Source organism: Shewanella sp. 125m-7, assembly GCF_052977045.1.
In genome coordinates, this window is record NZ_JBRILQ010000009.1 from 1 (window position 1) to 57671 (window position 57671).

Sequence of the window (57671 nt, forward strand, 5' to 3'; positions counted from 1 at the left end):
AATATAGGACTATCAATATAGGACTATCAATATAGGACTATCAATATAGGACTATCAATATAGGACTATCAATATAGGACTATCAATATAGCGCTATCAGTACAGCGCTATCAATATAGCGCTATCAATTTAGTGCTATCAATATAGCGCTATCAGTACAGCGCTATCAGTACAGCGTTAGCGATAACAGGCTAGCTGCAGCTCATTAGCTAAAAATCATTAGTTATATGCGTTTAAGCATTCAACGATTAAATCAACAAAACCTTGTCGATCGAGTTTACATAACACTTGAGTATTGTGAGGGTTATTGGTCAATTGGTAACGATCAACAACCGTCATGCCTTGGGTGTATTCGCCCTTAGTCTCTACGCCAACCCAGCAGTCGTATGAGGTGAATAGCTCAGGTTTAAGTAGCCAAGCGATAGTACAAGGGTCGTGTAGTGGAGCGCCTTCAAAGCCCCACTTAGGATCTCTGTGGTAGATCATAAAGAAGTCGAGCAACTCTGCAACACACTTAGCCACAGGGTTAGGTATTTTACGAATACGCTCAATATCTTCATCCATAATTTGTGCTTGGTGAGTAATATCAAGGCCACACATGGTGATAGGAATACCAGACTTAAACACCATGTCGGCGGCTTCTGGATCAACAAAGATATTGAACTCAGCTGCTGGTGTCCAGTTACCCGCTTCGGCAGCGCCGCCCATCAACACGATCCGCTCTACCTTGCAATGAAGTTCAGGGTAGGTCGCTAAAAACAGTGCGATATTGGTTAACGGCCCAGAGGGCACTAGCGTTACCGCTTCGTCACTTTCACGTACTTTTTGCGCCATCAGCTCAATGCCAGATATCGATTGCGGTGCAAAAGCTGGATCGGGCAGTTTTGGGCCATCTAAGCCACTTTCACCATGCACATTATCCGCAATAATCAGCTCACGAGCTAACGGCTTAGGTGCGCCTGCGGCAACGGGGATATCGTGACGCTCAAGTAAGGTTAAAATACGCAGCGCGTTGTTTAAGGTTTTATCGGGAGTTTGATTGCCTGCGCTGGTGGTTACCGCTAAAGGATTAAGCTTATTGCTGCTCATTGCTAAAATTAATGAAATGGCATCATCATGGCCTGGATCGCAGTCAAGAATAATCGGGGTAACTTTATGGGAGTGTTGGTTGTGTAGAGTAGGGCTCATTGTTAGGCTCCGCAAAATGAAGGTTTATTAAAATGCTATTTCGATTCTTGCTAAGCATCCTAGAGCGTTATTAAGCCAAATACTGTGACTGAGTAATCGCTTTTAAGCTGCTGATTCATAAGCTGCTGAATCAATAGTGCGGTTTTGATCTATCCACAAAAAGGCCCTTAGCTATGCACTATGCTAAGGGCCGGTTTTGTATTAAACGGCTTAGTCTAAACGCCTATTGCAATGACGTTAATAGCCAGCGGTCTCGCTACCTGCGCGGCGCGGATCACTTGCGCCAAAAATACCTTGTTCTGTAACCATAATCGATTGCGTCGAACCCATGGCATTATTCACTTTTACCTCATGGCCTTTGGCCTTGAGTAAGGTCAGTGTATCTCGATTGAGCGTATGCTCAACCCGCAAAACATCGGGCAGCCATTGGTGATGAACGCGCGGCGCATTGGTGGCCTCGGCAATATTTAAATCGTGGTCAATCACATTCATGATGATCTGCATCGTAGTGGTAATAATGCGTGATCCCCCAGGGCTACCTGTGACGATATAAGGTTTGCCATCTTTCATCACAATGGTTGGGCTCATCGAGCTTAAAGGACGCTTGTTTGCCTCTACTGCATTAGCTTCACCGCCAACCAGACCATAGCCGTTAGGCACGCCCGGTTTAGCCGAAAAGTCATCCATTTCATTATTGAGTAGAATCCCCGTCCCTTTAGCGACTAGGCCTGAGCCATAGCTAAAGTTGAGGGTATAAGTATTTGATACGGCGTTACCCCATTTATCCACCACAGAGTAATGTGTGGTTTGATTGCTCTCATAGGGGGCAAGTTTGCCGGGCTTAATGTCTGTGCTTGGCGTAGTCTTATCTAATGAGATTTGCTTGGCTAATTGCTTAGCGTAATCCTTACTCACTAATGCGTTAACAGGCACATCATAAAAATCAGGGTCGCCTAAGTATTCGCTGCGGTCGGCATAGGCGCGTTTCATCGCCTCAGTCATCAAATGCAAGGTGGCTGCCGTGTTAAGGCCAAGCTCTTTTATGGGGTAGCCTTCTAGCATATTGAGCATTTCGATAATGTGAATGCCGCCCGATGAAGGCGGTGGCATAGAGACTACTTGATAACCTCGGTACTCACCGACAACGGGCTCTCGCTCAATTACTTTATAGTGTTTAAGATCGCCTAAGGTCATGATCCCGCCAGCAGATTGGATGGCGTTAACCAGCTTTTGTGCGGTCTCGCCCTCATAGAAGCCTTTACTACCGTGTTTGGCGATTAATGAAAGCGAGTGCGCTAATTCCGGCTGTTTTAATAGTTCACCGGTTTGGTAGTCACTCCCATCGGCTTTGTAAAATATTTCGGCAGAACTAGGCCATTGGGCGATGCGGCGTTTAAGGCCAGATAAAGAGGCATGCAGATCCGGTGTGACTTTAATTCCTTCTTTAGCCTGGTTAATCGCAGTTTGACTCACCTGTTTCATGGTCATGGTGCCGTATTTTTCTAATGCAAGCTCCATTCCCATCACAGTGCCAGGGACGCCTACTGCAAGACCATGTTCACGGCTTAGCTTATCCACGGGATTACCTTGTTCATCGAGGAAAATATCACGATGGGCTTTAGCGGGCGCCATTTCGCGATAATCGATAGCGATGGTTTTATTGGGCTCGCTTAGGTGAACTAGCATAAAGCCACCGCCACCGATGTTACCCGCTCTTGGCAGTGTTACAGCCAAGCTAAAACCAACAGCCACCGCGGCATCAACCGCGTTGCCGCCTTGTTTTAAAATTTCAACCCCCGCCTGAGTCGCAAGCGCCTCCTGACTCGATACCATGCCATGCTGTGCCCAAATAGGTTGAGCGGTCGCCATATGGCTATAAATCGAGGTTTCTTTAGCTGTTGCTTGTAATGGGAAACTTGCAGCAAGCGTTAGAGTAGTCAAGGGGATAGCCATCGAAATGGTGAAGGCTAATACTTTAAAGCCAGATATTTTAGGGTAAGAAGTTTTAAAGTCTGAGGTTTTAAGGGCTAGGGTCTTGTCAGCTAGAGTCTTAAAAGCGCGCATTTTCAATCCTTTGTATTTATTGTTATTGCCCAAATATGATGATTAACGGTTATAAAAGCAAGGAAACGAGTGAGTCGTAGTCGTCACAGAAGTGGCGCTAAATGTTGTTGATTGAAACCAGTGTGTTTCAAATATCGTGACAGCAATGTGACGTTTATTGGTGTTAAATGCAAGTCGGGGCAATCGATCCTATTTTCACACTACTAACTGAGCAGTAGCATCAATGAGATAGCAGGCAACTCTTTGTGATTGATTTCAGCTTAATACATGGTTGATGTTCATACTGTACTGTTTAAATTTAGTGCTAATCTTTCAGTAACTAACAAAGGATCTGTGGTGGTTAGCTAAACGCTACAGCATTAAAACCGCGCAACATTTTGTGCTCGCTTATCTTAGCTGATTCGATCTTCCGCTGACGGATGAATGTGGGGTAGTACAGGCTAGGGCGCTTTATCCGTCGACCAAAGAACACGAGAAAACTGCCCACAGTTTCTATCTTGGTGATCTCATGTTCAAACTCAACATTAAGTTTGTTATTGATAACGAACATTGAATCACCAACCTTAGCTTGTACTAACTCTGTGTGGCCGTGTTGGTGTGGCTCGATATCAAAGATTGCGCCTGTACCGTAATAATGCACATGGTCGTGATGACGCTTATTGTTTACTAGGTAGTTCATTGTTAACCCTTAAAACCCCATTGTGTGGAGGATGTAATGTCAGTACTCAATCAAATAGAAAAACTGATTATTTCTCATACCGTTAATTGGCATCAAAGCGTCACTTATTACCTGACAATGGCTCGAATAATTACTGCCGCTGTGGCATTTACGATGTTGGTATTTTCGTAATCACCACTGCATAGCGTATCGTAAAGACCTGATCTACATTGCTTTGTTTGATGTGTTGCCTCACTCAGTGCTTTTCTTGCTGCATCGACCCGAGTATCAGCATTAGCTAGAGAGTGATCTAACATACGCTCAAACCAGTTCAGAGTTAGTTGACGCTCTTCTGCTAAACGTTGACGATTTAAGGCGCTGGCTAGGTTTGCTTTAAGGGTGACAATATTGTTCATAGGGGGTCCTTAGCTGCTTTATAACGCTTGTGATTAGCGTTACTGCTTGTGTGAAACTAATCTGGTATAGGGCTATCAAGGCCGATACATAAATCATTAATATTTCTAGCATTAATACTTAGATCATTAAGCCACTATAAAGGCTTTTAGTTTGACAGTGCTTTTAGCTTTGCAGACTCGGCTTTCGCCTCTTGTAGCCCCTCGATGAGCTTATCCACTTGGGCATCATTTAGGCAGTAGATTGACACTATATCGATAGAAAATTCGCCAACTGCGGTTAACTTTACCCCACCTTTGGAACAAAGCACCGGTGCCATGTAGGCTGATACGTAGACCGTTGAGTCATTGGCGCTGACTGATACTTTTTGACCTTCGATGGTCATCGCACTTGATGCCGTTGAGGTGAGAAAGCCGCTAGTGATGATTAAAGTAGTGATGAGGTTGTTAAAAAGGGTTGGTCCTGTTTTTTTTAGCATGTCGCGTGCCTCTGTTAATGGGTTGGCAGTTAATTATACAGTTGTGCACTCAGTAATTTCAAGACACGTGTCTAGTTTGTTGTTTTATCTTGGCTAGGCTATTGCGTGGAATTGCGTGAGATAGCAGCGAATAGCTAGTAGGGAGTGTGTGCTTAATAAGCAAATCATGTTCAAAGTAGAAGGTGAAGGGCAAGCTTGTTGAGGAAAGAAAAGCCCTAAGCGCTACAGGCTTAGCATTTTAAAAGTAAATCGATTTATGACCATTTTAGCTTATAGAGCTCTAAGCTTGGGTTGAGTCTCTGACTAAAATTCGCTCTAAACGTTATTGGATATAGCGTTACAGTTTTTAAGATATAAGGCTAATATTATCCATAATTAGCCTTACGTTATTTAGAAGTACGGGTTAGCCAAGCGCTAACCAGAGGCCCACACCTATCATCAGGCTACCTGCAATACGGTTCATCCATTTTATGTTATCACCGCGGCTTAAGAATATTCTTAAGCTTTTTCCACCTGCGGCGTAAGCCATCATACTAGTTAATTCGGTAAATAGAATAATGCTGACTAGCGCCAAAAGTTGCGGCGCGACTTCGCGTTCAACACTAATAAATGGCGGCAGTAATGACACCATAAACGCCCAGCCCTTAGGATTAGCGATTGCGGTGAAAAAGCCTTGAGAGATAAGTTCAAGGTTACTGACGCTAGATGTTTGTTGACCTTCAACAATCGCCATCTTTCCCCTTGAACGCCACATATTAATGCCGATGTAGACTAAATAGAGTCCGCCAGCCCATTTAAGAATTGAAAACAGCTCAGGATAGTTAAGCATGATGCTGGCAACGCCCATGACTGCAGCGACGGCCACCAAGGCGACGCCAACGAGCTCACCAAGCATCATCCATAGCGTGCGGCGAAAGCCAATACTCATACCCAGCGTCATGGCAAGAGTCATGCACATTCCCGGGGTAATGGAGACAAAAAAGAAGGTCGGTAAAAACACGGCTAATAAAGTTAAATCTGGCATTATTTAATTCAAATCGAGATTAATCGAGCATGGATAGAAAAAGGTGGCACAGTGTAGAGAATAAACGTGGGTTAGGGTAGAGCAGAGAGCATAAAAACCAGTCGGTGAGCTAGTTTTTAGTCATATAAAATAGCGATCCTAAGCACGTACGGTTTAGCCAGCATTAGCTGGCTCTTTTGAATTCAATCTGTTAGCGCCCAAAACAAAGATCTTTAGAACTGAGATTTTTTGGTTTGTGTTACCAAATAGTGAATTCTGGATCGTAGCTTTAGAGTTATCAATCGCCTGCAGCGGGTGCTGGACAGGACGTCCGAATGTCGTGATCACATGGTCAATGATGTTCCCTACATCATAATGACATTTCCCATATCCCTATGGGTCAGATGTGAAGGAACGACCTTATGTGCAGACACTGCCGTGACACGCAACAAGTCCATCCTTGGAAGCTCGGCCATGACGAATAGCATCCCTGCTAAAAAGCCAGTTCGGCATCCTGCCTCTCGTTCGAAAACTTGATAACTCCGTTACCTCTCACCAAAACATGGACGGTCACGGCTGTATCTACACCGGATAATTGGTGCCTTCATTTGGGCCGTGCAGGTTTGATTGCTAGCTTGGAAATGCCCCAAAGTTGGTTAGCCTTGGAATGAAGGCTGATTACATTTTTTAGTTTTGTGGCTACAGGGAAGCTCGTTCTGGATTGCCACTTCATGGTTATTAATCGCCTCCAGCGGGGTATGTGCAGATACAGTTGCGAAACGCCGCAAGTACAATCCCTGTAGGCTCTGCGATGACATCCCTGTCATCGAAGCCCGCAGCTGTACCTACACTGGATAATTGGTGCCTTCATTTAGGGAATAGTGGTTTCGATGGATAAATTGAAAATGCCCCAAAATCATTTTCGCAGAACAAAAGGTAAATAGGAGCAGTAAAGCTTTGGCTATAGGAAAGCTAATCTGAAAGGGTTTTGCAGAGTCTAAAAATTATGCCTATCTTTTCTTTAAGGTGAGTGTAGGCCATCTTGGAGCTCTTTTGCTGTGTTATGGTGGCACATAAACATAAACTTCTGGATGGCTGTCTCTTCAATTTTAGTTTGCCACTACAAATGAGTTAGTTGTAATGATGCACTTGCATGTAGAACGCGGCACATATACAACAGGCTCAATACGACCATCGACTAGCATTTGAAGGACAGGTAGGATTTTCCCCTAACAGGCTTATATGTTTTGAACAATGTATAGCCTAGAACCGTCAAACCAATAATTCGAGCTTAATAACGACAGACGTGAAAGTTACTCAAGCGTTTGCTAAATTGAGCAAAATAATATGACCTCATTATTTGGCTCGCAACCAATGAATTTAGAGCGGGTTAAGCAACGCACATGGCAACTTTACCTATTGCCAAGCACTTACTGATCGATTAGATTTGCTTAACCATATGATGAACATCATTATATTTTCTGCTTTATCCGCTTCAAATAAGTGGTTAACCAATATAGCTAAGTGAATTTCATGCAAATAGACAATCCTGCCCAGCAACTACATACGTTACTTGAAAAAGGCAGAAAAATACCTGCTACAGCACTAACTAGAACAGCCTTATCTCAATTACTGAATGTAGAGAATAATGAAATTCTTTTACTTCACAGAGTCCCTAGTTTTTTCAGTTTAACTGAAAAAATAATTCAGGCTCTTAATGACATAGGTGCTTTTGACAATGTGACGGTTAACCATTGGTCAAGTCAAATGAATAATGCAATGAAAAAAGTGCATATGAATGCACAGTGGTCAAACACAATTGGCTTAATCGACCAGCATTCAATGAATTACATAAAAGGACACGCTCAGCTGCTAAATGCGCACTCCAGCATTAAAGAGGTCCCAGCTGAAAAGCTATCTGACACCAAAGAAGCTCTTCAAGGGTTGGTTAATCAAATTCAGGAGAGTGATTTCGAGCTAAACATAAAGGAATTTCTTGTTCGAAGCCTCAATACTGTAATTAATCATATAGATGAATACTTCTTAACTGGATATGTTCCAATCATTGAATCATTGAACTCGATATATGGTAAAGCAGTTATTGATACTGACTTCAGAGAGGCCGTTAACAAGTCAGATTTGAGGCAAGATATCTGGTCAACGTTAGCAAATGCCTCGTCAGTAATAACAATAGGAACCGGGCTACCACAGTTAGCAAGTAGTGTGGCCTTTTTGCTCGATAATCTTACAAAATAAAAGGACTTACACTTGGCCATTCCTAGAGTCTTCATCAGTTCTACGTGCTACGACTTAAAGCACATTAGAGAAAACCTAAAATACTTCGTGAAAACGATTGGCTATGAGCCTGTGCTATCCGATGATGGTGACGTCTACTACGGTGTTGACCAGCACACCCATGATGCTTGTCTTACCGAAGTAGCAACTTGCCAGTTATTTATACTCATTATTGGTGGCCGTTACGGCGGTGAGCACAACGAAAAAGAAGGCTCAATTACAAACAATGAGTATCGCGAAGCCGTTAAAAACAAAATCCCTGTTTTTGCGCTAGTTGAAAGCGCTGTTCATTCAGATCATTACACTTACATCACTAACAAAAAAACTAACCGCGATATCTACGAACAAATTAACTATCCGAGTATCGATAATATTAAGATTTTTGGCTTCATTGATGAAGTAAGACGAAACAGCCTTAACAATGCAATTGTGCCTTTCAATGACTTCTCTGATATGGAGAGTTACCTAAAGAAGCAATGGGCTGGAATGATGTATGATTTACTTGCAGAAAGGTCTAGAAGCGACAATGCCAAAATTACCAATAGGCTCATCGACGATCTCACTATCGCGACTAAGAAATCAGAAGAACTTATCAAGGTCTTACTACGCTCAACAGATACAGAACACGCTGAAGATAAAATCAGTGAGGTTGAGTTAATTGCTAAAGCCAGAAGCTTTCCTAATCTCATAGAAGGTTTGTTCGACTCACAATATATATCAATGTTAGATCTTGAACAGTTTCCTAAAGTAAATGATTACCGATATTGGTATGAATTTTTAGTCGCAACAAATGAATTCTCTATTGCCAAAGATTGCAAAAATGGTGTCGATATTAATTTCTTATTTGATGAGAAAAACACTTATATTGAGCTAGGATCTGACATTAGCAGAACACAACAATTTACTGGACATCACGATGTTCAATCTGCTTTCGAAGCTCTACAACAAGTTGACCCAACAATCCAACAATCAATTTTAGAGGATTTTACAGTGTTTTTTTAATCAGTTAGTTTGCAGCACTAGTGCTGCAAACTAACTAGCGAGGAACTTTTTCAAGTACGGGATAAAGGGGTCGGAGTGAATTAGGGAAGTTGAGATACTTTTTCTCATCTAAACTTCCCGAACCATAGTAAATAATCTGACTTGTTTCTGTCCAGAAACTAGCTAGAGCTTTAGCCGCAACTCTAAACATTAAAGAGTGAGCTGTTCCAACTTGGTGTAGATACGGCCGTGACCGTCCATGACATGGACGTCATGGCCGAGCTTCCAAGGATGGACTTGCTGCGTGTCACGGCAGTGTCTGCACATGCGCTGGCCGCAGGCCATTGGAACCACTTTTGTTAGATGCCACTCTTAGCCAAAATATATCGAGTCTTTGGGGGCTTTGTTATCAAACGAAGTTTGATTTCGATGTAAGGGCTAGTCGAGATGCAATCTCCAACAAACTTCTGTCCAGAAACGAGTTAGCGAACGCTGAAAGTATCGTATAAGCATAACTTTTTTAAAAGCATTAACCTCACCACCAAGCGCTTCGCTTTCACGAAGAACACGGAGGTAAAGCTCAAGCGCTTAAACGGCTTGAGCAGTTACCTTTGTGCGTACTTTTAGCGTCTTTGATGGTGAGACGAGTGCTAAATCATTCTTCTATTTACAGCACGCCGCGTCGTTTTTGGTCACGCTCTATCGACTCAAACAGTGCGGTAAAGTTGCCTTCACCAAATCCTAAATTGTTTTTACGCTGGATGATCTCGATAAAAATTGGCCCAAATAGGTTTTTAGTGAAAATTTGTAGTAGGTAACCGTCTTCGTCACCGTCGACTAAAATCTGATGATGCTTAATTCGTTCACGATCCTCGGTAACCTGAGGCAATTTTTCAAAGATGGTATCGTAATATTCAGGAATGATATCTAAGGTCTGAATAGAGGTGCCTTCCATCGCGTCGAGTGAGCCCACGATATCACGGCTTCTAAAGGCAAGGTGTTGTACACCCGGGCCGTCGTATTCGCGTAGGTATTCGTCGATTTGGTTTTTATCGCTGCCTTTACCTTCATTGATTGGAATACAGAAACTGCCATCTGGCGAGCGAAGGGCGTATGAGATAAGCGCTGTTTGTGAGCCTTTAATGTCGAAGTAGCGTACTTCAGTAAAACCAAAAATGTCTTTATAGAAATTTGACCAGTGCTCCATGGTGCCTTTGTAGACATTATTGGTGAGGTGGTCGACTTCGATAAAGCCTTTCTCCTGAACAATGACTTGTTCGTCCAAATCCTCAAAATCGGTGGCATAGATATTGTCGGTTTCACCAAAGGTGTCGATGAAATAGATAAGGCTATCACCAATGCCGTAAATTGCGGGATAAGGCATGTCTTTGGCTGCATCGTCAGCAGGTTTAGCGCCACGCGCAACCGCACCTTCAAAAGCCAATTGGGCGTCTTCAACGCGCCAGCCCATTGAGCAAATTGCTGGGCCATGGCTTTTAGCAAACTCGGCAGAAAAACCTTTACGTTCGGTATTCAACAGAAAGTTAATGTCATTTTGTTTGTAGTACAAAATCTCTTTAGATTTTGACTTTTTCAGCAATGAAAAACCGAAATCAATAAAGACCTGATGCATATAGTCTTGTTCAGGTGTGGCAAACTCGGTGAATTCGATGCCGAGTAAGCCTAGTGGGTTTTGTTCGCTTGCCATTGTAATGTCCTCTGTCAATTTGATGCTACATACCAGCCACTCTATTGGTGGCCTTAATTCATGAACTATCGCGTTAGCTTTCAATCCAAGAACGGTTGTAGTCGTTGCTCATGCAATGCTTTACATGTTCAGTGAGTTTGAGTGGGGCGAAGGTATCGACCATCACTGCGTATTCGTAGGTTTCGGTTTTACCAATAGAGGCTTCAGTACGGCCTGGTTGAGGTCCGTGAGGCACGCCTTTTTGGTGTAGTGTCATATAACCCGCTTCAATGCCTGTACGGCTCATAAAGTCGCCATCGACGTAATAAAGCACTTCATCACTGTCGATATTGCTGTGATAGTAAGGTGCAGGTATAGACTGCGGGTGAAAGTCGTACGGGCGCGGTACAAAATTGCAGATAACAAAGTTGTGCGCGGTAAATACGAGGTGGTCCGATGGTGGCAGGTGGATTTTACCCACTTTAGGGGCGTATTCCTGGATATTAAAGGCCCACGGGTACACACAGCCGTCCCAGCCGACTAAATCAAATGGGTGCCATTCAAGTGATGTCAGTTGATACTTATCACCGAATTTACACACTAACGGGAAGTCGCCTTGCTCTACGATGGCTTCTTGTAACTCGGGCGTGCGGATATCGCGCTCACAGTAGGGCGCCGATTCAAGCATCTGGCCGTATTCGTTACGAAAATGCTTTGGTACCTCAACCATAGTTGATGACTCAATAACAAACAGTCTTACATTGCTGTAGTCATTAAATGTTAACTGATAAGTTGTGCCGCGAGGGATCACTAGGTAGTCCCACTTTTTAACGCTAAGCGCGCCATACTCACTATAGAGTGTACCTTCACCTTCATGAACAAATACCACTTCGTCTGCATAGGCATTACGATAAAACTCGCAGGTCTCTTCAGTAACATTTGCCGTGTACATGGCCACATCATTATTAAAGAAGATTTTATTGCGGCTATTAAAAAAATTACCACTGCAGTCTGCTAACTTTGTGTCGAGTTTATAGTTCTGTACCAAAGAGTCTTGCCAGTCTTCGCCATGAGATAGCATATAAGGGCTAACAGCAAGCGCCTTGGTCGGCATATTGTGGTGATACTTATTCGAGTAGATATTGGAAAAGCCATGAGTGGAAAACAACTCTTCACGGTAGAGTTCTCCATTGTCTTTTTTGAATGTGATATGTCGCTTAGCGGGAATAGTTCCTTGCTTCACATAAAATGGCATATTCGCTTTCCTTCAGTGTGCTAGCGCACTTATCTAGGTTGTAATGTGATCTAGCTTCAATTTAGTTGCTTAAACAAACAAAAAAAAGAATAATAATTGGCTCAACATCATCTAAATTTTAGATGGTATGTTTAGGTTTACGCAAAGGAAGCAATATGCGAATCGATGTTGATGCGTTTAAAGTACTGCAGGTTTTAGTCGAAGAGGGCAGTTTTGCTAAGGCTGCAGAGCGTTTACATAAGGCTCAGTCTGCAGTGAGTTACCAGGTTAAAAAGCTTGAGCAACACCTTGGCGTAAATCTTTTTTGTCGCGACCAGTATCGAGCAGAATTAACACCTGAGGGCAAAGTTATCTTGGCTGAAGGGCAAAGGTTACTGCAGTACCTTGCCAATATTGAGCATTTAGCGAGTCGCTTTAGTGAAGGCTGGGAGCCTAAACTTGAGATTGTTATCGACGGCGCTTTGCCAATGAAACCTATTATGCGCGCGTTAAAACGTCTTGCTGAATTACAGATCCCTACCAAAGTCCAGCTCAACATGGAGTTTCTAGGCGGTGTTCAAGATAGGTTTGAGCGAGTTAGCGCTGATTTAATGTTGGTGAAAGATTATCGAACGGGGCCAAGTTATCGGCCGCAAGCCTTACCTGATATTACTAGTGTTTTAGTTGTTGCTGCTGACCATCTATTGGCAAATGAGAAAAAGCTGAGTCTGTTTGAGCTACAACAGCACGTAGAATTAACCATTGAAGACTCCTCATCAGATAAACACTATCGAGATGAATTGCAATTTGGTGGCGATAAGGTGTTTTACCTTTCAGGGTTTATCATGAAGAAAAATGCACTGTTAATGGGGTTAGGCTTTGGTTGGATGCCTGGCTTTTTAATTGAATCTGAGCTTAAAAGTGGTGAACTGGTAGAAGTGGATTTTAATGGGGGGAATCGTTACAGCTTTACTCCTCAGCTAGTGTCGACCATGGAACGCCCCTTAGGCCGTGCTGGACGATTATTTACCAATTTAATTATGGAAGAGTTTAGTGCAGAACACGGTTTTTCTATACATCAATAGCGGCGAACATAGAAGGAAATTAACTCAAGTTGGGATAAAAAAATAACAGCCCCATCTAGCTTACTGTATTTATATTGCTGTTAATTGTCCTTTATGAGGATATCAATGATCTCGCGAGTTTTGTATTGATCTTAACCGGTGTGTTGTCGACATCAATGACGATATTACCATTTCGGTCAATGGGCGAGGTTATTTTCCCTCTTGAGAAAATATCGTCACTCAACCTATCACCGCGTTGTAGCCTCTTTTGCCACCCGAGTGGTAGAGGTTTACCTTTGGCCTTATCATGTTTTTTCGTTTTTTGCGAAATGGAGTGGACTGGTACTTAATGCTCCGATAGTGGTGCATAACACTATGATACTAAAATAAGTCAGTTTTATTATAGCCTTAGTTCTCTGCTCCTAAATAAAGGAGGTGGCTATATACCCAAACGACTTGAACATGCTCATTTCAGAGGCCTTGCGCAAAGCCTTCTTCGATGGGTTTTAATGCACTTTCTGCTGCGTTATTGATCTTGCTAAGGGAACAAGCATTAACTGCAATCAACGCCTTGCTTAAAGCGCATTAAATTCCCACTGAAGCCTGCATCTTCAGGTGGCTTGGGTATAGTATAGATGCGGTAACGGTAATTGCAGTTTGCGTGGCGAAACGCAAAAGAATTACTTTATCACAGGGATTGATACATAAAGTGGCAATATGACTGAGAAATACTCACGAATTATTAGACGTTACACTGGTTTTCTTGAACTGTTTTCTGTTGCTTGAGCCCGCTTAAGGCACTGTCTTTATCGCATTAAGTTGTAGATCTTGTTGTTAAGTTTGCGTTCAGCGTATTTCAATTAAAATAGCCTTATCAAAACTTGGTACAGGCTATGCAATTACTTTTGCATCAAGTGATTTTTATCGATAAAAAGCACGCAGGTACCAATGTAAGCTGGAGGTTAACCATGAACAAGGCACTTTTAAAAAGCTACGTTACAGGCCTGTATGCTAAATATGTGGGTGATTTAAAACTGAGCAACCATTTTGTTTCCGATAAAAGGTTACAGGAGTTTGTGGCTGATCTAGACCAGAGCGGCATGTTACTCGATGAATTTAATTGGAGTGAGTGGTATGACAATAGTTATATGGTTGATCGGCCTGAGTATATTGGCGATGCCTCACTTTATGAATGCCGGTTGCTATTAACGGCTATGGCGAGAATAGATAAGTTTAGCCCTGGCGTGTTAAGTAATATGCGCCGCCAAGGGGTGTTGTTTGCGATTATTGAGCGCTTTCAAACATTAAAGTGTCAAGAAGCTGTTTGACAGGAACGCGGTAATCTAAGCTCATATTTAATGGCATCGCGGCTTGACTAAGTCGCTCACCGATTTATCAATCTCGCTTTAAGACACCAACATTAGTCCAAAGCCTTAAATAAAGAACAGCCGCTTAATGCGGCTCTTCTTATTGTGACTGATTGCTATTAAGCCTAATCGGCAAACGGCACAGGCCTTGGTGTGTTTTTATTTGATGGCGGTAAGATTGGCAACACGATTTGTGGCTGCTCACCTGTTAGTGAATTTAAGAATGCCACCATCTCTTTAACTTCTTTATCAGACAGCGTTTGACCTAGTTGAATATCTGCCATGGTGTTAACTGCTTCTTCAAGCTCCCAAACACTGCCATCGTGGAAGTACGGATAGGTCAATTCGATATTACGTAGTGTTGGCACCTTAAATACAAACTTATCAGCTTCTTTGCCTGTTACAGCCTTTCTGCCTTCAGCTGGGTTATCGGTATGGAATGGTTTAACAAGACCCATTTTCATATACATAGTGCCGCCAACAGCAGGACCGTTGTGACAGCTTACACAGCCTTTATCTTTAAATAACTGGTAACCGGCTTTTGCTTGCTCGCTAATCGCGTCTTTATCACCCTGAAGGTATAGATCGAATGGCGCGTTTGGCGTGACTAAGGTTTTTTCAAATTCTGCTATCGCATCGGTGATCATATCCATGCTGATAGTTTTTGAGTCATAGACGGTTTCAAAGCGTGCTTGGTATGCAGGCATAGAACGTACGGTATCGACTGCAAGTTCATGGGTAAAGCCCATCTCTTTAGGGTTAGCGATTGGGCCCGCAGCTTGCTCTTTAAGATCTTTCGCTCTGCCATCCCAAAATTGTGCTAGTCCATATTCGGCGTTTAGAACAGTAGGCGAGTTGATTGGACCTTCTTGCCAGTTGTGACCAATTGATGTTGGTAACGCATCAACGCCGCCAGTAGATAAGTTGTGGCATGAATTACATGAAATAAAGCCTGATTTAGATAATCTTGGTTCGAAGAATAACATCTTACCGAGCTCAACTTTTTCAGGGTTTGTTATAACCGCCGCAGGAATGATTTCTATGGGCTCACTGGATGCATTTGAGCTGACAGACAAAGTAGAAAGAAGAGCGATAGAGAGCAAACTAAGCTTATTCATTTTAGCCTCAATTAAACATTACAATATATAGGGTTAATTTAAGAGGCGATAATAATGCAGTTTTATAAAATAAGGTAACGCTTTGTTTCGATTAGGACTATCGTTGATTTGGATTGATAAATTGCGAGCGATGTCTCAGACATCATACCTAATGTTAGGTAGGGTTGGTTAGTAAGTGCACAATACTGTGCTTTCAGCGTAAATGATAAACTCGAGAGTCTTAATACCCATTACATATTTAATCTGAACTCGGGTTATTTAGTACAGCTGCTATAAATAATCAATGATCTTGATGTGTGGTACGCTAATGTCACTTGATTCAAAAAAACAAGTTAATTTATAAGAGGGGGCTTACTTTTGCTTAAGTCGTCTCAATAGCATTTTCCTGTCTATCCATCGCGCCGTTTTACTTAAATGCGCTTGGCTCTTCTTTAACCACTGACGTGCCCATGGGTATTCAAGGCTAAGTATCGCTAAGCCTATGGGTAAAAGTAGCCATGCAGGTCCTGGGAGGACCACAAGTAAAGCACCTAAAATCGAGAGACAGCCTCCAATAAGTGTGATCATCGCTTTTTTCATCATCTGCTCACCTTTTTTATCATGATTTTTGCGCGCTTTTCGCTAACGTGTATATTTAGTGTAATCCAAAGCCAAGGTTCTGATTTGAATTAATTGTAACAAAGACTAAACCGAGATTTGGGCTTAGCTGGCTCTGCGCTTTCAATGCCTACCCAATGACATTTTTGGCTTTATGGTGCGTATTGACTAAAATCTTGGGTAGGTTAAACAATGTTGGTACTGACCCTCGCTGCGGGTTCACGATTACTGAGTCGCAATGTTTGAGTGAGGGTTTTGAGTATGCACAAGGCAAGATGTGAAAATGAGTCTTACTCTTCAATTTAAAAATCATGTGGCTTGGGTGAATTTTTTTAAAAGACAAGCTAAGGCTGCGGCTTGGTTACTGGTTTTATCCGTTTCTTACGGCGCTCATGCCGATACGCTGTATTTGGCGTCTGTTCATTGGCCACCCTTTTCCGGAGAGCAATTAAGAAACCAAGGTGCGTGTATTGCAGTAACTAAAGCTGCATTAGACGCGGTTGGACATAATGTTATCGTTGACTTTTACCCATGGAGTCGAGCGGTAAGAATGGCTTCTCGGAATGACTCTAAATATCTTGGTTACCTACCTGAGTATTCCTATCCAACTGATAAGTTTGTGTTTTCACAGTCGATGGGACGCAGTGGCTTAGGGTTGTTGGAGCAAAAATCTCACCCTATTAGCTGGACGCAGCAAAGTGATTTAAATCAGCACACCATTGGCGTGGTTCAAGGTTATGTCAACACCACTGAGTTTGACGCTATGATGGCACAAGGTTCACAGCCATTTGAGGTCGTGTCCTCTGATCTACATAATGTTAATAAGGTTGCTACTGGGCGTATTGACGCAGCAATTATCGATGAGCATGTTCTTCAGTATATTTTGGAACGGCCCAATATGGAGGGGGCGAAGCGTAAATTACAATTTAATAAAAAGCTATTGGTCTATAAAGAGTTGTTTATTGCCTTTAAGAATAATGAACAAGGCCGTAAGTGGCGAGATCGTTTTAATAAAGGTTTAGTACAAATTAACGTACAAGCCATTTTGGAAGAAAATATGAAGCAATGATGTCATTAATCTGTCCCTCAATTGACGCAATCTAACAGTATGCTGCGCTTATCGTCACTTGACCTTGTTGTGTAATGGAATGTTTTCCTTTTGAGCTTGATACCTTAAATAACCTTATTGCTTGTCATCCCTTATTGCGCGTAAAAACTCTGACAGAGGTTGATTTTGCAGGAAAGTTGTATCCGGTTATTCGGGCAGAACTTGGTAGTGATGAACCTAATATGCCAACGGTCGTTTTTATTGGGGGCGTACACGGTGTCGAAAGAATCGGCTCTCAAGTTCAGTTAGCCCTGCTAGCAAGTTTATTAAGTCGACTTGAATGGGATACGCAGCTGCAGTATTTACTCACTCAGGTACGGCTGTCTTTTATCCCTATCGTTAACCCTGTTGGACTATTAAAGGGCACTCGTTGCAATGGTCAAGGCGTAGACTTAATGCGTAACGCTCCAATTACGTCCTCTGATAAGGTCACTTTTTTGGTCGGAGGGCATAGAATATCGCCTTGGCTGCCCTGGTATAGAGGTAAGTCAGGTATGGAGCGAGAAACTAAGGCTTTAGTGAGCTATATGAAGTCGCTGTTGTCGACCAGTTCTAGTGTTATAGCGTTAGATGCTCACTCTGGGTTTGGCTTATCCGATCACGTATGGTTTCCCTATGCCAGTAGTCAAAGCCCGATGGAGAATATAGGGCGGGTGTACCAGCTCAAGCACGCCTTTGAATCGAGCTTTCCGCATCATAATCATTATCGTTTTTCTCCCCAGAGCCTCATCTATCAAACTCACGGTGATATTTGGGATTATTTAATTTCCGAGGGCAGCAATGTGCCTTTTATTCCACTAACGTTGGAGATGGGATCTTGGAGTTGGGTAAAGAAGAATCCGCGACAATTGTTTAACTTTGCAGGTTTGTTTAATCCTCAAAAAACGCACCGATACCATAGGACGTTACGTAAACATACGGTATTTATGCAATTTTTAATAGATATAGCTGCGAGCCGTACATTGGAAAATCTTACAGTGAAGCAACTGCACAAACTTGATCTGCTTGCCTATCAGTTATGGTATGACTAGCTCCAAAGCTCAAGTATCACGGGGTTTATTGCTAGAAAGCAAGGAGGAAGCGAATGGCGACAGTGGTGTTGTTACGAGGATTAATGCGAGATAAGCGCCATTGGGGGGAGTTTGAGCTCACTCTGCGACATAGACTGTCTGGTAAACATAATGTCAGTGCCATTGATACCTTGGGCAATGGCGATTTAGTTAATCAACCAAGTCCATTGAGCATAGCTGCGTATGGCGATGAGATCTTAAAACAATTCGAACTGATGAATCAGTTGAGCCAAACAGGTCAAGTTGAAGCTAACGTATTTTATCTAGTGGGATTATCCATGGGAGGGATGATTGCGCTAGATTTAGCCGCGAGACAAGGCCCCGAGTTAAGTTTACAGCGCTCACATCAGCAGCAAAGTCATGGAAGGCACAGGGCCTGCATGATTAAGGGCGTTGTGGTTATTAATTCCAGCGCCGCTAACTTATCCCCTTGGTACCAACGTTTTCAAATTGGTGGCGTAATTTCAGCCTTTAGACGACGAATTAAAGGTAGAACGATAGCGAATATAGCAGATCAAGAGATCATAGCTGCTAAACTTGGCCCTAGTGATTTCAGGGCTACTAATCTAAAAGCTAGTGATATTAGTATTATAGAGTCAATGGTGATTAGCTTGACGAGTCACAAACACGGTAACAGTATCGATTTGATCAAAAAATGGAGTCAATATCGAAAGCAGCTTGCAACACGGCCTGTGAATACATTACGGCAGGTATTAGCCTGTAGTCGCTTTAATTGTCCAAGCCGAATAAGCGTGGCAGTAAAGTTCTTTTATGGCGCTGAAGATACGTTAGTTAGCCCTGAGTGCACCTATCAACTTGGTAGGCATTATCAAAGTGAACCTATGGCGTTTGAGGCGGCGGGTCATGACTTGAGTCTCGATTGTCCAGATAAGCTTTGCGATGCATTAATTAAGACTTTTGGTTTAGATATTTAGCGGGTTTTACTCTGTTTTGACTTCTTTTTATGCTTATTTTATATCCATTTTGTACTTGTTTGATACATAGTCGAGCTTAGTTGTTAGCTAAGGTATGCGTTACCTAACAATTCGCTTTTTAAGCTGCACCTATACGCCTGTACTTATGAATGGGGCCTATAGATGCAGCTAGAGTGGGCAGACACTGAACTCTCTCATCAATGCATTAGCTGAGGGGCTCAGGCCTTAGCGACGACCGTTTGGCCAATTGGGGTTAAGCTTAAAATCGCCAATTTTAAATGCTGTAACGCAAAGGGGATGCCGATAATCGTAACTGCGCATGCAAGTGCATGGGCGATATGTCCGATTGCCAACCAAATACCAAAAAACAACAACCAGATAATATTACCCACCATGCCAAATGCGCCGGTGCCAATATCTTCAGCGCCTGTTAGTGTGCGTCTATTAATTGAATCTTGTCCAAATGGCCAGAATGTCATTTCACCTATTACAAAGCAGGCTCTACCGAAGGGAATGCCGATAATACTGATAAAACACAGTAGCCCTACAAACCACCATGCTAGACCCATAACAAAACCACCTAAAACAAACCAAGCAATATTAAATACAAAACGTAGCACTGCCATTAACGGCTCCTTATTTTTATCCTCACCTTGAGGTATACAGGATATAAGCGATTTTCGTGCCAAAATTTAAGTGTTTGTTATATTTGAAATAAAATGGGGTAAGCTAAGGCTGATATGAGTGCTTTGACTAAAGCTTAGCGAGTTTGGCTAATTGAGCTCGCTTTCAGCGCCTTTGATCCGCTTAAAAATCCGCTGCAAATTTTTTAGCTAACGCTAAGTTGCTATTACGTCGTTAGTTTTTTAATCGTTTTTTTGAATATCTTTACAAGGTGTTTTTAGAACTGTTGCATCACTCACGTCTTAAGGATGTCGCGAAACTTGTTATGGGTTTACAATAAACCTTCCAAATCGTGCATTTACCGCTTAGATATCTGAGCGTTTATCTACTATAAATCAATCTTTAATAGCGATTATGGCTATTAAGTTAAGCCGTTGTTCTTTTGAATAGAAATAGAGTGAGTTTTTTGTGTTTGCAGATACCCCGATAGAAAGTATAACGTTTAACGGTTACCCAATCTTCGTCAAGCGTGATGATCTATTAAGTGAAGAATTTTCGGGCAATAAAGCCCGTAAATTCGCTTATTTTCTTGATAATGATTTTCCAGGTAAATCGGGGCTTGTTGGTTATGGCTCGCCAGTGGCTAATTCACTTTATTCAATGTCGGCACTAGCCAAACTAAAAGGTTTAACACTCGACTTTTACGTTGATCACATTGCCGAGCAAGTATTGCTATCGACTAAGGGGAATTTTGCTGCCGCAACAGCGAATGGCGCTAATATCATTGATCTGTCAAAAGTTGCAGACAGACAAGAGTTGAGCGTCATTGAGTATATTGAACAAAAAGTGCTTCCTGATAGGAATGAACTCTTGTTTGTTCCAGAAGGTGGGCGTTGTGAATACGCAAGGTACGGCGTGCATAAGTTAGCCCAAGAGATTGTAATGTGGGCGAAAATGCAGGGTTTACACGAGTTACGGGTGTTTTTACCGTCTGGTACTGGGACAACTGCTGTTTTTTTAAGTGAGTATTTTGTTTTAAATACGCTGACTATTGAAACAAATATCCAAGTATATACTTGTGCTTGTGTTGGTGGGCCAGATTACCTAAAACAACAATTTTGCCAACTTATCCCGAATGCAAACCTTCACCCAAAGATAGTCGAGTTGGATAAAAAGTATCATTTTGGCAAGTTATATAAACCTTTTTACGATATGCATAACAAGCTATTAGACTCGGGGATCGAGTTTGAACTGCTTTATGATCCGTTAGGTTGGATGTGCGTTGAAAAGCTAATAGAGCACGAAGCTGAATTGGCAACGCTTTATATACATCAAGGTGGATTATTGGGTAACGCGACTATGTTACCAAGGTATCAACGCAAGTACCCGTAATAGACATCAAGTACCCATAATAGCAAATACATTGTCCGGCCAATCTTTTACGCAAATAAAAAACGATAAATAGCGGTGACCAGTACTGGGCTGAAGTTGATTGAGATAAGGTAGATTCCATTTGGTTAGGCTATATACCGTGATGGGTATGGCCTAAACCAAATGAATGCGACTAAATAGCTGATTAGATGTGTCAGTCCTATTCGTTTGCCTATGAAGACAAACATTCGATACGAGTGAGAGGAGGTGTATCGAAGAGTCAGTTATACTATTTTTAGCTTATTTGTTGCTAGACAATAACCATTTCATAAAGTTAAGCGCTTCAATACGCTTAGAAAATGTTTGTCTGTTTTTGCCTTGGCTGTCGGTAAAGGCAATTGATGTTTTGTTGACTGAAATTGAATCGACTGGAAAGTTAACTGTAATTTCGTGTCCGTTTACTAGGTATGACATATGGTCACACTCCTTCTATTTTAAGCTACCTTAATTTAAGGTAATGCTTTATAACAATAAGATATCCTTAGCATTTTTGCGAAAGATGAATTTTAAGTTCTATTTGAGACTACTCATCTTTTGATGCTTATACAAGTGGCTCGCGTTTAATTATGTGTGTAAATATGTTCGCTATGTCGCAAAAATAATACAAATACAAGCTGCTGAGCAGTAAAGCATAGTGTTATGACAGTTACATGACCGTCAATAAAGATGATTTAACCTGTTGAGATAACGCTTATGTGGGGATCAAACGACGAATCGTGGATTTACAAAAAGGCGGTGAGTTCTATCTAAATGGGTCTATCTTAAAAACTGTGCGAATTATATTCAGCACAAATAGTTTGTCAAGCAAATATGTAATTTATTTTAAACTTTATTGTCGTAATTAACTTGTTAACAATGAGTTAAAGCTTGCTAGAATGAGTATGCTTGCGGGAAATGCAAGGGATAGTCCTATTCAAGGAGACTGAATGTTACGAATTACCTCAACGTTAGCGTTACTTCTACTATTGATAAGCTCGTTTACGGTTCATAGCACCGGGGTGTTGTCTGCAGCGCAAAAAGCTCAGCAATCAGAAAAAGAGCCCAATACGGTATTAGTAAAAGAAGAGTCGTACCAATATCAAGATAGTTTTTTTAGAGACACGCCAAGGGGGACGCTTACTGGACTATTTGAGGCCGCGTTTGAGCAAAACTTTGATAAAGCTGCGAACTACCTCGATCTTCGTTATCTTCCTGATGATATGGATGCTGAATTAGGTCCCAAATACGCTAAACAGCTGATCGCTATTATTGAGCGAAATATCTGGGTTAATTTACAAGAAATAAATGATACGCCAAGTGGCTCCAGCGGTGATCAATTACCTAATTATCGAGATGCGTTTGGCCGAGTAGAAGTCAAAGGTAGTGAAATTACACTCTTGTTGCAAAAAGTGCCTAATAAACAACTCGGCTCAATTTGGAAGGTGTCTAATGCAACTGTGGCTAAGGTTCCCTTATTATATAATGAGTTAGGCTACGGCCCCGTCGTTGAATGGTTTGTAAAGCATATTCCACAAGGGCATCTTTTTAAACTCAACTTATGGGAATGGGCGCTGCTCATTTGTTATTTTCTATTGGCTTTGCTGGTGGTTACACCTATTACCTGGATTGCAAAGAAACTTATTTTACGCAGTGAATATCAATATAAAAAGGATGTCGCTCATCTTGTTGTTGGACCGTTTAGGTTTTTAGCGGCTTTACTGCTTGACAGAGCGTGGATGGCCCATACAACCTTATCTGCTAACGTTATAGAGCTAGTTAATACTGGCTTACTGCTTCTATTTGCCGTTGTTTGGTTTATTTGGTCGTTAACAGATGTGATCCAAAACAGCTTGCGTTTACGCTGGATAAAAAAAGGCAATAGTCAGGCAGCATCGCTTTTAAGGCCTCTGTCAAACTTTACCCGAGTCATTCTTGTTGCCTTGTCTGTGTTAATTTGGTTAGAACATCTAGGCTTTGACGCGTCAACAATTCTTGCGGGTCTAGGTATAGGGGGGATTGCGGTTGCTTTAGCCTCTAAGCAGTCGATCGAAAACTTTATTGGCACGTTAACATTATATTCGTCAGCGCCGATTAAGGTGGGCAATGTTGGACGATTTGGCACTATTACTGGAACTGTAGAAGAGATTGGGCTCAGATGTACACGAATTAGAACGATAGACCGTACTGTAATTAATGTGCCTAATGCACGCTTGTCTGAAATGGATATTGAAAATATCTCTGAACGAGAAAAAATACGCCTAAAGACAGATATCCGTCTGGATTACCAAACAAGTACTGAGCAGATCCACAGTATCATTAAGGATATTAAAACGTTACTCGAGCAACATGAAAAAGTAGAGAAAAGCCCTCTTAGAGTGACTTTTAAAGGCTTTGGTCTCTACGGTTTGCAGTTGAACGTATTTGCCTATATTGGCACTACAGACTTTGCAGAATTTCAGCTCATATCAGAAGAGCTGCATTTTGGCATTATGAACGTGGTCACTAAACACGGTTCGCGGATTGTACCTGTTGTTCCTGTTGCAGCAGCGCAAGCTTAGTGAGATTGCAAAATTGAAAAATATTTGAAGCGGGAAAGGACTCATTACATCATGCTTATTGTCCTAGGATCGGATAGTCCTATACGCAAGTCATACCAATCACATCTTTAGTACGATTGGTATAACATTCTCTACGAGCCATTTTTCCTGATTTACTCCGCTTTAATACCCATGGCGATTCTGAGCTTTATATGAGTTGCTCTACAGTGATAAAAATAACCGATTTGTGGCATAGGTTAATGATTTTAGTGTGTAAAGCATTATAATCATGGTTAAGTTTTTATAAGAATAAAGGAACATCTATGACTCAATTGCTGGCAAGCGTCGATCAACGCACCAAACTGGTTGGTGAAAACCGACTGGAGTTATTGTTGTTTCGTATTAGTGTGACTCAACTTTTTGCTATTAATGTTTTTAAAGTCAAAGAGGTTGTTAAAGTTCCGTCGTTAAGTGCAATGCCTGGTAGCCACACTAGTATTATTGGTGTCGCCAATCTACGAGGAATGTCTATCCCTGTGATTGATTTGCGTAAAGCGATTGGCTTTAGACCGTCAGTTATCCGCGATGAAAGCAATCTTATTGTGACTGAATATAATCGTTCAGTGCAGGGGTTCTTGGTCGATAAAGTTGAACATATCGTGAATTTGACCTGGGGCGATATTATGCCTCCCCCTAAAACGGTGGGTCGTGATAACTACCTAACCGCAATCACTCGTATTGAATACCAAGATAAGCAAGAACTGGTTTCGATTATTGATGTTGAGAAGGTGTTAGCCGAGATTATTCACTACGACATAAGACTGTCTGATGGCGTGCTCGATGAGCGGCTTCTACCGTCAATGGTTGGCCGTAAAGTGCTCATTGCGGATGACTCGGCAACGGCGAGAAGACAAGTCCGCGAGACCCTCGAGCAACTGGGTTTAGAAGTGATTGAAGTATCTGACGGTTTAATGGCACTTAATCAACTTAAGCAATGGTGTGATGAAGGCAAAGTGATAACCGATCATATTTTGATGTTAATTACTGACGCAGAGATGCCAGAAATGGACGGCTATAAACTGACTCATGAAATACGAAGTGATAAGCGTATGTCAGATCTATACATCACACTCAATACCTCTCTAAGCGGCAGTTTTAATCATGCAATGGTGGAGAAAGTGGGTTGTAATCGGTTTATTTCCAAATTCCAACCAGACCTACTCGTTGAAGTGGTTCAGGATAGGCTGAGAGAGGCGCTAGTCGTATAGTTACCGCCATTAAACGTACCCCAATAGCGAAGCTAAATAGAGCACACAAAATTATTTACAGGCTTGCACGCTGTGTTAATTAGCGTGCTCTTCTCGTAAATCTTGTAATACCTGTTTCTTGAGCTCAGGTACGGCAGCAATATTAATTTGCGCGATGCGAATAGCATAGCCAAACCTATCTTTACCTACAATTGCGATGACATCTTCTAAAAAGCGCTTATCTAACGTGAACTGTTTGGCGTAAAATTTGATAGCCTGGCTTACAGAGCTGTAATTCACACCGTCAAAACTAAATGAAGCATCGTAGCCGTAATCGTCAATGAACATGCCGTTTAGGCTTAGGGCCCAGCCACTGTAATTGACTCTATCGCGAGCAATTTCATACATCATCCAACCACTTTTCTTAAAGCCACCAAAGACTTTATCTTCAAATTCAGACTCTTCAAGTTCTTGCTTCGTCCAGTTTACGCCAATGGCTAAGTGCTTTTCGTAAATTCGCATAAGCTCATCTTTCACTGCCATTTTGCAGTCCCAAATCGAAGTGAGTTTATGTTGTTTAGCAAGCCTTAAGCATTCACTGCAGCACGGAACAGTTAGGGAAGGGTGCGGTGTATAGGCTTCTTTTAAATAGCCCCACTTTTGATTACTTGGCTCACCACAAAACCAGCAGTTATGTCTGCGGTCAAACGGTATATCGATTAATGGGGGAGTGTCGGACACGGTCTATTTTCCTTAAAACAAAGCGCACAATGGATGAGATTGTGCGCTTTGGTATTGCAGTGGCTTTATTTAGTAAAAAAGAGTGATTAATTACTCTTTTCAATGTCCACAAGCGAAGTGGCTAGTACGATAGGGTCAATCTCTAGGCAGTCTTGATCGGCAATCCAGTCCATGCCAATTAATACGCCATCATCATTTAAGTCGCTAACCCAGAACTCTAAAAACTCTTCTAAAGTAATCGCAACCGCAGTGTAACCTTCCCATTCGTCAGTACAGTGGCTCTTTGCTTGAGCTTCTTCAGACCATAAAGGCATCACGTCAGTTGCTTCGAATTCTGACGAGTCACAGACAACCCAGCCTTCACCTGTTTCATCTTGAAGGCCCCAAACAACCTGGGATAATTTTACGTTATTGATGAAACTTTCTAATGCAGGAGTCATTTCAGTCATGATTAATCTCTTGTTTGGTTAGGTGTAACAAAGCTATATTTCAATGTGTATTAGTCTGCAACTGGCTTAGCATTTTAGCAAGTCATTTAACGTATTTATCTACAGGACGCCCCCTTTGACGCCGTTATTATCAACGGCTTTTGTTTGCATTTTAGACGTTTGCAACATGATAGTTATTTGGCTGCAATATTTTAGTGAATTTAGTCTATATTATGCAGCGAACATAGTATGATATTTTACAAGCGCTTTATTACACTTTGCATTATTTTTCTTAGGCTACATGGCGGTTAGGCTGTACTGCTTTAACTCGCACTCAGTCACGTTGATCAAATAGTTAACTAAGTTTAAGGTAAGTTTAATCAAGCTGCGCCATTTTATACGTTACAGTCATTCATTTTGGGAGTCTTCTATTGTTTAAATCAATCCCCCTGGCTACAGCGCTTTTAGTTTCGAGTTCGGCTGTATATGCTTCTACTGAACAGCCTAACTGGGCCAGTTGTGTTGCACAGCTGCAGCAAACTGCCAAAGCTCAAGGTCTATCGCAATCTACTATTGATACGACTTTGGCAAATGTTAAGTACGTGCCAAGAGTCATAGAACTTGATAATAAGCAGCCAGAATTTAGCCAATCTTTTGAAAACTACTTTACTAAACGGGTAACCGACTGGCGAGTAGAACAAGGGCGTAAGCTTTATCAAGAGCATAAAGTGCTGTTACACAAGTTGGCTGAAGAGTACGGCATACCTCCACAATATTTATTAGCGTTTTGGGGGCTGGAAACTAACTTTGGCTCATATAAAGGCAAGATGTCGGTTCTCGATTCGTTGGCAACACTGGCTTGCGACCCAAGGCGTAGTACCTATTTTACAACGGAATTAATGCAAGCATTAAAGCTCAAAGAGCGTTATAACTTTGCTGAAACAGACATGGTTGGCTCTTGGGCGGGCGCGATGGGGCATACACAATTTATGCCTTCGGCCTATGCTAAATATGCCGTTGATGGTGACGGAGACGGTAAAGCTGATCTGTGGAATAGCACTGAAGATGCGCTAACTTCAGCGGCGAATTTCTTACAAAACCTGGGTTGGAAGCGAAATGAGCGTTGGGGCCGGGAGGTGACTTTACCCGCAAACTTCTCATTTGCTCACCTTGGTAAAGCTGAGGCGCAGCCATTAGTACGTTGGGCGGACCTAGGTATTACTCAAACCAGTGGTAAAGCACTGAGTACACCAGACATGCAAGCGGCGCTTTATGTGCCATCAGGCCATACAGGTCCTGCCTTTCTAGGTTACGACAATTTTGATGTGATCATGCGCTGGAATCGCTCGACATTTTATGCGATAGCGGTCGGTCATCTAGCGGATAGAATTAATGGTGGGGTTGCCTTAAAAGTGGCGCCCCCTAAAATGCCAAACCTAAGCCGAGCACGGGTTAAAGAGTTACAAATTCAGCTCAATGCTCTTGGTTATGATGTGGGCAAGCCAGACGGTATTTTAGGGGCTAAATCGGTAAAAGGGCTACAGGCTTACCAAAAAAGCCAAGGGCTAATTGCCGATGGTTACCCAGATGAAACAAGCTTTAATGCACTGAAAGTAAAATAAGTTGTGCTTGGAATAAAGGTGTAATCAAAACGATTGCATCTTTATTGTTAACCCTTTAAGTTAGACCCCATCAATTTTATTCGGGTGCTTATTGCACGGGGTCATTTAGATGGCATTAATGGATGATTTAACGCACGCACAGCGACAACGTTTAGCCTTTATTGATTTTAGTTTACAGTACTTTGGTCAAGTATCACGCCAAGACCTTATCAAAAAGTTTGCTACAGGACTGGCGGCAGCGACTCGCGACTTTCAAAGTTATAAAACACTCTCTCCTGACAATATGCGTTTAGTACATCAGACTAAAACCTATCACCGTCTCGACTCTTTTAAACCCTTGTTTGATCATGAACCTGAAGCTATTTTGCATGGGTTAGCCAAAGGTTTTGGTGATGGCTTATCCCATCCGGTACAGCCTAGTACGGTATGTATAGATGCGCTGCAGCTTATTCATCCGCAGACTTCAATTATTGCCGCTTTGATGCGCGCAATACAAGATAAGCAAGCAGTTAAAATCGCGTATGTCTCCGTTTCATCTGGCGAAAAGACTCGCGAAATTATTCCGCATGCTTTAGTTAATAATGGTCAACGCTGGCACATTAGAGCATATGACCGGACAAATAAGGTGTTTACTGATTTTGTTGCGACAAGAATCAAGACTATTGAGCTTGGAGTGACAGAGGTTAGTGCGAATGAGTTAAGTGATGAAGACGTGTTCTGGCATAAGCAAGTCGCACTTATTCTTGTGCCGCATCCTTCTTTAGCACACCCCGAGGCGATTGAGCTAGACTATCAAATGCAAGACAAACAGCTAAAACTCAATTGTAGAGCCGCTTTAGCTGGATACTTATTGAGACAGTGGAGTGTTGATTGCTCATCTAAGCATCAAATCGATTCAGGTGTTTGTCAGTTGGCTTTGTTAAATCACGACGTGTTGAAGCAGATTGAACACTTATTGATCGTCCCCGGTTCGCAACATTAGCCAGTCAGCCATATTGCGCGGCTAACACGCCTGTATTAACAGGCATTAAGCTAGATAACACTAGAGGCCTACGGCAAGTTTTGGTAAGCTGCGGCCATTAAATTTGAGTTAAGGAATACCATGAGTATTAAAGATGATTCAGTAGTGCAGTTTAACTACACATTACGTGATGAGCAGGGCGAAGTATTAGAGACCAACGAAGGGTTAGATCCTATTGCTTATCTTCATGGCCATGACAACATGATGCATGGTGTTGAAGACGCATTAACGGGCAAGGATGTTGGAGCTAAATTTTCAGTGACTCTACCTGCAAGTCAAACTTATGGTGAGCGTAACGAAGATTCAGAGCAACGTGTTTCAGTAAAACATCTGCAGGGCGCAAGTGTTTGGAAGCCTGGTATGCGTGCGCTTATTAATACTGATCAAGGTCAACGCCAAGTTACTATCGTTAAAGTGGGTAAATTCATGGCAACGGTAGATGTTAACCACCCATTAGCGGGCCGCGAATTGACTTTTGACCTAGAGGTCATGGATGTACGTGACGCAACGAGTGAAGAAATTGCTCACGGTCACGCCCATGGTAAAGGCGGTCACCACCACTAAGCAATGCTTGCTTATTGATTAAAGCCCAACGAGTGTTGGGCTTTTTTATTTATTTTTTGCAAATTCTTAGAGATAGAACCACTGATGATTATCCACTTTGCTAACGGAAAAATTGTACTTTCTCCTTTTGAGGTCCAAGTGCGCTTGGATAACGGCTGCCAATTATACGCAATGGTTGATGATATTAAGTTTCATCAGGATGCATTAATGCTAGTGGCTGACGCAGGGGCTGTTCGCTGGAATATCAAATTAGACTCGAGCGAACAGTTAGCGCAAATAATGTTAGAGCTTGGAGTAAGTTAAGCCACTAACTGTGGGTTTATAGTGAGATAAGGCTATCAAGTCGACGATTAACGTCTGCCATGGGGGGAGGTTAAATCTAAGTCGGGGCCATTTGGTACAATCCGGGTCGGATTTATTGTGTCATGGCTGAAGTAGTAATGCTGCTTAATGTGTTCAAAATTAACGGTTTCAGCTATTCCTGGTAGCTGATAAATATCTTTTACATAACCCTGAAGGTTGGGGTAATCAATAATGCGTTTTTTATTGGTTTTAAAATGGCCAACATAAACAGCATCGAACCTAATGAGGGTGGTAAACAACCTTAAATCGGCTTCGGTGATCTTTGCTCCGGTTAAATAGCGTTTGTCTTCGAGGATCAACTCTATTTTATCTAGTGCATTAAAGAGCTCGTCATAAGCTTCGTTATAAGCCGTTTGCGTGGTAGCAAAACCAGCACGGTAAACGCCATTATTAATTGCCTGGTAAATAAATTCATTGAGCTCATCAATTTGGTCGCGCAGATGCGCAGGGTAAAAATCATCTTTATTCCCCGTTAAATGATTAAACTCGCTGTTAAACATACGTATTATTTCTGATGATTCATTACTTACAATTGTTTGAGTCTGTTTGTCCCATAATACAGGCACGGAAACGCGACCATTATAGTTGGCTTGAGCCTTTTGGTAGAGCTGGTAAAGAAAGTCAGTGTGATTAAGTGTGTCTTTGTCTGCACCATCAATATGCTGGGCAAGCTCACTTTGTTTATCTCCAGCAAATTCCCAGCCGTTACTGAGCATATGCGGTTCAACAATGCTAACACTAATAAAGTCTTCAAGACCTTTTAGCTTTCGAAAAATAAGCGTTCTATGCGCCCAAGGGCAGGCGAGTGATGCGTATAAATGATAACGGTCTTTTTCTGCCTTAAAGGAAGATTCGGCTCCTTTTAATGATGCACCATCGCGGGTTATCCAATGCCGAAAACTCGATTCTTGACGCTGAAATTTACCGTCGCTCTCTTTAGTTGAGTACCATCGATCTACCCATCGTCCGTTTTGAAGAAGACCCATCTTGAACACTGCCTTATTTTTGATTATTCACCTAACAAGCTTATGTACTAAATAGTGATAAATAAAGCCGATAAAATAGGATTAACCATTCTAAAACTGTGAACATAATTAAGGCTTTATGGTTTATGAATTTATCAGCTTGAGTTGTAAACTTGGGTCAGAGTCACTATAGGCTAACGGATTGTAGGCTGGTATTATCACTGCCTATTTAACAATTCTAATTGCAAAGGGACACTATGTCAGACTCCAAACTTGAGCGTATTACCATTGAACCCACCCGAGAAGCCCAAGCCTGTGTCATTTGGCTTCACGGCTTAGGGGATTCAGGTGCTGGATTTGCTCCTGTTGTACCTGCACTCGGCTTAGGCACCGATCATTGTATACGTTTCGTCTTCCCTCACGCGCCAGAGCAAGCGGTAACGATAAATGGTGGCTATGTAATGCGTGCTTGGTATGACATCAAGAGCATGGATTTGCATGATCGGGCTGATATGGTTGGTGTAAAACAGAGTGAACAAGCGATCATCGGTTTAATTGAAGAGCAGGTTGCATTGGGCATTGCAACAGAAAATATTGTGTTAGCTGGATTTAGCCAAGGTGGCGTAATGAGTTTATACACTGGCTTGAGGTTACCCCAGAAATTAGCCGGGATTATGGCTCTGTCTTGTTACTTACCCAGTGGTGACTCTTTGCCTGATGAGATCTCAGGTGTAAACCAAGAGACGCCAATCCTCCAGCATCACGGCATAGATGACGATGTCGTTCCTGTCACAGCAGGCGCTACTGCACATGAATTGTTGAATAAAGCAGGTTTTAACACCCAATGGAAAACCTACCCAATGGCGCATAATGTGTTGCCTGAACAGTTACGTGATATCTCTATTTGGTTACAACAAGTCCTGCCAAGCGCAAAATAAAATCTGTTTGATGTTTTTTTTGAACAGGCTTTGTCGGTGTTTTATCGATAGGCCTGTTCGCTATTAGGGATAATTAGCTAGTTAACGCTTTATGCATAATCTGATGTATTATCTGACTTTATTTTGCTATTTACTGAAAACACGTTTACCCACTTCGTTCATTGCTCTTGTTAATAACAGCCTTGTTTTTGTATGAGAACTATCCTTGTCATAATTTGTATATAAAAGAGTCGTTTAGATCGCAATGTGTAATAAATGTGACACATAATGTGCTTAAGCTTTGCTAAGATGACTGGGCGCAAAAGGAAATGATGCCTTTTGCTAGATAACGTTAAAGTTACAAATTATAAAATAATCAAGGGGTTGATTGTAATGAATAAGATTTTACTAAAAGGACTAGTCGCAACGGCTGTTGTTACAGCGTTAACGGCTTGTGGTAGTGATAACGATGATAATAAGTATATTTCACAAGCCTGTGCAGAAGCGGGTGACGCTTGTACTATTTTTACTGTAATTCACACCAATGATAATCATGGCCGTTTCTGGGCAAACAAAGATGGCGAATATGGTATGGCGGCACGTAAGACTGCTATCGATAATATTCGTGATGAAGTTGAACGCGAAGGTGGCGAGTCCATTTTACTTTCAGGCGGTGACATTAATACCGGCGTACCTGAGTCAGATATGCAAGATGCAGTACCAGACTTTATTGGTATGGGGATGCTAGGTTATGACGCAATGGCTGTTGGTAACCACGAGTTTGATAACCCGCTATCAGTATTAGATATGCAAGCTAACATTGCTAAGTTCCCTATGCTAGCTGCAAACATTTATAAAAAAGATAGCGAAGGCATGCCTACAGATGAACGTTATTTCGAACCATACCGTGTGTTTGAAATCAATGGTTTAAAAGTTGCTGTCATAGGTTTCACTACTGTTGACACTCCAAAAGTTGTTAGCCCTGACAACGTAGTAAGCTTGCACTTTACTAATCCTCAAGTAGAGATTGAAAAAGTACTTGCCGAAATTGAAGTAAACGAAACGGTTGATATGGTGTTCGCATTAACCCATATGGGTCATTACGCTAATGGTGAACACGGAACAGAAGCTCCTGGCGATGTGAAACTAGCTGAATCAGTTGCTAAGGGGAAGCTACAAGCCATCATTGGTGGCCATTCACAAAATCCAGTTTGTATGGAAGGTGATGGTTATGCAGACTTCAAACCTGGTGATGAGTGTAAACCAGATCAGAAAAATGGTACTTACATTATGCAAGCCCACGAATGGGGCAAGTATGTTGGTCGTGCTGACTTTGAATACATCAATGGCGCATTGACATTAGCTAGCTATAAGTTGATCCCAATTAACCTAAAAGAAGAAAATGAGCAAGAAGAGCTTGTTTTCATTACTGAAGAAATTGAGCAAGATCAGCTGGTAATTGATGCACTACAGCATTATCAAGATCTTGGTCAAGAGCTACTTGATGTCGATATTTCAAGCACAGATGGCAAGCTTGAAGGTGATCGCGCTGTGGTTCGTGCAGAACAAACTAACTTAGGTCAGTTATTGACGCGTGCCTATGGTGATTGGGTAACTGCTAACTTCGCTGCGACTGTAGACTTTGGTGTCATGAACTCTGGTGGTATCCGAGATTCTATCGCTGAAGGTACGATTTCATACCGTGACGTTCTGACAGTACAGCCATTTGCTAATGATGTTGCATTTGTGACGATGTCAGGCACTGAAGTACAAGATTACCTAGCGAGTGTAGCGGTAAAGACTGGTGGTGGTATGCCTCAGCTTTATCCAATGGACATGAACGTGGCTTGTGATGCACTTGAAATCAATCCAGAGGCAACTTCTGCTGACATCGTACAGATTGCATCTTTAGGTGGCCGAGATTTCAATCCTAACGACAATTACACTTTTTCATTGATTAATTTCAGTGCTAAAGGTGGCGATGATTACCCTGTCGTGACTGCTCACGCAAACTATATTGATACTCAACGTAGTGATGCATCAGTACTTCGCGAATACTTCGAGAAGAACCCAAGCATTAAGGTGGCTGAATATGCACCTGCAAATGGTGGTCACCCAAAATTCTTCCGTGGTGGCTCAGAAGTTAATAGTTGTGCTAAGACCACTGATTAATTGTTATTAGCCTGGCTGAATCGTTCAAATTTTATTATTTGAGTTTAACGAATTAGCAGGAAATGGCATTATACTTTTAAAATCCAGTATTTACTTTGTGAGTGCTGGATTTTTGTTTTTAGCAATAGTTAAAGTGAGTATTAGTCTAATAGCTATTTAGGAAAAATTTGAGTTCACGCTCTTGAAATGTTGATAGTCGATTCATATATAGTTATTAAGGTCGCTCAATGAGGGCCTAAATTGACTATCTAGACGTTGTGCCTTCGGGGCAACATATAGATTTGAAACGAGACGTATCAGTCTCAAGATGGTGCGACAAATGTCGGCCAACATACTTTTAATATATTGCTTAAGACAAGGATATACCCATGAGAAACTACGACTTAACCCCACTATACCGCAGCGCTATTGGATTCGACCGCTTAGCTCAACTTGCAGAACACGCGGCATCTAATAAAGGCAATTCCGGTTACCCTCCATACAATATCGAATTGATAAATGAACATCGTTACCGCATTACTATGGCCGTAGCGGGCTTTACGATGGACGAACTTGATATTACCAGTGAAGGCGACAAGTTATTAGTGAAGGGCATAAAGGCCGAAGAGAAAGAAACTCGTAAGTACCTTTATCAAGGCATAGCTGAGCGCGGTTTTGAGCGCACCTTCCAACTAGCAGACTATGTTACTGTGGTTGGCGCAAACTTAGAGAACGGCTTGTTGAATATTGATCTGAAGCGTGAGATCCCTGAAGCGATGAAACCTAGAAAGATTGAAATCGCGAGCACGAGATTACTCGACGCAGAGTAATCGTGCGAACTCATATAGCCTACTCAATAGGTCACATCCTATAACTGCATTTAAAAAGGGAGCCAATTGGCTCCCTTTTACTATTGGGTGATGCATTTAGTCACTAAAAATGAACACAGACTATGCTTTCATCGCCTTTTCACCGCGGGCAAGACCGACAACACCTGAGCGAGAGATCTCAACCACCTTGGTCACATCTGCAAGTGCCGCAATACAAGCATCAAGTTTTTCTGTTGTACCAATTAATTGCACAGTATAAAGACTTTGAGTGACATCAACAATTTGGCCGCGGAAAATATCGGCTAATCGTTTCACTTCTTCACGGTTGTCACCGTGCGCCTTTACCTTTATCAATGCCAGTTCACGCTCGACATGTGCTGATTCGGTAATGTTAGAGACTTTAAGTACATCAATAAGCTTATGTAACTGCTTCTCTATTTGCTCGAGTACATATTCGTCAGCATTTACAGTAACGGTCAATCTTGACAAGGTTTTGTCTTCTGTTGGCGCGACCGTTAGGGTCTCAATATTGTATCCGCGCTGTGAAAATAGTCCTACAACGCGTGAAAGGGCGCCGGATTGGTTCTCAAGTAATACACATATAATTCGACGCATTAGCTTTTCTCCGTTTTACTTAGCCACATTTCATTCATTGCGCCACCACGGATCTGCATTGGGTGAACGTGCTCGGTCTCATCGACATGAATATCCATAAAGACCAGTTTGTCTTTCATGCTGAGCGCTTTTTCAAGAGCAGCTTCTAGCTCAGCTGGATCACTAATGGTCATGCCTACATGGCCGTACGCTTCAGAGATCTTGGCAAAATCAGGCACCGAATCCATGTAAGACTGTGAGTGACGGCCTGCATAGATCATATCCTGCCACTGCTTAACCATACCCAAAAAGTGATTGTTTAGGTTAATAATAATCACCGGAATATCATATTGCAGTGCGGTGGAAAGCTCCTGAATATTCATCTGAATTGAACCGTCACCAGTGACGCAGATAACGGTTTCGTCAGGCATCGCCAGTTTCACGCCTAATGCAGCAGGTAAACCAAAGCCCATAGTGCCAAGACCACCGGAGTTTATCCAGCGACGTGGCTTGTTGAATGGGTAATAAAGAGCGGCAAACATTTGATGCTGCCCCACGTCCGATGCGACATAGGCATCACCATTTGTTAGCTTATGTACCGCTTCGATGACCTGTTGCGGTTTGATTTTTTTATCATTAGTGGTGTATTTGAGGCTGTCTCGTGCCCGCCACTTAGCAATATCGCTCCACCACTCATCATTTGCACTTGGGTCTTCAATGCCATAGTCATTGGCTTCGATTTGCTTAAGCATATCGTCTAAGATTTTTTCAGCAGAGCCTACGATAGGAATGTCGACCCGAATCGTTTTTGAGATAGAGGAGGGGTCAATATCGATGTGTAAGATTTTGGCATTTGGACAATATTTATCTACATTATTGGTTGTACGATCATCAAAACGCACGCCAATACCAAAGATAAGGTCGCTGTTATGCATGGTCATATTGGCTTCGTAGCAGCCATGCATACCAAGCATACCGACACTGTTTTTATGGGTTCCAGGAAATGCACCTAACCCCATTAATGTACTAACGACCGGGATGCCAAGCTTTTCTGATAACGCTAAAATTTGAGCGTCACAAGCAGAAATAACGGCACCACCACCGACATAAAGTACTGGTTTCTTAGCCTCAAGTAGCGCTTGTAGGCCTCGACGGATCTGGCCTTTATGTCCTGTTGTCGTTGGGTTATATGAGCGCATGCTGATATCTTCAGGATATTGATAATCATGCAAAATAGCCGGGTTCATACAGTCTTTGGGCACATCAACAACAACGGGGCCTGGTCGGCCACTTGCTGCAATATAAAATGCTTTCTTGATGATGGCAGGAATATCTCTTGGATCGGTTACCAAAAAGCTGTGTTTAACCACTGGGCGCGAGATACCAATCATGTCGCATTCTTGGAATGCATCATTACCAATGAGATTGCTCGGTACCTGGCCTGAAATGACGACTAATGGAATTGAGTCCATATAAGCTGTTGCGATACCTGTAATGGTATTCGTGGCCCCAGGGCCCGAGGTGACAAGCACAACACCGACTTCACCGGTTGCACGTGCGTAACCATCAGCCATGTGGACTGCAGCTTGCTCGTGACGGACTAGAATATGTTCGATAGTGGACTTTTCGTGCAGAGCGTCATAGATATCCAGAACAGATCCGCCTGGATAGCCAAAAATATGTTTTACACCTTCATCAATAAGAGAACGGACAACCATACTGGCGCCAGATAACTTCTCCATAATACTTCCTCTTAAGTTACCGCGACGGTATGCAGTATCTCGATACAGCGACGGTAATCGCTCTGATAGTTAAGCTCAGATGGTAATCTTTGCTCGCGAAATGCCAAACTCTTTGATAAAGATTAATTTCTATCAATTTATTGTTCAGCAAACACCCTGTTCGAGTGTATTTTCATCATATAAAACTGTTGATTTATTACAAGCGATTTAATGGAAAAACTGTTCTTAATGAAGAATTTTCAATATGACAAACAACATAATGGCTAAAAACAATGAAGAGTTATGGCAAGATGGGCGAGATAACCAATTGATTTAAAAGATGGCAAGCGGTTTAACTATGACTAGCAGGTGCTTTAATGAACAAACTCACTTCGCCATAAAACCAAGCTTTGCATTTAAATACAAAGCTTGGTTAGCTAAAGCTATCATTGTTAACGAGTCCTGATGTCAGATACATATCCAAGTATGTCGTTGCTTTACGCTAGTTACTCCACAATGGTTGCAGGCTCGTGGCGGCTAAGAAATTGACACAAACCGACTAAGAGGACAGCAGATAACATCAATGCTGAAAACGGTACCGCTGTTCCAGTATAAAACAAGGCGAGAAGTGGGCCCGCTAAGGCACCAAACCCAAAGCGTAGAGTGCCAATAACCGCCGTTGCGGTGCCAGTTTCCTTCTGGAATTTCATTAGCACTATGGCATCTGCGTTAACCGACATCACACCTAGGCAAGCCATTAGCGGTAAAAGCATGATCACGGTAAATACGTAGTTTAGCGATAATAAGTTAACCGTTAACAATGCGATACCAGCGATGGCACCAAAAAATGTCGATACTTTCAGCATACGCTTTGAACCGTAACGACTAACGATTCGACTATTGACAACATTGGCTAACATTAATGCACCGACGTTGGTACTAAACAAGATGGCAAAAAGAGATTTATCTAAGTTAAACACTTCCATATATACAAATGGCGATGCGGTTAAATAACAGAAAAAAGCGAAAGAAGTTAATACACCACTAGCGATATTTAATTTAACGCCTTTTTTGGTAAACACAGTGGCATAAGCACCAAAAAAGGATTGTTCACTACGACTGACGGTATCTTTATCACTGGGCATTTTGAGCTTTAAGCTGACCAATATAAGTAAGATAAAGGCGTAGAATGCCAAGATGAAAAAGATAAGTTGCCACTCTCCTAGCTCTAAAATCAAGCTACCAATACTAGGTGCTATTAAAGGGGCTAACATCATGATTAAACTGATATAAGACATACCCTTTGCGGTGTTTTTTCCATAGAGTTCTTTGATATAACCAGGTACGACGACAGTTGCCGATGCGCCAATAAACGCTTGAGCGAAGCGCAATGTTAAAAAGCTTTCAATTGTGGTTACAAACGCGAGACCTAAGCTTGTAAGCATAAAACCCGTTAACCCTAATAGAACCAATCGTTTACGGCCGAATTTGTCTGCAAGCGGACCAAAGCACAGCATACCCAATGCATAACCGGCTAAATATAAGCTTAATGATTGCTGCACAATTGTAATATCGGTACTGAAGCTCGCGGCCAGTGTCGCCATGGCTGGCAAGTACATATCGATTGCAAGTGGAGTAATTGCCACTATTGCGGACAGCATCGGGATCAGCAACGCCAAACTTGCGCCAAATGGGTGCTTGTTAACATCTAATTTCGCGGGTGAGTTTTTCAACGGTACCTCAACATAATGGTGCAACCTACGAATAGTAGGCTTTATGGTTATCTATTACAGCTTTGCTATATAGGGGAGGGCAAAAGAGTTTGCAGAGAAATCCCAATCTGGTGCTGAACTGTGTTTGGTCTGGTGGTGCTTACATTGCCGACTAAATAGCTGCGGATTACAGATTTAGCGAATGAAAGGAACACCTCAAATGTTTCTAGGTGTCAGATATAAATATCTTAGCGCTTTAAACTTAATAATCAATCCTTGTTGAGCTTTATCTTCAGCATTAGAGCAGGCAATTTGTAAGCAAACATCTTTGTCTTATCCAGTATCTCATTTCGCTAACTAGTACTTTTATTTTCCGTTAAAGATTGTCTCAAAAATGTCTTTTATCTGTCATCTTTGCGTCTTTTGTTAGACCTAAATTGGGGCTTTAAACAATGCTTGTGTTTACAAGTCGTCGATAACGCCGACTTTCTTACCCTGAAGATGGATGAAAGGAATAATAATGAATAATCAATTTAAGCTGCTTCCCGCTTTACTTGCAGCTTGTTGGGTTAGCGCTTGTAGTGATGATGGTGATCAGGGCGCGGCTGGCCAAGATGGGATGAATGCGCTCGTGTCAGTCTCAGAACTTGCACTAGACAATGACGAATGTCCATTAGGCGGACAAATGCTGACCACAGGATTAGATTCAAATTCAAATGGTATGTTAGATGACAGCGAGACCGATACGACTCAAACTCAGTATCTTTGTAAGGAAAGTACCAATGGCTCTCAAGGGGGGCTAACCGCAGAGTTGATTGGCCGCTATCAGAGTCATATTTACGGATTAAGTGCTGCAGAGATTGTTGATTTCCATGTGGACTCAAAACGCATCTTTGTCGTGAACGCTAAAAGCGGAAAAGTCGATGTATTAGATGCTTCGAGCCTTAATTTAGATAATGCAGTGACTGATTCAGGCGCTCTAGCGCTCAATAATGTCAGTAAGCTTACAGAGATAGATGTTAATGCAGACTTAAACTTACAGGGTTTAGGTGGTGTAAATAGTTTAAGTGTATATGACGATCTACTTGCTGTAGCAATTGAGCGTTCAGATACTAAAGGTAATAGCAAACAAGGCCGTGGTTATATTGCATTTTACCGTTTAGACACTAGTGGTGAAGCTCAATTAATACAGCAGGTTGAGGTTGGTTACCTGCCTGATAATGTCGTTTTTAATCGAGACGGGTCATTGCTGTTAGTGGCTAACGAAGGTGAGCCTAATTCAGCGTATAATGTCGATCCTGAAGGCAGCATTTCAGTGATTGAAATCAAAGATGGCACTCCTGAAGCTACAGCGACAGAAATGGGCTTTACAGCGTTTAATGTTGGCGCTTTGAGAGAAGATGAAGTGAGTCCATTAATTAAAGTGAATGGACCCGGGGCGAGTATCGCTCAAGATCTTGAGCCAGAATATATTGCTGTAAGCGAAGATAATACTAAAGCGTATGTGTCGTTGCAGGAAAATAATGCCATTGCAGTGATTGATTTAAACAACAAAGTCATTGAGTCATTATTACCGCTTGGACTGAAGCATTATGGTCTTACTCAGAATAAAATTGATGCCAGCGATAAAGATAGTCAAGTTAATTTTGTCGCCTATGAAGATGTGTATGGCATGTACCAGCCAGACACCATTCAGAGTTATCAATGGAAAGGCAGTAATTTTATCGTCACTGCGAATGAAGGCGATGCACGAGATTATGATGGTTTTTCTGAAGAAGCACGAGCAGACGATTTAATACTTGACGCTGCACATCCGCAGTTACTAGCTGCACAAGACAAAACTCAGTTGGGTCGGTTAAAAGTCACCACAAGTATGGGGGATAATGATAACGATGGAGATATGGATCAAATCATTAGTTATGGTGCACGCTCTTTCTCTATTTGGGATGAGCAAGGTAATCAAGTTTTTGACTCAGGATCTGACTTTTCAAGGATTACTGCTGCCACGCTTGGAAACCAGTTTAATAACAATAATGATAAGAACAAGGGTGATAGCCGTAGTGACGATAAAGCCGGAGAGCCTGAAGCACTAGCTGTTGGCAAGATTGCTGATAAGCATTACGCCTTTATTGGTCTTGAGCGCACCGGCGGCTTTATGATCTACGATATAAGCAATCCTTTTGCTGTCAATTTTGTTGATTATGAGATCAACCGAGACTTTAGTGCAGATTTTGAAATTAATACCGATACTGGCGACGTGTTAGGTGATGCGACCTTAGCAGGCGATTTAGGGCCTGAAGGAATGAAGTTCATTGCTGCTAAAAATAGCCCAACGACAGAGCCTTTACTCGTTATTGGTAATGAAGTCAGCGGAACAACGAGCATTTACGCTTTAAACTATTAATAAGCGCATGTTTCATTGGCTGAAAATATCATTAAACAGGGGGCTAATTGCATTGAATAATAAGGAGGATTGATAGTGATGCTGGGTCGCTATGGTTCAGCACTTATTGTGGATAAAGACCGCTAAGCTAGCGGTTAGAACCATTATAAATATTGAATCATAGCGAAACTTGCGCCAAAAACGATAACAGGGCTACCGAGTTGTATTCTTATCACATGTGACAAACATTAAGAGTTAAAAGTAATGATTGTACTGGTATTCGACACGTTTATAATTTCCAGTGAAATCACTTTGCCATTTTCATCTTGTTGTTGCCATATCACCTTTGGATCACTAATTGTATGGCTGTAATCGATAGCATTCTTACCTGTGCTAATCGTAAGCTTGTTTCCTTTATTTACAGGATCATAATCAATGGCTAATAGAGGCGAAGCATCTGCGAGAGGTTGTTCACCCGCGGCCATGCCTATCGCTTCTATCGTCATCAAACGGCCTTTATTACCATTGCTGAAGGTAACGAAGTGATCCAACCAATCTGCTTGAGGCAATTGTTTAGGTTGTTGCATAATTGCTTATCCTATTGTCAAATTTATGATGCTGCTCGAAGATAAAAGCCTTATAAAAATCTAAATAAATATAGTACAGCATACTTTCATGGGCAAGGCTCCTATGGGCAAGAAATCCATGAGTAAGATATCGAGTGAGTGTTATGACAACAGGTGGCCATTAATGCTCTTGCTACCCAATATAGATCCCGAATTGATATTAGCAGCTTGTTTTCTTGCACCGTATTTTCCACCTAATAGGGGTTATACCAATCGTATTGAAGATGTGATTGGTATTATTAAGCGATAGATAAAAATGTGTCAGAGTCAGCAGTGTCGATAGAGTTGTTCACGACGTAAGATGGGCATTACATGAAATAATAAAAAACTCCGTGACTTTATAAAAGTGACGGAGTTTTTTATTTATCCAAGCCTGAAAATGTTAAATGGCTAAGATAGCTTTTAAACGATAGAGGTTTAGAAACCGCGAGGTAATTGACCTTTACCCGCTAGCTTTTCACGCCAAAGCTCTTTAGGCGTTTTACCACCTTGATTAACACTGCTTTTAGCTGCAGGCGCAGCGGCTTTCTTAGCCGGAGCCTTTTTAACCGCAGGCTTTTTGGCGACTACAGCTTTTTTCTCAGTTGTCGCTTCAACGGGTGCGCTATCGCCACCGAACTCCGCTAACATTGCTTCTAAATCACTAAAGCGTAAAGACTTACCGCCATCGATTTTGTACCAGCTACCTTTCTGTTCAATTTTAACAGCTTGGCCATCACGCTGAGTTAATGCTGTCTCAAGTGAGCTGATAACTTCTTCTTTGGTCAGTTTTGACATAATAATAACCTGTTTATTTTTGTGTGTATTTGAAGGCTTGTAGTGATTTTATCGTTTAATGTACCGTAAAGTCCAATTTTAGCCGGAACTGGCTGTACTTCTGCGATGTTTTGCTCAATTAGTGAGTTAAAGTGGTGCAATGATTAAGCTATGATGCAACTTTAATCGAATGCGACTTAACTGTATATTTGCCTTAACAATAAGTTAAAATACATTTTTTGCTACTCTCGGCGGATTTATGACTCGGACCGAATTAGGCCAGTATTTGGCAAACTATTTACAAATTTCTAACTTTAAAGATTACGCACCCAATGGTTTGCAAGTCGAAGGTAAGTTAGAGATAAACACTATCGTGACTGGTGTGACTGCGTGTCAGGCATTGATTGACAGAGCGATTGAGCTCAATGCCGACGCTATTTTAGTTCACCATGGTTTTTTTTGGAAAAATGAGCCCGAAATTATTGTGGGTATGAAGCAAAAGCGCATTAAGGCATTGCTTGCCAATGACATCAGTTTGTTTGGATATCATTTGCCGTTAGATGCCCATCCTGTTGTTGGCAATAATGCACAACTAGCTGAAGTCCTAGGTATAAGTGACGCCAAGGTCATTGACGGTGTGGCTCAAGGACTAATGTGGCAGGGAAAACTTGATGCCCCGCTAACGGCCAAGGCTTTGAATCAACAGATCTCAGATAAGCTGAATCGTCCTAGTCAGCATTTGGGTGAACAAGACGCTATGGTCAGCACTGTTGCTTGGTGCACTGGTGGCGCTCAGGATTATATCGATATTGCTGCTAGCATGGGCATAGATGCATTTATCAGTGGTGAGGTGTCTGAGCGTACTTATCATTGCGCTATCGAGCAGGGCATTCAATATTACGCTGCCGGTCACCATGCCACAGAACTTTATGGTATTCAGGCCTTAGGTGCACACTTAGCCAATCAGTTTGGGATTAAGCATCACTTTGTGGATATTGTGAATCCAGTGTAAATATTAGCAATAGTAAAGTTAAACAAGAGACATTAAAAAGCCGCTATTTAAGCGGCTTTTTGGTATTTGGCGGTTACCCGCTGTATATAAGCGTTATTTTACTTTCATACCTGGCTGGGCGCCTTCATGAGGCTCCATGATCCAAAGATCTTTACCGCCAGGGCCAGCTGCTAATACCATGCCTTCTGATACACCAAAGCGCATTTGACGCGGTGCAAGGTTAGCCACCATAACCGTTAGTTTGCCTTCTAGATCTTCAGGAGCATAAGCAGACTTAATACCGGCAAAAACTTGTTTAGTTTCACCGCCTAAATCGAGCTCAAGTCGTAAAAGCTTGTTGGCTTCTTTAACATGTTCAGCCTTGGCGATACGCGCGATACGTAAATCTATCTTAGCGAAATCTTCAAAGCTGATTTCCTCACTAATTGGATCTTGTTCAAGCGGCGTTTTAAGTTCTTTTTTAACTTCAGGCTCTGCAGCCACTTGTAGGTTTTCTTTTGACGCTTCGATAATTGCTTCAATGCTCTTCATCTCAACGCGCTGCATTAAGGCTTTGAACTTAGCTATTTCGTGACCCGCTAAATCAACATCGATATTATCCCAGGTCAGCTCCATCTGTAAGAAGGCTTCTACATCTTGGGCAAGCTTAGGCAATACCGGCTTTAGGTAAGTCACTAGAATACGGAACAGGTTAAGTGCGTTAGTACAAACCTGATGCGCTTCTTCTTGCTTAGCGTCATCCTTTACTAACTGCCATGGTGCTGCATCAGCAACATATGCGTTAGCAATATCGGCTAGCGCCATGATCTCGCGCATGGCTTTACCGTATTCTCGAGTCTCGTAGAAGTTGGCAATAATCTCTTGCTTGGCTAAGAAACTTGTCGTCAGGCTAGTATCAGCAATTTTTGCTAGCTTGCCGTCAAAACGCTTAGAGATAAAACCTGCTGTACGTGAAGCAAGGTTGACTAGCTTACCGACCAAATCTGAGTTTACGCGCTGAGCGAAATCTTCAAGGTTTAAATCGAGATCGTCAATTCTGCTACTTAGCTTGGCAGCGTAATAGTAACGTAGATATTCTGGATCGAGATTATCAAGGTAAGTTCGGGCCTTAATAAAGGTCCCTTTAGACTTTGACATCTTAGCGCCATTAACCGTTACATAGCCATGTGCGTAAACACTGGTTGGTTTACGCAGGCCTGCACCTTCAAGCATTGCAGGCCAGAAGAGGCTGTGGAAGTAAACGATATCTTTACCGATGAAGTGATACACTTCAGCCGTCGAATCTTTGCTCCAGAACTCGTCAAAGTTTAGATCGTCACGCTTATCACATAAGTTTTTAAATGAACCCATGTAGCCGATTGGCGCGTCTAACCAAACGTAGAAGAACTTACCTGGAGCATCAGGGATCTCAAAACCAAAGTAAGGCGCATCGCGAGAAATATCCCATTGCTGTAGACCTTGCTCAAACCATTCGCCAAGTTTGTTGGCCATTTCTTGTTGTAGTGAACCAGAATTAATCCACTCTTTTAGCATGCCTTCAAAAGCGGGCAGGTCAAAGAAGAAATGTTCAGAGTCTTTCATCACTGGCGTTGCACCTGAAACCGCTGATCTTGGATTAATCAAATCGGTAGTGCTGTATGTCGCGCCGCAATTATCGCAGTTATCGCCATATTGGTCTTCTGACTTACATCGTGGGCAGGTACCTTTAACAAAACGATCAGGCAGAAACATCGACTTTTCTGGGTCAAACAGCTGAGATATCGTTTTGGTTTTGATATAACCTGCGTCGCGTAACTTGATATAAATTTGACTCGCTAGCTCACGGTTTTCGTCACTGTGAGTGCTATGGAAGTTGTCAAATTGAATATTAAAGTCAGCAAAATCCTTCTCATGCTCTTTTTGAACCTGAGCAATCATCTCTTCTGGTGCAATACCCATCTGCTGTGCTTTAAGCATGATTGGCGTGCCGTGAGCATCGTCAGCGCAGATATAATGACATTCGTGCCCACGTAGCTTTTGGAAACGTGACCAAATATCGGTTTGGATATACTCAAGCATATGACCCAAATGGATTGGACCGTTAGCGTACGGAAGTGCACTAGTGACGAGGATTTTACGTTGTGAATTTGCCATCTTTTCTCAAAATCGCTGGGAACCTAATTAGAATGGCATAGATACTAACCGATCCAATAGAGAGTTTCATTAAAAGCTCGCACAAGTGCATTAAATCTAGACTAATGTTTGCCAGAATATCTGGTACAATTGCGCAAATCATATTTAGGGGGTCAGCATTTTGTCTTCAACTCATCCAAATTATCATCTTGACGATGATCTACTTAGCCCGGTATTGGCGATTCTCGATACGTTTCAAGATACATATTTGAACAAGAGTTTGTTAAGCGCGGGCATGGTCACCAAGCTTGCGATTGAAGGTAAGCGACTGCAGCTTGGCCTATGTTACTCATACCCATGTCAGACGCAGTATCGTGACATCGTGATGGCAGTGACTAAAGAGCTAGCTGTATTGGATGCAATTGACGAAGTTGAATGTGAAATTGACTTCCAACCTGAAACCGTTTCAGCGATTAGTGCGGTTGAGCCACTGCCGAACATTAAGCAAATCATTGCTGTTGCATCGGGCAAAGGTGGTGTAGGTAAATCAACAACGGCTGTAAACCTAGCGTTAGCATTGGCCGCAGAAGGCGCAAGTGTCGGTATCTTAGATGCTGATATCTACGGCCCATCGATTCCAATGATGTTGGGTGTTGCAGATTTCAAGCCGGTCTCGCCAGATGGCAAGATTATGACATTTGCTCCAGCGCACGGCATTGCAGCACAATCGATAGGCTTTATGCTAGATGGCGATCAAGCGGCCGTATGGCGCGGTCCTATGGCGGCGGGCGCATTAGTGCAGTTGCTGACTGAAACTGAGTGGCCAGAGCTGGATTATTTAGTGATTGATATGCCACCAGGAACCGGTGACATTCAGTTAACGCTGTCACAGAAAGTACCTGTTAGCGGCGCTGTGATCGTAACGACCCCGCAGGATATCGCTTTAGCAGATGCTAAGAAAGGCGTGAATATGTTCCAAAAAGTGAACATTCCTGTACTGGGTATTGTTGAAAACATGAGCTTTCATCTTTGTCCTGAATGTGGTCATAAAGACCATCCATTTGGCGCTGAAGGTGGTCAGAAAATGGCGACGCGTTACAAGGTACCACTGCTTGGTCAATTGCCTCTGCAATTGAACATCCGTGAAGATGTTGACAAAGGTACGCCAACAGTCGTGGCTGATGAGACGAGTCAAGTCGCTGGTATTTATCGTGAAATCGCTAGAAAGGTCGGGGCACAGCTTGCGTTATGTCAAGCACAGCCTAAAGTATCAATTAGCATGTCTGATGACGAGTAAAGGTTAGTTTAATGAATTCTAAAGATTGTGTTGTAATTGGTATCGCGGGCGCATCTGCGTCAGGTAAAAGTCTTATCGCGAAAACGATTTATGAAGAGCTTTGCCGTGATTTAGGTACAGATCAAATCGGCGTGATTGCAGAAGATGCTTATTATCGCGATCAAAGTCATTTGTCGATGGACCAACGTGTATTGACTAACTATGACCATCCAAAAGCACTAGATCATGAACTACTTTGTACTCATCTACGTGAACTTAAAGCGGGCAATGCGGTTGATGTGCCTGTTTATAGTTATAACGATCATACTCGAACAGAAAAGAAAGTGACACTGACCCCTAAGAAAGTCATTATTCTTGAAGGTATCTTGCTACTAACCGATCCGGCTCTGCGTAAAGAGATGGACGCGTCAGTATTTATGGATACGCCGCTAGACATTTGTTTTATGCGCCGTTTATCTCGAGACGTGGCTGAGCGTGGCAGAACCATGGAGTCAGTGATGCAACAATATACAGAGACTGTGCGCCCAATGTTCTTGCAGTTTATTGAGCCATCTAAGCAGTATGCCGATATTATCGTGCCTCGAGGTGGTAAAAATCGCATCGCAACGGATATCTTAAAGGCACGCATACAACATCTATTGGTAAAATAAGAAAACTTAAAACATATAATAAGGGATCTTAGCGATTATGCATTTAACAGATATTGAAATTGATGCGTGCTTTGCTAATGCCTGAGGTTTGGATAAATGGACAGGCCAGCATGAGCGTTAATCCCCTAGATAGGGGCTTAGCTTATGGTGACGGTTTATTCGCGACAATGCGAGTAAATCAAGGTGAGATCCAGTTTTTTTCAGCCCATATGGAGCGCCTTACTCAAGGCGCTTTTCGTTTAGGTTTTCAGTGGACCCCGTCAAAAGCGCTTTGCGCGCAACTCACTACGTTGGCAAAAGTAAATCCACAGTCTTGCATTAAATTGCTGTTGACTCGTGGGACAGGCGGGCGTGGCTACAGTGTGCCGCTAAATAGACCTAATGTAGTTTTTGACGGAGCAGCATCACAAAATGCGCTTAACGTGACAGAGGTTGTGTCTGTTAGCGCGTTACCTGCACAATACCTAAATTGGCAACAACAGGGCATCAGTTTAACATGCTCAGATGTCTTACTTGGTAGGCAACCCAAGCTTGCGGGGATTAAGCACTGTAATCGTTTGGAACAAGTTCTAATTAAGTCTGCGGCATTACCGAGTCATTCTCAAGACTGGTTAGTGCTGGATTCAAATCGAAATATTGTAGAGTCATCAATGGCGAATATCTTTTTTGTTTTTGATGATAAGCTCGTTACACCGAGGATAAGCTATTCGGGTGTAGCAGGTATGATGCGTGAGCAAGTGATCTATCAACTTTTACACATGGGTCATAAGATTGAAGTAACCGATATTGCTTACGATAAACTAAGCCAAGTTAAGCATGTGTTTATCAGCAACAGCCTCTTTGAGGTTGTTGACGTGGTTGCTATCGACAATTTCACCTTTGACCGAGCAATTTGGACATCAAGTTTAAGAGAACATCTTAGTCTGACACTATGAAAAAAATAATAATTAGTCTACTCGCTAGCGGTTTTACATTATTAACATTGGGCGCAATAGGGGCATATTGGGGCTATCAGACTCTGCTAGCTTATGGCGAACAACCAATACAAGTGACTTCTGCACAAGAGCTAACCTTGAAACGTGGCACCACATTTACTCAGTTCATTACTGTATTAGAAACAGAACAGTTGATTGATGATGGATGGAAGCTTAAGTGGTTGGTACGTCTAAAACCTGAGCTCGCTCATATTCGTTCTGGCCTTTATGACGTATTACCAACGGATACGGTTAATAGCTTATTGGCCAAAATTATCAGTGGTAAAGAAAAATCTTTCGGGGTGACACTATTAGAAGGGCAAACGGTTAAAGAGTGGCGTCTGGTATTAGATCAACAAAGTCGGTTGTTGCAAGAGCCTGATGTGTTTACGCAGGTTTTGCGCGCTAATGGTGACGAGTCTGGGCTGCCTGAAGGTAAATTCTTCCCTGACACTTATCACTATCGAGCGCAAAGCACGGATAAAGCGTTACTTAACAAAAGTTATCTGAAGATGCAGACAGAGCTTGAGAAAGCGTGGCAGGGGCGGCAGAAAAATTTACCGTTAAAGTCAGCATATGAATTGCTCATATTAGCGTCAATTATTGAAAAAGAGACAGGTAAAGCCAGCGAGCGCCCTTGGATTGCGGCTGTATTTGTTAACCGCTTACGTAAAGGCATGCGGTTACAAACCGATCCGACAGTTATTTATGGTATGGGTGATAATTACAAGGGCAATATTACCCGTAAAGATCTACGTGAAACTACGGCATTTAATACCTATAGAATTAATGGCCTACCGCCCACGCCTATTGCAGCGCCTAGTTTAGCCGCGATACAGGCCGCAGCGCATCCCGCTGACGTTGATTACTTTTATTTCGTGTCACGAAATGATGGTAGCCATATTTTTTCGAAAACGCTGACCGAACATAACCGTGCAGTAAATAAATATCAGAGAAATCGATGAATACACAAACCGAAAATTCTGCCAAGTTTATCGTGATTGAAGGACTTGAAGGGGCGGGTAAATCAAGCGCTATCGCGCTGGTTAGAGATTTTATTGAAAAGCAGACTGGCCAAGCACCCATTTGCACACGCGAGCCCGGCGGTACGCCACTGGCTGAACAAATGCGAGATTTGGTTAAAATAGCCAATGAAGCCGATCCTTTGTGTGATGAAGCTGAATGCCTGCTATTTTATGCCGCTAGAGCACAACTTGTGGCAAACGTGATTAAACCTGCGTTAGCCAAAGGTGAATGGGTGTTGGGCGATAGGCACAATTTGTCGTCACTGGCATATCAAGGTGGCGGTCGAGGCCTAATGCCACTGGTTTCTACCATTAGTGATGCAACACTTAAAGGCTTTAAACCTGATTTAACCCTCTATCTAGATATTGATCCTAAGCTAGGGCTAGAGCGCGCTGCGCGTCGTGGAGAGTTAGATCGCATCGAGCAGCAAGAGATTGAATTTTTCGATCGAACTCGTGCAACCTTTCTGTCATTTGCTGATAGCGATGATTCAATAAAAATTGTCGATGCAAGCCAAAGCATGGCAGAAGTTCACAAAGACATTATCGCGCTTCTGCAGCAACAGAGTTGGTAAGATGACATTGCTTCCTTGGCTGCAAGACATTATCAAGACATTCTCTATGCAGTTACAAACTAAGCGGGTAGGTCATGCTTACCTTATTGGCATGGATACTGGCTATGGTGGAGAACAATTAACGCTGGAGCTGGCCAAGGCTGCACTTTGCAGCCAAGTAGGGCAATCAGGCAGTTGCGGTTTTTGTAAATCATGCCAGCTTATTGAAGCGAACAACCATCCTGACTTGTATCGAGTTGAAGCTGATGGTGCACAGATTAAAGTGGACCAAATCCGCACTCTTTGTCAAAAGCTAACCATGACACCGCAGCAAGGCGGTAAACGTATCGCGGTGATTTTAAATAGCGAACGTTTAAATCAAGCCTCGGCGAATGCATTGCTGAAGACGCTAGAGGAGCCAGGTAAAGACACGATTTTGTTCTTACAAGCTAACTCACCCAGTCGTTTGCTTGCAACCATTAGCAGCCGTTGTCAGCGTTTGCATTTAGAGTTACCCAGTAAGTTCGTAGTGAAAGAATGGCTTAAAAATCAGCTGTCAACAGATGAGGATCTAACTTGGTGTTTACCTGTAGTTGGTGGGCCTTTAGCTATTCTCTCTGCGGTAGAAAGTGGGCGTGACAAGGAGTTGGTCGCATATAGAAAAGGTTGGCTACAAAGTTTGTCGTCTGGGCACCTGTGTGATAGTTTAATAAATGTTAATGAAAAGCAAATTTCTGATGCGCTAAACGTTTTATATTTAGTGCTGCATCGTATTCTAGTTAAAAAGCAAGATATTGACCCGATAACTAGAGCACTACTAGCGAATTTTGCCGCTAAAGTGATGCTAATAGAAACGCGCTTGTCGGTGATGCCAAACGTTAATTCGTTAGCATTATTTGAGGGATTAACTATCGAGTATCATCAGCTAATGAGCCAATAAAAATCTATGACTAATCTTGTTGTCAAATTTGAATCTTTACAACAGCTTTACCGAGCCTATATGCCTTTTATCAAGCCTATTGGCATGTTTATTAGTAGTGTTGAAATTTTCACTCTTGGACAAGAAATCATGGTTCGCTATCAACTACCAGGGGGCTTACAGCATCACGAATTTAAAGGCTCTGTGATATGGATTAACCCATTGGGCGCATCGGGTGGGCGTCCAGCAGGAGTCGGGGTTAAAATCCTGTCTGAGCCTGACTTTCATAAACACCATATCGAGCAACTACTTTCAAGAGAGTTGGCCTCAGGAGATTTGACCTGCACCATGTAGCTGGTTAGACTTGCTGTCCTTTTTGTTGTTTGTTGGATTTTCTCCGTGCTTATCGATTCACATTGTCACTTAGACCGCCTAAAAACTGCGCCCGATCAGGCGTCACTCCAAGAAATCATTACCGCAGCCAAAGCGCGTGATATCGCCTATTTTTTATGTGTCAATGTTAGGCAGCAGGGCTTTACTGATATGAAGCAGAAAATGGCAGCGTTTGATGAGGTCTTTTTATCAGCGGGTGTACATCCACTAGATGTTCAAGACGGTTTAAACATTGAGGAAGTTGAGCGATTTGCCCGCGATGAGAAAGTTATCGCGATTGGTGAAACGGGTCTCGATTACTTTTATGCTAATGAAACTAAAGCTCTGCAGCAACAGTGCTTTGAACAGCAAATAGACTTGGCTGTTAAAGTGAACAAACCTTTGATTATTCATACTCGTGATGCACGAGAAGACACGATTAACTTTTTAAAGCGTGGCAATGCTGATAGCGTTGGCGGCGTTTTACACTGTTTTACCGAAAGTTGGGAAATGGCCAAAGAAGCTCTCGACTTAGGTTTTTACATTTCAGTATCCGGTATTGTGACCTTCAAGAATGCAGGTGATTTAAGAACGGTGATCAGAAAGGTGCCTAAAGAGAGGTTGTTAGTCGAAACCGACTCGCCTTATTTAGCGCCAGTACCTCACCGTGGTAAAGAGAATCAACCTGCATTTGTGCGTGATGTGGCAGAGTTTGTCGCTGAGCTTAGAGGTGAAAAGTATCAAGACTTGGCACAATACACCACTGATAACTTCTTTAACTTGTTTAAAGATGCCGCTCGCTTAACGGGTCGTTAATTCACTTTAAGCGGGTTAAATGGCAGACAAAAAAAGACCCAAAACTATTCCAATTGTTCTGGGTCTAGGGGAATGGCTCACTAGGAGCCGTGCGCTACTGTTATTACCGCTAGGTAAAATAAGGTACGTTTGCATCTCTGCTAAAGACTAATGATATAGAGTGTAGACTAGCATTAGAGATAATGGGTGGTTATTTTGCGGTCAACACCACCCAAATGTAACTTTTTGTGTTTCTATGGGTAAAGTGCAATCTTATCTTTGACTAAGTCCCGGGGAAGATTGTTTTTCAGTTTATTGCCTAGATGCTTGGCAACACCAAGTGGATTAGCGGCATAGCTGACAATGACCTCTCCTTGAGGCTTAACTTTTTCCGCTACACTGATATCACGCCCCATTAAAAACTCTTTAGCTTGTTCGTCGCTCAGTTCAAATCGGGTCGGTGATGACAATGCTAAGATAGCTTCATGTCGTACTTTATAGCCTTTCTTCAATGCATCTGCGAGCTTGATCCCTATTCGCTGGAAGCGCATCTTACCTATGAGCGGCAGAACCGCTTTAGGAAATAACCAAAACTCTAAATCGCGAACCATAATAGTGCCATCTATGGGTAACTCTATCGCAAAGGTATCTTTAAAATACGCCGTTAATTCATCAATCTGTTTTGTCTTTGCTGCAGAAAATGGGAAGTTCTTTTGCGTTTTAGGCTCAGCAAGAGTACGTGGTACCGCCGACACTTTACGGATTTTGGCGACAAAGAAACCTTCGCTATCGTAAATTTGTGGCCATACATGTAAAAAGCCTTCCTCGGTACAGGCCTTATCAGCATGGGGAAATAGTTCATTTAAAGACATAAACTCTACCGCTTCAGCAAAAGTCGCCTTTAAGTGATGACAGACGTCTTGGTTTTCTTGGCGGCTCAAGGCACAGGTCGAATACACTAGGCTACCACCGAGCTTTAAGGCAAGAAATGCGGATTCTATTAAGGCTTTTTGAGTGGCAACAATGCCTTTGTTGTCATTATTATCCCAGTTTTTTAACGCGTCAGGATCTTTACGAATGGTGCCTTCGCCACTACAAGGCGCGTCGAGTAAAATCGAATCAAATGTTTCGAATAGATATTCACCGAATACTCTCGCGTCAAAATGGGTGAGGGCACAGTTAGAAACGCCCATTCTCGCAACGTTAGCGTGCAACACTTTTACACGGCTTGCTGAATATTCATTTGCAACTAATAGCCCTTGATTGTTCATCAGTGCGGCTATTTGTGTGGTTTTTGACCCCGGTGCTGACGCCATATCCAGTACGCGAGTATCTGCTAACGGATTAAGCGAACACTCGTTTAGTGGTTTTGAGTTAAATAGCGCTGTTGGAGGTAGCATTGAGCTGGCTTCTTGAATATAAAATAAGCCTTGTAAGTGCTCGATAGTATTACCTAGCTGTACATCATTGCTTAGGCTTATCCAAAAACCATCGTTACACCAAGGGATTGCATCAAAGCTCCAGCCCTTTGCTGACATCAAATTAATAAAGTTTTCGGTACTAATTTTGAGCGTATTAACCCGAATAGAAAGACGCAGTGGTTTATTGCTGTAGGCAATAAAGTCTTCCATTGAGAGGTGAGATGGGAGGTCGCGTTCAATGCTATCGAGAAAATTCTGATTAAAATGAGCCATATGTCGAAGATAATGCGGTAAAGTAATGGGATTATAACAGATTAAATAACTGATAAGAGGGAACTTGGGTGTTAAATAAGATCTGGTTTGGCTTTTTTGCAACAGCATTAATTGCGATCTTGGCGCAAGTGCTTACGGGCCAAACTCAAGTGCTTTCTGAAAGTGTGAGTGCCATATTCTCAAGTTCAAAGTTAGCCGCTGAAATCGCGCTAGGCTTGGTAGGCGTATTGTCTCTATGGATGGGGTTAATGCGTGTTGGTGAAAAAGCGGGCGTTGTAGCCTTGTTTTCGAAAATCTTTGAGCCGCTTTTGTCTAAATTGATGCCGGAAGTACCAAGAGGGCATCCGGCTTACGGCAGTGTAACCATGAATCTCACTGCCAATATGCTGGGGCTTGATAATGCGGCCACACCGTTAGGTTTGAAAGCGATGCAAGATCTGCAAACCCTAAACTCTAATAAGAGCGTGGCAACCAATGCTCAGATTTTATTTCTAGTCCTAAATACCTCCTCGATTACCTTAGTACCTGTGACGGTATTTCTGTATCGTGCCCAACAAGGGGCGGCTTCGCCAGCCGATATTTTCTTACCGATTTTACTTGCGACAACGGCGTCGACCCTTGCGGGTTTGACGGTTGTTGCCCTAGTGCAAAGGCTGTCTTTACTTAATGCGGTTGTACTTGGCTACGCGGGGGCGATTTTATCTGCAATTATTGGTTTGGTGTTTTATTTAAGTACGCTAACTGTATCGGCCATCGGTGAAGTGAGTACAGGTCTTGGCAACGGGATTTTATTACTGCTTATTTTTAGCTTTGTATTGGTTGCTGGAATACGAAAAGTTGCTGTTTATGATGAGTTTATAGAAGGCGCCAAAGACGGCTTTGCCCAATCAATAAAGCTTATCCCTTATCTGCTTGCTATGTTATTGGCAATTGCATTGCTGCGAGCATCTGGCGCGCTTGATTATCTTTTACAGCTGATAGCTGGGTTAGTGGCATTTGCTGGTGGTGACGTACGTTTTGTTGATGCAATGCCTACTGCAATCATGAAGCCTTTTAGTGGCTCTGGGGCAAGGGCAATGATGCTAGAAACCATGCAACATTATGGGGTAGATTCTTTTGCAGGTCGCTTAGCGGCAATTTTACAAGGTAGTACTGAAACGACTTTTTATGTTTTGGCGGTTTATTTTGGTGCGGTTGGGATCCGCAATGGAAGACATGCTCTAGCCTGTGGATTATTTGCTGATTTAGCGGGGATTATCGCTGCGATACTGGTTTGTTATCAGTTCTACGGCTAAATAGGTTCTGCTGTGATTGAAGGCGGTAAGATAAAAACGCGAGGCTAATGCCTCGCGTTAATTTACTTGATAGTGTCACACACTTAATGGATGATGGGTATTTGTACCGGAGACCAGCTCAACCATTCAGGATCTATTTTTGAGTTCAACATAAAGGATTGTTGAGCTGAGATTACATTGTTTGCGGTGGTTGTCGCCTGCGTCGCAACGCCAATTCCACCCGCTAAAATAGTTTCTAGTGAACCCGTTTCTATTTGCGCACCGGAAAATAAGCCGACATCAACTTTCACACCTGATAGATCCCAAAATACGCTGGTTTGGTTCACTAGGTGTTTATATCTGTTGTTGATGTGAACTTGCATAACCACACCTGTACCTTGCGCAGACAACTCATAACTATCGACTTGGCCTATTTTTATCCCTCTAAAGAAAATAGCGGTACCCGCTTTAATTGAGCCTAGGGTAGTGTTACTTAAGTTAAAGGTGAGGGCATCGTTTAAGTTATGAAAGGGTCTTTCAATTTGACCAATAAAAGAGGTCGACTTATATATGCTTTTACCTGGGAAAACTTCTATATAAGGGCCAGTAATGAGCGTTTCTGGCGCCTTTATGCCGGCTAGAGAAATATCTGCGTCAACAATTGAGTAAGCTGCGTCCAGTTGATTAAAGTTAGCAGCATATTCACCATATAAATAGGCTGTGACATTTAGCTGCTTTAAATCCTTGCCTAAGGTTACCGATTCAACTTCACCCACTTTATGGCCCAAATAACGAATTGAGGCCTTGCTTGCTAACTTAACCGTTGCTGGAAAGCTGAGCCTGATCTGCCGCGCCTGACTGAGTGCAAGAAATTTGTTGTCATAAAGGGCTGTGCCATTGGCGACTTGCCCTGTCTTAAGTAGACCAAGACTAATCCCGCCTTTTAACGCGCCCATTAACGGCGCGACTTCGATTTCTACACCACTTAAACTGGCATTGATTGATAATGCACTGTTGCGCCAAAATACTGTTCGTTCAGTCAGTAAGCTTGTAAAGTCACGTTGGATAGCGATATCGATGGCAAAGTTATTGTCTATGGCTTGCCACTCAACATTGGCAACAGAGCCAATTTGCATCTTTTTATAATAGATTGGTGAACCTTTGGATAAGTCGGCAGCATCTTGATTGATTAGACGTTTTTTAATCAAGTTTTGGTTACTAAAGAAGGTGTTCGCTTCATCATTGCTACTGAAGACGAACAGCGAATCACCACTCTTAGTGAGAGCTTTATTTGAGCCTCTAACAAGGCTTAACGCACCACTTGTGAGTGTGTTAAGGTCTCGGGTAGTTACTTTTACCCCTTCTAGGCTAGCATCTATACTAAGTGCTGATTCAGCGATAAAGTAACTGTTTTTACTCACGAGACTCGAGAAGTCAGCATCAATTTCAACTTGATATTCAACTTGGGTGAAATTATTGTTCAGTTTACTATCGAGCACTTTACCAATCTTAATTTGCTTGTAGCGGATCTCTGCGCCGGCGCTTATGCCTGGGTTGGTATCTGAATGTAAAGCGATGAGTAGCTTATCGATATGCTTTGGCTCGGGGGCTTGAGTTAATAACTGATACTCTTGTTTAGCAGCGCCTATGCCCGGTATAAAGTTAATGACACTTCCTGTTATTAATCGCTCAGGATGCTTTATACCTGAAAGTGAAATTTCTGCACCCTCTAACCAAAAGTCTGCACTTTCGGTTAGTAATTCTTGATAGGTACTGTCTATTCTTGCTGTTAAAACAATGCCTTTATCACTTAACGACTTCTGCGTTACTTGACCAATTTGAATACCACGATAAACGATAGCCGTATTTTTAGAGACGGACTCTGCACCACTGGCCAGAAGTGTAAACTGAATGCCACCTAAAGCATCATCTTGGCTATTGTATAACCTAAACTCATGTTTATTCTCGGCAGGCTCTGAGCTAGAGTGTGAACTAAAGGTAATTCCACCTGCAAGAATTGAGGCTAAGCTTTCACTGCTGACTTTGATTCCAGAAAGGGACGCATCTATGCTGATCCCCGATACATTCCAAAATTGTGAATCAACTTTTACCAGCTCAGCATATTGTTGTTGAATAAAGGCGGTTACAAGGATCTGTTTAGCACCTTCAAGGTGGTAGCCTACCACTTGTCCTACAGGAATTTGTCTGTAAAACACTGGAGAACCAACATCAAGCGAACCTAATTGCTCAGATGTAATATGGACGATAAGGCCTTTTTCACCTGGGGTAATGACGGGGGCCGTGGTTTCTGCTTCAAAAAAGGTTCTTGACTCGCCTTTACCGGGTAGGATGCTGATGTAGTTTCCAGAAAAAAGTGTGTCTAACCCTTCTATACCAGTAATCGTTGCTTTAGGTTTAACCAGCCAAAACTTAGTGCCTTGATTGATAAAAGGAGCAGCTCGATAATCCATCACCACTTTTACATTTACCCCTTGCAGGTCGTCATCAATACTCATATCA

The 57671-nt window shown here is 42.3% G+C and carries 51 protein-coding genes (1 of these 51 running past the window's edge); 28 read left to right on the forward strand and 23 right to left on the reverse strand.

What is annotated here, in order from left to right; all coding sequences use genetic code 11:
- Nucleotides 1-219 precede the first annotated feature (219 nt).
- From rihA to ACVBIL_RS06175, 6 genes are all read right to left on the reverse strand, one after another.
- Nucleotides 220-1188, reverse strand: a complete 969-nt coding sequence (gene rihA, locus ACVBIL_RS06150; protein ID WP_447162017.1) for a pyrimidine-specific ribonucleoside hydrolase RihA — start codon at nt 1186-1188, stop codon at nt 220-222.
- Between the two features lie 237 nt (nt 1189-1425).
- On the reverse strand, nt 1426-3141 hold the full coding sequence (ggt, locus tag ACVBIL_RS06155; RefSeq protein ID WP_447166200.1) for a gamma-glutamyltransferase: 1716 nt from the start codon (nt 3139-3141) through the stop codon (nt 1426-1428).
- A 451-nt stretch (nt 3142-3592) separates the two neighbouring features.
- The gene (locus tag ACVBIL_RS06160; protein ID WP_447166106.1) at nt 3593-3931 is read right to left on the reverse strand and encodes a hypothetical protein; all 339 of its coding nucleotides are present in this window, start codon (nt 3929-3931) and stop codon (nt 3593-3595) included.
- A gap of 107 nt (nt 3932-4038) precedes the next feature.
- Complete coding sequence (locus tag ACVBIL_RS06165; protein ID WP_447166107.1) at nt 4039-4326, reverse strand: hypothetical protein; 288 nt, start codon at nt 4324-4326, stop codon at nt 4039-4041.
- A 146-nt stretch (nt 4327-4472) separates the two neighbouring features.
- Complete coding sequence (locus ACVBIL_RS06170) at nt 4473-4802, reverse strand: hypothetical protein (protein ID WP_447166108.1); 330 nt, start codon at nt 4800-4802, stop codon at nt 4473-4475.
- 403 nt (nt 4803-5205) lie between these two features.
- Nucleotides 5206-5826 carry a LysE family translocator gene (locus ACVBIL_RS06175; RefSeq protein ID WP_447162861.1) on the reverse strand — a complete coding sequence of 207 codons (621 nt, stop codon included), beginning with the start codon at nt 5824-5826 and terminating at the stop codon, nt 5206-5208.
- A gap of 1512 nt (nt 5827-7338) precedes the next feature.
- On the opposite strand from ACVBIL_RS06175, the gene ACVBIL_RS06180 reads away from it, so the two are divergent.
- Both ACVBIL_RS06180 and ACVBIL_RS06185 read left to right on the forward strand, forming a co-directional pair.
- Nucleotides 7339-8061: a hypothetical protein gene (locus tag ACVBIL_RS06180; RefSeq protein WP_447166109.1), complete on the forward strand. Its 723-nt coding sequence runs from the start codon at nt 7339-7341 to the stop codon at nt 8059-8061.
- 12 nt (nt 8062-8073) lie between these two features.
- Nucleotides 8074-9102 carry a DUF4062 domain-containing protein gene (locus ACVBIL_RS06185; protein ID WP_447166110.1) on the forward strand — a complete coding sequence of 343 codons (1029 nt, stop codon included), beginning with the start codon at nt 8074-8076 and terminating at the stop codon, nt 9100-9102.
- A gap of 646 nt (nt 9103-9748) precedes the next feature.
- Here ACVBIL_RS06185 and hppD read toward each other — a convergent pair.
- The gene (hppD, locus tag ACVBIL_RS06190) at nt 9749-10789 is read right to left on the reverse strand and encodes a 4-hydroxyphenylpyruvate dioxygenase (RefSeq protein ID WP_447161374.1); all 1041 of its coding nucleotides are present in this window, start codon (nt 10787-10789) and stop codon (nt 9749-9751) included.
- A gap of 73 nt (nt 10790-10862) precedes the next feature.
- On the reverse strand, nt 10863-12023 hold the full coding sequence (locus ACVBIL_RS06195) for a homogentisate 1,2-dioxygenase (RefSeq protein WP_447166111.1): 1161 nt from the start codon (nt 12021-12023) through the stop codon (nt 10863-10865).
- Between the two features lie 155 nt (nt 12024-12178).
- On the opposite strand from ACVBIL_RS06195, the gene ACVBIL_RS06200 reads away from it, so the two are divergent.
- Both ACVBIL_RS06200 and ACVBIL_RS06205 read left to right on the forward strand, forming a co-directional pair.
- A complete protein-coding gene (locus ACVBIL_RS06200; RefSeq protein ID WP_447166112.1) occupies nt 12179-13087 on the forward strand; it encodes a LysR family transcriptional regulator in 909 nt (302 codons plus the stop codon).
- 947 nt (nt 13088-14034) lie between these two features.
- A complete protein-coding gene (locus tag ACVBIL_RS06205) occupies nt 14035-14394 on the forward strand; it encodes a DUF6508 domain-containing protein (protein ID WP_447166201.1) in 360 nt (119 codons plus the stop codon).
- A gap of 164 nt (nt 14395-14558) precedes the next feature.
- Here the strand turns inward: ACVBIL_RS06205 and ACVBIL_RS06210 are convergent, their stop codons facing one another.
- Both ACVBIL_RS06210 and ACVBIL_RS06215 read right to left on the reverse strand, forming a co-directional pair.
- A complete protein-coding gene (locus tag ACVBIL_RS06210; protein ID WP_447166113.1) occupies nt 14559-15551 on the reverse strand; it encodes a cytochrome-c peroxidase in 993 nt (330 codons plus the stop codon).
- 351 nt (nt 15552-15902) lie between these two features.
- Nucleotides 15903-16133, reverse strand: coding sequence for a PGPGW domain-containing protein (locus tag ACVBIL_RS06215; protein ID WP_447166114.1), 231 nt, complete (start codon nt 16131-16133; stop codon nt 15903-15905).
- 298 nt (nt 16134-16431) lie between these two features.
- Between ACVBIL_RS06215 and ACVBIL_RS06220 the strand changes: the two genes are divergently transcribed.
- The 3 genes from ACVBIL_RS06220 to ACVBIL_RS06230 all read left to right on the forward strand — a co-directional run bounded on the left by ACVBIL_RS06220 (nt 16432) and on the right by ACVBIL_RS06230 (nt 19261).
- Nucleotides 16432-17217, forward strand: coding sequence for a substrate-binding periplasmic protein (locus ACVBIL_RS06220; protein WP_447166115.1), 786 nt, complete (start codon nt 16432-16434; stop codon nt 17215-17217).
- A 74-nt stretch (nt 17218-17291) separates the two neighbouring features.
- On the forward strand, nt 17292-18287 hold the full coding sequence (locus ACVBIL_RS06225; RefSeq protein WP_447166116.1) for a M14 family zinc carboxypeptidase: 996 nt from the start codon (nt 17292-17294) through the stop codon (nt 18285-18287).
- Nucleotides 18288-18340: 53 nt separating this feature from the next.
- Nucleotides 18341-19261, forward strand: a complete 921-nt coding sequence (locus ACVBIL_RS06230; protein WP_447166117.1) for an alpha/beta fold hydrolase — start codon at nt 18341-18343, stop codon at nt 19259-19261.
- 218 nt (nt 19262-19479) lie between these two features.
- Here the strand turns inward: ACVBIL_RS06230 and ACVBIL_RS06235 are convergent, their stop codons facing one another.
- A complete protein-coding gene (locus tag ACVBIL_RS06235) occupies nt 19480-19887 on the reverse strand; it encodes a YccF domain-containing protein (protein ID WP_447166118.1) in 408 nt (135 codons plus the stop codon).
- Nucleotides 19888-20353: 466 nt separating this feature from the next.
- Between ACVBIL_RS06235 and ACVBIL_RS06240 the strand changes: the two genes are divergently transcribed.
- Nucleotides 20354-21277 (forward strand): 1-aminocyclopropane-1-carboxylate deaminase/D-cysteine desulfhydrase, encoded by a 924-nt coding sequence (locus tag ACVBIL_RS06240; protein ID WP_447166119.1) that lies wholly within the window; start codon nt 20354-20356, stop codon nt 21275-21277.
- A gap of 279 nt (nt 21278-21556) precedes the next feature.
- On the opposite strand, the gene ACVBIL_RS06245 is transcribed toward ACVBIL_RS06240, so the two are convergent.
- Nucleotides 21557-21730 carry a hypothetical protein gene (locus tag ACVBIL_RS06245; protein ID WP_447166120.1) on the reverse strand — a complete coding sequence of 58 codons (174 nt, stop codon included), beginning with the start codon at nt 21728-21730 and terminating at the stop codon, nt 21557-21559.
- A gap of 512 nt (nt 21731-22242) precedes the next feature.
- On the opposite strand from ACVBIL_RS06245, the gene ACVBIL_RS06250 reads away from it, so the two are divergent.
- A complete protein-coding gene (locus ACVBIL_RS06250) occupies nt 22243-23853 on the forward strand; it encodes a mechanosensitive ion channel family protein (protein ID WP_447166121.1) in 1611 nt (536 codons plus the stop codon).
- Between the two features lie 302 nt (nt 23854-24155).
- Nucleotides 24156-25100: a chemotaxis protein CheV gene (locus ACVBIL_RS06255; RefSeq protein WP_447166122.1), complete on the forward strand. Its 945-nt coding sequence runs from the start codon at nt 24156-24158 to the stop codon at nt 25098-25100.
- Nucleotides 25101-25175: 75 nt separating this feature from the next.
- Here the strand turns inward: ACVBIL_RS06255 and ACVBIL_RS06260 are convergent, their stop codons facing one another.
- Together ACVBIL_RS06260 and ACVBIL_RS06265 are read right to left on the reverse strand one after the other, a co-directional pair.
- Complete coding sequence (locus tag ACVBIL_RS06260) at nt 25176-25820, reverse strand: hypothetical protein (protein WP_447166123.1); 645 nt, start codon at nt 25818-25820, stop codon at nt 25176-25178.
- An 86-nt stretch (nt 25821-25906) separates the two neighbouring features.
- Nucleotides 25907-26269, reverse strand: coding sequence for a DUF2750 domain-containing protein (locus tag ACVBIL_RS06265; protein WP_447166124.1), 363 nt, complete (start codon nt 26267-26269; stop codon nt 25907-25909).
- Nucleotides 26270-26679: 410 nt separating this feature from the next.
- On the opposite strand from ACVBIL_RS06265, the gene ACVBIL_RS06270 reads away from it, so the two are divergent.
- From ACVBIL_RS06270 to ACVBIL_RS06285, 4 genes are all read left to right on the forward strand, one after another.
- Complete coding sequence (locus ACVBIL_RS06270) at nt 26680-27870, forward strand: lytic murein transglycosylase (protein WP_447166125.1); 1191 nt, start codon at nt 26680-26682, stop codon at nt 27868-27870.
- A 109-nt stretch (nt 27871-27979) separates the two neighbouring features.
- Nucleotides 27980-28852, forward strand: a complete 873-nt coding sequence (locus tag ACVBIL_RS06275; protein ID WP_447166126.1) for a WYL domain-containing protein — start codon at nt 27980-27982, stop codon at nt 28850-28852.
- A 120-nt stretch (nt 28853-28972) separates the two neighbouring features.
- Nucleotides 28973-29455 carry an FKBP-type peptidyl-prolyl cis-trans isomerase gene (locus ACVBIL_RS06280; protein ID WP_447166127.1) on the forward strand — a complete coding sequence of 161 codons (483 nt, stop codon included), beginning with the start codon at nt 28973-28975 and terminating at the stop codon, nt 29453-29455.
- Nucleotides 29456-29539: 84 nt separating this feature from the next.
- Complete coding sequence (locus ACVBIL_RS06285) at nt 29540-29758, forward strand: DUF3389 family protein (protein WP_447166128.1); 219 nt, start codon at nt 29540-29542, stop codon at nt 29756-29758.
- Nucleotides 29759-29805: 47 nt separating this feature from the next.
- On the opposite strand, the gene ACVBIL_RS06290 is transcribed toward ACVBIL_RS06285, so the two are convergent.
- The gene (locus tag ACVBIL_RS06290) at nt 29806-30804 is read right to left on the reverse strand and encodes a glutathione S-transferase family protein (protein ID WP_447166129.1); all 999 of its coding nucleotides are present in this window, start codon (nt 30802-30804) and stop codon (nt 29806-29808) included.
- Nucleotides 30805-31040: 236 nt separating this feature from the next.
- Between ACVBIL_RS06290 and ACVBIL_RS06295 the strand changes: the two genes are divergently transcribed.
- From ACVBIL_RS06295 to ACVBIL_RS06305, 3 genes are all read left to right on the forward strand, one after another.
- On the forward strand, nt 31041-31721 hold the full coding sequence (locus tag ACVBIL_RS06295; protein WP_447166130.1) for an alpha/beta hydrolase: 681 nt from the start codon (nt 31041-31043) through the stop codon (nt 31719-31721).
- 372 nt (nt 31722-32093) lie between these two features.
- Nucleotides 32094-33872 carry a bifunctional UDP-sugar hydrolase/5'-nucleotidase UshA gene (gene ushA, locus ACVBIL_RS06300; protein WP_447166131.1) on the forward strand — a complete coding sequence of 593 codons (1779 nt, stop codon included), beginning with the start codon at nt 32094-32096 and terminating at the stop codon, nt 33870-33872.
- Between the two features lie 368 nt (nt 33873-34240).
- Nucleotides 34241-34681, forward strand: coding sequence for an Hsp20 family protein (locus ACVBIL_RS06305; RefSeq protein WP_447166132.1), 441 nt, complete (start codon nt 34241-34243; stop codon nt 34679-34681).
- A 120-nt stretch (nt 34682-34801) separates the two neighbouring features.
- On the opposite strand, the gene ilvN is transcribed toward ACVBIL_RS06305, so the two are convergent.
- The 3 genes from ilvN to ACVBIL_RS06320 all read right to left on the reverse strand — a co-directional run bounded on the left by ilvN (nt 34802) and on the right by ACVBIL_RS06320 (nt 38729).
- Complete coding sequence (ilvN, locus tag ACVBIL_RS06310; RefSeq protein WP_447161353.1) at nt 34802-35296, reverse strand: acetolactate synthase small subunit; 495 nt, start codon at nt 35294-35296, stop codon at nt 34802-34804.
- Nucleotides 35296-37017, reverse strand: coding sequence for an acetolactate synthase 3 large subunit (locus tag ACVBIL_RS06315; protein WP_447166133.1), 1722 nt, complete (start codon nt 37015-37017; stop codon nt 35296-35298). The genes ilvN and ACVBIL_RS06315 overlap by 1 nt, the downstream gene beginning before the upstream one ends.
- Nucleotides 37018-37502: 485 nt before the next feature.
- A complete protein-coding gene (locus ACVBIL_RS06320; RefSeq protein ID WP_447166134.1) occupies nt 37503-38729 on the reverse strand; it encodes a multidrug effflux MFS transporter in 1227 nt (408 codons plus the stop codon).
- Nucleotides 38730-39228: 499 nt separating this feature from the next.
- Here ACVBIL_RS06320 and ACVBIL_RS06325 point away from each other — a divergent pair, with 499 nt between their 5' ends.
- Nucleotides 39229-41112 carry a choice-of-anchor I family protein gene (locus ACVBIL_RS06325; protein WP_447166135.1) on the forward strand — a complete coding sequence of 628 codons (1884 nt, stop codon included), beginning with the start codon at nt 39229-39231 and terminating at the stop codon, nt 41110-41112.
- A gap of 227 nt (nt 41113-41339) precedes the next feature.
- On the opposite strand, the gene ACVBIL_RS06330 is transcribed toward ACVBIL_RS06325, so the two are convergent.
- Both ACVBIL_RS06330 and ACVBIL_RS06335 read right to left on the reverse strand, forming a co-directional pair.
- The gene (locus tag ACVBIL_RS06330) at nt 41340-41678 is read right to left on the reverse strand and encodes a DUF5335 family protein (protein ID WP_447166136.1); all 339 of its coding nucleotides are present in this window, start codon (nt 41676-41678) and stop codon (nt 41340-41342) included.
- A 456-nt stretch (nt 41679-42134) separates the two neighbouring features.
- Entirely contained in the window at nt 42135-42494 is a 360-nt protein-coding gene (locus ACVBIL_RS06335; RefSeq protein ID WP_447166137.1) for a hypothetical protein, read from the reverse strand.
- Nucleotides 42495-42732: 238 nt separating this feature from the next.
- On the opposite strand from ACVBIL_RS06335, the gene ACVBIL_RS06340 reads away from it, so the two are divergent.
- Entirely contained in the window at nt 42733-43485 is a 753-nt protein-coding gene (locus ACVBIL_RS06340; RefSeq protein ID WP_447166138.1) for a Nif3-like dinuclear metal center hexameric protein, read from the forward strand.
- A 93-nt stretch (nt 43486-43578) separates the two neighbouring features.
- Here the strand turns inward: ACVBIL_RS06340 and metG are convergent, their stop codons facing one another.
- Complete coding sequence (gene metG / locus ACVBIL_RS06345; protein ID WP_447166139.1) at nt 43579-45618, reverse strand: methionine--tRNA ligase; 2040 nt, start codon at nt 45616-45618, stop codon at nt 43579-43581.
- 160 nt (nt 45619-45778) lie between these two features.
- On the opposite strand from metG, the gene apbC reads away from it, so the two are divergent.
- The 8 genes from apbC (at nt 45779) to ACVBIL_RS06385 (ending at nt 52204) form a co-directional block, all read left to right on the forward strand.
- Nucleotides 45779-46894 (forward strand): iron-sulfur cluster carrier protein ApbC, encoded by a 1116-nt coding sequence (gene apbC / locus ACVBIL_RS06350; protein ID WP_447166140.1) that lies wholly within the window; start codon nt 45779-45781, stop codon nt 46892-46894.
- A gap of 11 nt (nt 46895-46905) precedes the next feature.
- Nucleotides 46906-47544: a uridine kinase gene (udk, locus tag ACVBIL_RS06355; RefSeq protein ID WP_447166141.1), complete on the forward strand. Its 639-nt coding sequence runs from the start codon at nt 46906-46908 to the stop codon at nt 47542-47544.
- A gap of 77 nt (nt 47545-47621) precedes the next feature.
- Entirely contained in the window at nt 47622-48479 is an 858-nt protein-coding gene (gene pabC, locus ACVBIL_RS06360) for an aminodeoxychorismate lyase (RefSeq protein WP_447166202.1), read from the forward strand.
- Nucleotides 48476-49483: an endolytic transglycosylase MltG gene (mltG, locus tag ACVBIL_RS06365; protein WP_447166142.1), complete on the forward strand. Its 1008-nt coding sequence runs from the start codon at nt 48476-48478 to the stop codon at nt 49481-49483. The genes pabC and mltG overlap by 4 nt, the downstream gene beginning before the upstream one ends.
- Complete coding sequence (tmk, locus tag ACVBIL_RS06370; RefSeq protein WP_447166143.1) at nt 49480-50118, forward strand: dTMP kinase; 639 nt, start codon at nt 49480-49482, stop codon at nt 50116-50118. The genes mltG and tmk overlap by 4 nt, the downstream gene beginning before the upstream one ends.
- 1 nt (nt 50119) lies before the next feature.
- On the forward strand, nt 50120-51037 hold the full coding sequence (gene holB, locus ACVBIL_RS06375; RefSeq protein WP_447166144.1) for a DNA polymerase III subunit delta': 918 nt from the start codon (nt 50120-50122) through the stop codon (nt 51035-51037).
- 6 nt (nt 51038-51043) lie between these two features.
- Complete coding sequence (locus tag ACVBIL_RS06380; protein ID WP_447166145.1) at nt 51044-51370, forward strand: PilZ domain-containing protein; 327 nt, start codon at nt 51044-51046, stop codon at nt 51368-51370.
- A gap of 45 nt (nt 51371-51415) precedes the next feature.
- Complete coding sequence (locus tag ACVBIL_RS06385) at nt 51416-52204, forward strand: TatD family hydrolase (protein ID WP_447166146.1); 789 nt, start codon at nt 51416-51418, stop codon at nt 52202-52204.
- Between the two features lie 233 nt (nt 52205-52437).
- Here the strand turns inward: ACVBIL_RS06385 and rsmF are convergent, their stop codons facing one another.
- On the reverse strand, nt 52438-53877 hold the full coding sequence (rsmF, locus tag ACVBIL_RS06390; RefSeq protein ID WP_447166147.1) for a 16S rRNA (cytosine(1407)-C(5))-methyltransferase RsmF: 1440 nt from the start codon (nt 53875-53877) through the stop codon (nt 52438-52440).
- A gap of 68 nt (nt 53878-53945) precedes the next feature.
- On the opposite strand from rsmF, the gene ACVBIL_RS06395 reads away from it, so the two are divergent.
- Complete coding sequence (locus tag ACVBIL_RS06395) at nt 53946-55172, forward strand: nucleoside recognition domain-containing protein (RefSeq protein WP_447166148.1); 1227 nt, start codon at nt 53946-53948, stop codon at nt 55170-55172.
- A gap of 83 nt (nt 55173-55255) precedes the next feature.
- Here ACVBIL_RS06395 and ACVBIL_RS06400 read toward each other — a convergent pair whose 3' ends face one another.
- On the reverse strand, nt 55256-57671 hold the 3' portion of the coding sequence (locus ACVBIL_RS06400) for an MlaD family protein (RefSeq protein ID WP_447166149.1). 215 nt of this gene lie beyond the right edge of the window; 2416 of the gene's 2631 nt are visible here — the last part of the coding sequence; its start codon lies beyond the right edge, outside the window — the gene reads right to left on this strand; it ends in the stop codon at nt 55256-55258.

Excerpts from the sequence above, each read along its gene's own strand:
- rihA (WP_447162017.1), bottom strand. The coding sequence starts at position 1,188 with ATGAGCCCTACTCTACACAACCAACACTCCCATAAAGTTACCCCGATT.
- ggt (WP_447166200.1), bottom strand. The coding sequence starts at position 3,141 with ATGGCTATCCCCTTGACTACTCTAACGCTTGCTGCAAGTTTCCCATTA.
- ACVBIL_RS06160 (WP_447166106.1), bottom strand. The coding sequence starts at position 3,931 with ATGAACTACCTAGTAAACAATAAGCGTCATCACGACCATGTGCATTAT.
- ACVBIL_RS06165 (WP_447166107.1), bottom strand. The coding sequence starts at position 4,326 with ATGAACAATATTGTCACCCTTAAAGCAAACCTAGCCAGCGCCTTAAAT.
- ACVBIL_RS06170 (WP_447166108.1), bottom strand. The coding sequence starts at position 4,802 with ATGCTAAAAAAAACAGGACCAACCCTTTTTAACAACCTCATCACTACT.
- ACVBIL_RS06175 (WP_447162861.1), bottom strand. The coding sequence starts at position 5,826 with ATGCCAGATTTAACTTTATTAGCCGTGTTTTTACCGACCTTCTTTTTT.
- ACVBIL_RS06180 (WP_447166109.1), top strand. The coding sequence starts at position 7,339 with ATGCAAATAGACAATCCTGCCCAGCAACTACATACGTTACTTGAAAAA.
- hppD (WP_447161374.1), bottom strand. The coding sequence starts at position 10,789 with ATGGCAAGCGAACAAAACCCACTAGGCTTACTCGGCATCGAATTCACC.
- ACVBIL_RS06195 (WP_447166111.1), bottom strand. The coding sequence starts at position 12,023 with ATGCCATTTTATGTGAAGCAAGGAACTATTCCCGCTAAGCGACATATC.
- ACVBIL_RS06200 (WP_447166112.1), top strand. The coding sequence starts at position 12,179 with ATGCGAATCGATGTTGATGCGTTTAAAGTACTGCAGGTTTTAGTCGAA.
- ACVBIL_RS06205 (WP_447166201.1), top strand. The coding sequence starts at position 14,035 with ATGAACAAGGCACTTTTAAAAAGCTACGTTACAGGCCTGTATGCTAAA.
- ACVBIL_RS06210 (WP_447166113.1), bottom strand. The coding sequence starts at position 15,551 with ATGAATAAGCTTAGTTTGCTCTCTATCGCTCTTCTTTCTACTTTGTCT.
- ACVBIL_RS06215 (WP_447166114.1), bottom strand. The coding sequence starts at position 16,133 with ATGATGAAAAAAGCGATGATCACACTTATTGGAGGCTGTCTCTCGATT.
- ACVBIL_RS06220 (WP_447166115.1), top strand. The coding sequence starts at position 16,432 with ATGAGTCTTACTCTTCAATTTAAAAATCATGTGGCTTGGGTGAATTTT.
- ACVBIL_RS06225 (WP_447166116.1), top strand. The coding sequence starts at position 17,292 with ATGGAATGTTTTCCTTTTGAGCTTGATACCTTAAATAACCTTATTGCT.
- ACVBIL_RS06230 (WP_447166117.1), top strand. The coding sequence starts at position 18,341 with ATGGCGACAGTGGTGTTGTTACGAGGATTAATGCGAGATAAGCGCCAT.
- ACVBIL_RS06235 (WP_447166118.1), bottom strand. The coding sequence starts at position 19,887 with ATGGCAGTGCTACGTTTTGTATTTAATATTGCTTGGTTTGTTTTAGGT.
- ACVBIL_RS06245 (WP_447166120.1), bottom strand. The coding sequence starts at position 21,730 with ATGTCATACCTAGTAAACGGACACGAAATTACAGTTAACTTTCCAGTC.
- ACVBIL_RS06250 (WP_447166121.1), top strand. The coding sequence starts at position 22,243 with ATGTTACGAATTACCTCAACGTTAGCGTTACTTCTACTATTGATAAGC.
- ACVBIL_RS06255 (WP_447166122.1), top strand. The coding sequence starts at position 24,156 with ATGACTCAATTGCTGGCAAGCGTCGATCAACGCACCAAACTGGTTGGT.
- ACVBIL_RS06265 (WP_447166124.1), bottom strand. The coding sequence starts at position 26,269 with ATGACTGAAATGACTCCTGCATTAGAAAGTTTCATCAATAACGTAAAA.
- ACVBIL_RS06275 (WP_447166126.1), top strand. The coding sequence starts at position 27,980 with ATGGCATTAATGGATGATTTAACGCACGCACAGCGACAACGTTTAGCC.
- ACVBIL_RS06280 (WP_447166127.1), top strand. The coding sequence starts at position 28,973 with ATGAGTATTAAAGATGATTCAGTAGTGCAGTTTAACTACACATTACGT.
- ACVBIL_RS06285 (WP_447166128.1), top strand. The coding sequence starts at position 29,540 with ATGATTATCCACTTTGCTAACGGAAAAATTGTACTTTCTCCTTTTGAG.
- ACVBIL_RS06290 (WP_447166129.1), bottom strand. The coding sequence starts at position 30,804 with ATGGGTCTTCTTCAAAACGGACGATGGGTAGATCGATGGTACTCAACT.
- ACVBIL_RS06295 (WP_447166130.1), top strand. The coding sequence starts at position 31,041 with ATGTCAGACTCCAAACTTGAGCGTATTACCATTGAACCCACCCGAGAA.
- ushA (WP_447166131.1), top strand. The coding sequence starts at position 32,094 with ATGAATAAGATTTTACTAAAAGGACTAGTCGCAACGGCTGTTGTTACA.
- ACVBIL_RS06305 (WP_447166132.1), top strand. The coding sequence starts at position 34,241 with ATGAGAAACTACGACTTAACCCCACTATACCGCAGCGCTATTGGATTC.
- ilvN (WP_447161353.1), bottom strand. The coding sequence starts at position 35,296 with ATGCGTCGAATTATATGTGTATTACTTGAGAACCAATCCGGCGCCCTT.
- ACVBIL_RS06315 (WP_447166133.1), bottom strand. The coding sequence starts at position 37,017 with ATGGAGAAGTTATCTGGCGCCAGTATGGTTGTCCGTTCTCTTATTGAT.
- ACVBIL_RS06325 (WP_447166135.1), top strand. The coding sequence starts at position 39,229 with ATGAATAATCAATTTAAGCTGCTTCCCGCTTTACTTGCAGCTTGTTGG.
- ACVBIL_RS06330 (WP_447166136.1), bottom strand. The coding sequence starts at position 41,678 with ATGCAACAACCTAAACAATTGCCTCAAGCAGATTGGTTGGATCACTTC.
- ACVBIL_RS06335 (WP_447166137.1), bottom strand. The coding sequence starts at position 42,494 with ATGTCAAAACTGACCAAAGAAGAAGTTATCAGCTCACTTGAGACAGCA.
- ACVBIL_RS06340 (WP_447166138.1), top strand. The coding sequence starts at position 42,733 with ATGACTCGGACCGAATTAGGCCAGTATTTGGCAAACTATTTACAAATT.
- metG (WP_447166139.1), bottom strand. The coding sequence starts at position 45,618 with ATGGCAAATTCACAACGTAAAATCCTCGTCACTAGTGCACTTCCGTAC.
- udk (WP_447166141.1), top strand. The coding sequence starts at position 46,906 with ATGAATTCTAAAGATTGTGTTGTAATTGGTATCGCGGGCGCATCTGCG.
- pabC (WP_447166202.1), top strand. The coding sequence starts at position 47,622 with ATGCCTGAGGTTTGGATAAATGGACAGGCCAGCATGAGCGTTAATCCC.
- mltG (WP_447166142.1), top strand. The coding sequence starts at position 48,476 with ATGAAAAAAATAATAATTAGTCTACTCGCTAGCGGTTTTACATTATTA.
- tmk (WP_447166143.1), top strand. The coding sequence starts at position 49,480 with ATGAATACACAAACCGAAAATTCTGCCAAGTTTATCGTGATTGAAGGA.
- holB (WP_447166144.1), top strand. The coding sequence starts at position 50,120 with ATGACATTGCTTCCTTGGCTGCAAGACATTATCAAGACATTCTCTATG.
- ACVBIL_RS06380 (WP_447166145.1), top strand. The coding sequence starts at position 51,044 with ATGACTAATCTTGTTGTCAAATTTGAATCTTTACAACAGCTTTACCGA.
- rsmF (WP_447166147.1), bottom strand. The coding sequence starts at position 53,877 with ATGGCTCATTTTAATCAGAATTTTCTCGATAGCATTGAACGCGACCTC.